Below are 54,792 nucleotides of genomic sequence, written 5' to 3'. Positions count from 1 at the left end.
CCTCTGCCGCGACTGCCTCGCCACCTTCGACGCCGGCGCCCGCTGCCCGGCCTGCCGGTCGCCGCGCGTCCTGTCGCATCCCGAGCTGTTCGCGCTGTCGATCGCGCATATGGATTGCGACGCCTTCTATGCCAGCGTGGAAAAGCGCGACGATCCCGCGCTGGCCGACCGGCCGGTGATCGTGGGCGGCGGCACGCGGGGCGTGGTGTCCACCTGCTGCTACATCGCCCGCATCTCGGGCGTACGGTCGGCGATGCCGATGTTCCAGGCGCTGCGCCTGTGCCCCGACGCCGTGGTGGTGAAGCCGCGCATGTCCCGCTATGTCGAGGTCAGCCGCCAGATCCGCGCGATGATGGAGGTTCTGACCCCGCAGGTGGAGCCGCTGTCGCTGGACGAGGCCTTTCTCGACCTCACCGGCACCGAGCGGCTGCACGGCGCGCCGCCGGCGCTGCTGCTGGCGCGGCTGGTCCGGCGGATGGAGACGGAGCTGGGCGTCAGCGGTTCGATCGGCCTGTCGCACAACAAGTTCCTGGCCAAGGTGGCCTCCGACCTCGACAAGCCGCGCGGTTTTTCGGTGATCGGCCGGGCCGAGACGGCGGCCTTCCTGCGGGGCAAGCCGGTGCGGCTGATCTGGGGCGTGGGCCTTGCCACCCAGACCGCGCTGGAACAGGCGGGCATCCGCAGCTTCGACGACCTGTTGCGGTGGGACCGGCGCGACCTGTCCGCCCGCTTCGGCGCGATGGGCGACCGGCTGTGGCACATCGCCCGCGGCGAGGACCGGCGGCGGATCAGCCCCAACGCGCCGGTGAAGTCGATCTCGAAGGAAACCACCTTCCACGAGGATACCGCCGATGCCGAACTGCTGAAGGGGCATGTCTGGCGGCTGGCGGAACAGGTGTCCGACCGGGCGAAGGCGAAAGAGATGGCGGGCCGCACCGTGACGCTGAAGATGAAGCGCGGCGATTTCACCCTGCAGACCCGCCGCCACACCCTGCGCGAGCCGACGCAGATCGCCGACCGCATCTGGCGCGCGGCCGAGGAACTGCTGGATACGGCCTGCCCGACCGGGCCGCTGCGGCTGATCGGGGTGGGGCTGTCGGACCTCGTTCCCGCCAGCGCGGCCGACCTGACGGGCGACCTGCTGGACCCCGGTGCGGAACGCCGCGCCCGCGCCGAACGCGCCACCGACGCCATCCGCGCCCGCTTTGGTACCGATGCGATCGGCAAGGGGCGCGGGCTGCGCTGAGCCGGCTATTCCGCCGCCAGCCCGCGCGCCTGCGGCAGGGGGATCGCCGCGATCCGCGCCACCACCCGCCGCATCGCCTGCCGGAAGGCGGCATAGCCGGCGTGGGGGCGGATCGCCGCCTCGTCCATGTAGAGCGCGCGGTCGATCTCGATCTGCACGGCATGGCGGTTCAGCCCCGGGCGGCCATGCGCCTGCACCACATAGGCGCCGGCGAAGGGCAGGTTGCGGGCGACGACCAGCCCCTCGTCCAGAAAGGCGGCCTCGATCTCGTCCACCACCGGCGGCGCCGCCGTCGCGCCGAAGCGGTCGCCCAGCACGATCTGCGGTCGCCGGCCGCGACCGGCCGCGACCTCCACCGCCTCATGCGGCATGGAATGCACATCGATCAGCAGCGCGCCGCCGAAGCGCGCGGCGCCCTCCTCCACCAGCCGCGACAGGCAGGCATGATAGGGGCGCCAGCCGTGCTCGATCCGGGCCTCGGCCTCGACCCGGGTGATCTTGCCGGACCTTATCGCCCGCCCGCCCGCGACGACCCGGGGAATCACCCCCAGCCCCGACAGGATCCGCGGGTTCTGCACCCCCGGCGGCAGGCCCGCGATCAGCGCCGGGTCCAGTTCCTCGGCCGCGCGGTTGAGGTCCACATAGGCCCGGGGCAGCGTCGCCGCCAAGAGCGGCGCGCCGCAGCCCGGCGCCGCGTCCAAAAGGTCGTCGACGAAGGCATCCTCCGACGACCGGATCGCGCGGGCGTCCAGCAGGGACTGAGCGAGGAAGTCGGCCGGATAGTCGCGGCCGCTGTGCGGGGAACAGAAGATCGCCGGACTGTCGCGCCGGGCCGGCAGCGTCAGACGGAACGGCGGTGAGGCGTGGGACGGCTGCATCTCGGACGCGACTATAGCGGCCTTTGTGACGGCGCCGAAACCCCTTGAAAGGCCAAACGACTCCTTTTATAGACCGCGGAACCGAAACGACCCCGGCGCATTTGCGGCGGGGCCGCGACGGTCGGGGCGCGTAGCTCAGCGGTAGAGCACTACGTTGACATCGTAGTGGTCACAGGTTCGATCCCTGTCGCGCCCACCATCGCCGCCCCCGGAAACGGGGGCATCGTTGTTTTGAAGGCGCACGCGCGCCGCGAATGGGAGAAGGCCGATGAAGGTCCGGAACTCGCTCCGCTCGCTCAAGCAGCGTCATCGCGATTGCCAGATCGTGCGCCGCAAAGGCCGCATCTACGTGATCAACAAGACGCAAAAGCGCTACAAGGCCCGTCAGGGCTGATCCGGCGACGGATCGCGCAGAGCCAGCAGCAGATGCGGCCGCCGGGGCAATCCGGCGGCCCTTTTCTTTGCGGCCTCGCGAAGGGTGCGGTCAGTCGTACTTGCGCAGGTCGTCGATGACCTTGCCGTCGTTCGGCAGGGCGCCGGGGGGCACGATCTCTACCCGGCCCTTCAGCTTCAGCGCCTCGACGATCGAGCCTTCATAGCGCCCGGGTTCGGTCGCGGCGGTTTCGACACGGACGGTCATCACGTCCATCTCGCCCTCGCGGGTGGCGACGACCCGGGCGCGGGCGACCTCGGGGTGGCGGGCGACGAAGGCCGCCACCTGTTCGGGCCGCACGAACATGCCCTTGATCTTCGTCGTCTGGTCGGCGCGTCCCAGCCAGCCGCGGATGCGCAGGTTGGTGCGGCCGCAGGGGCTAGGCCCCGGCATCACCGCCGACAGGTCGCCGGTGGCAAAGCGGATCAGCGGATAGTCGGGGTTCAGCGTCGTCACCAGCACCTCGCCCACCTCGCCCTCGGGAACCGGATCGCCGGTGCCGGGGCGGACGATTTCGACCACCACGCCCTCGTCGACGATCATCCCCTCCATCGCCGGGCTTTCATAGGCGATCAGCCCCAGATCGGCGGTGGCATAGCATTGCAGCGTGCGGATGCCGCGTGCCGCATATTCCGCGCGCAGCGAGGGGAACAGTGCCCCGCCCCCCACCGCCGCCCGGGTGATGGCCAGCCTCTCGCCCATCTCGTCGGCGCGGTCGAGGATCACCTTCAGATAGTCGGGGGTGCCGGCATAGACGGTGCAGCCCAGATCGGCCGCCGCCCGCACCTGCAGGTCGGTCTGCCCGGTCCCCGCCGGCAGCACCGCCGCCCCCACAGCCCGCGCGCCCGATTCGAAGATCATCCCCGCCGGGGTCAGGTGATAGCCGAAGCAGTTCTGCACGATGTCGCCCGGCCCCACGCCGCAGGCATGCAGGAACCGGCCCATCCGCCACCAGTCATGCCCGCCGCCACCGGGTTCATAGATCGGCCCCGGGCTCTGGAACAGATGCGCGAAGTCAGCCGCCCCCCGCGCGGTCAGCCCGCCGAAGGGCGGGGCGGCCTTCTGCGCCGCGACCAGATCCGACTTGCGCAGCACCGGCAGCGCGGCCAGCGCGGCGGCATCGGTGACCGCATCCGCCTCCACCCCCGCCAGCCGGGGGCCGAAGCCGGGCGTCGCCTGCGCCCGCGCGATCTGCCGGGGCAGCATCCGCGCCAGATCGGCGGCGCGCGCCTCGGGCGGGCGGGTTTCGGAGCGGTCGAAGGGGCGAAGAGGCGAATGTTCGGTCATGGCTGGTCCCGGCCCCGCAGGACGCGCGGGGTGAAAACGTCGGTGGGGGCGGCAGGCCGGCGTCAGGCCAGCCAGCGCTTGCGGCGTCGATAGCTGCGCACGTCGCGGAAACTCTTGCGGCCGGTGTCGGACATGCCGAGGTAGAACTCCTTCACGTCGGGGTTCTCGCGCAGGGCGGCCGCGGGCCCGTCCATCACCACGCGGCCGGATTCGAGGATATAGCCGTAGTGGGCAAAGCGCAGGGCGATGCTGGTGTTCTGCTCGGCCAGGAGGAAGGTCACGCCCTCGCCCTCGTTCACCGCCTTCACGATGTCGAAGATCTGTTCCACCAGCTGCGGCGCCAGACCCATCGAGGGTTCGTCCAGCAGCACCGTCTCGGGCCGCGACATCAGCGCCCGGCCCATCGCGCACATCTGCTGCTCGCCGCCCGAGGTATAGCCGGCCTGGCTCTTCCGCCGCTCCTTCAGGCGCGGGAAGTAGGAATAGACCATCTCGAGGTCGGCCTGGATCGCGGCCCGCCCGTCGGTGCGGGTATAGGCGCCGGTCAGCAGGTTTTCCTCCACCGTCAGATGCTCGAAACAGTGGCGCCCCTCCATCACCTGGATCACGCCCTTCTTCACCAGCGCGGCGGGGTCCAGATCCTGCACCCGCTCGCCGCGATAGAGGATCTGGCCCTTGGTCACCTCGCCGCGTTCCGACCGCAGCAGGTTGGAGATCGCCTTCAGCGTTGTCGTCTTGCCCGCGCCGTTGCCGCCCAGCAGGGCGGTGATGCCGCCCTTGGGTACCGACAGGCTGACGCCCTTCAGCACGAGGATCACATGGTTGTAGATCACCTCGATATTGTTGACGTCGAGCAGCGTCTCGCGCGGCGGTGTAGTGTCGAACATCATCCGGTTTCCCTGCAGGGGGCCGCCCCGGTCGCACGGGACGGGGGCGGCCCGACGGTCAGTTGCAGCGTTCGGTCAGGCCCGCCTCCTTGGCGTAGGCGGCGGAGTCTTCCATCACCAGCGCGTTCAGCACCTCGTCGTCGGGGGTGATGAAGTCGGTCAGCAGCGTCCATTTGCCGGCGCTGGCATCCCATTGCTGCAGCATCGCGCCGCCCGGACCGCCATGATCTTCGCAGCTGGCCGCGAAGGACTGGCCGAAGCCTTCCAGCCCCAGTTCCGCCATCCGCGCATCGGTGATCTCCAGCGCCTCGAAGCCGTCGCGCACCTCGGCCGCGGTGACATCGGCATGGCCGGCCAGTTCCTGCGCCTTGCGGATCGCCTCGGAGATGACGACCGCCGCATACATGCCGCGCGAATAGATCACGCTGCCGATCTGGTCGCCCGCGCCCGATGCCTTGCCGGCATCCACCACATATTTCTGGATGTCGTTATAGATCGGATAGTCGGTGCCGACGCCGTTGAAGGTCAGCGCCTTGTAGCCGGTGGCGCCGGCGCCCGCGGGCGTCACGTCGTTCTCCGACCCCGACCACCAGATGCCGATGAAGTTTTCCATCGGGAAGCGGATGTTCACGGCCTCCTGCACGGCGACCTGGTTCATCACGCCCCAGCCCCAGAACAGCACATAGTCCGGCCGTTCGCGGCGCACCTGCAGCCATTGCGACTTCTGCTCCTGACCGGGCGAGTCGATCGGGATCTCGGTCAGCGCGAAGCCGTGCTTCTTCGACAGTTCCTGCAGGGTGCGGATCGGCTCCTTGCCATAGGCGGAGTTGTGATAGAGCAGCGCGATCTTCTTGCCCTCGAGGCTGCCGCCGTTCTGGTCCAGCAGGTATTTCACCGCGACCGAGGCACCGTCCCAGTAGTTCGCCGGGTAGTTGAACACCCATTCGAACACCTTCCCGTTCGCCGCCGAGGTGCGGCCATAGCCGGGGGTGTAAAGCGGGATGCCGTCCTGCGATACCTTCGGGATCAGCTGATAGGTGATGCCGGTGGACAGCGGGTTATAGACCAGGGCCCCGCTGCCCTTGGTGGATTCGTAGCATTCCACCCCTTTTTCCGTGTTGTAGGCGGTTTCGCATTCCGGGGTCTGCACCATCACCCCGCCGATGCCGCCGTCGCGTTCGTTCAGCAGGGTGAAGTAGTCCTGGAACCCGTCGGAATAGGGGATGCCCCCGGCGGCGAAGGGCCCGGTGCGATAGCTGAGATCCGGCACCACCAGATCGGCATGCGCCGGCAGCGCGGTGGCCAGCGCCAGGGCCATGGCGAGGCTTGCAAGTTTCGTCGTCATTCAGTCTCCTCCCAGAATGTCGAATGCGTGACGGTTGGACCGGGTCGCCTTCTGCGGGCGGCCCGGCAGTCGTTCAGTGCGGGAAGGGCCACAGCCGCAGCTTTTCCTTCGCCAGCCGCCAGAGCTGCGCCAGCCCGTGCGGTTCGGCGATCAGGAAGCCCACGATCAGCGCCCCCACGATCATCAGTTCGATATGCGCCGCCAGATCGGTGGGCCAGCCGAGCACGCCGCCCAGCACGTTCTTCAGGAACACCGGCAGCAGCACCAGGAAGGCGGCGCCGGCGAAGCTGCCGAAGATGCTGCCAAGCCCGCCGATGATCACCATGAACAGCACGAGAAAGCTCTTGTTGATCCCGAAGGCCTCGCCCACCTCGGCCGCGCCCAGATAGACCGAGAAGAACAGCGCCCCCGCCACCCCGATGAAGAAGGAGGACACGGCGAAGGCCGACAGTTTCGTGGTCAGCGGGTTCACCCCGATGATCTCGGCCGCGATGTCCATGTCGCGGATCGCCATCCATCTGCGCCCGGCGGTGCCGCGGGTCAGGTTCCGCGCGATCCAGGCCAGCAGAAAGACGAAGCCGAGGCAGATCAGGTATTTGGTCGCCGCCGTCGTCTGCGGCCCGGTGACATACCAGCCCAGCACCGTGCGTTCGGGCGCGGTGATCTGCCCCGAGGCCGAGTAGTTGTAGAACCACGGCACCTTGTTGAAGAGCCAGACGAGGAAGAACTGTGCGGCCAGCGTCGCCACCGCAAGGTAGAAGCCCTTGATCCGCAGCGAGGGCAGGCCGAACAGCACCCCCACCGCCGCCGTGATCCCGCCCGCCAGCAGCACATGGATCAGCACCGACACCTCGGGGAAGGCGGTCATCAGCTTGTACATCGCATAGGCGCCCACCGCCATGAACCCGCCGGTGCCGAGGCTGACCTGCCCGCAATAGCCGGTCAGGATGTTCAGCCCGAGGGCGGCGATGGCATAGATCAGGAAGGGCACAAAGACGGCATTCGCCCAGTAGTCGTTGATGACGAAGGGCACCACCGCCGCCGCCACCGCCAGCAGCGCGTAATAGCCGCGGCGGTCGAAACGGATCGGAAAGGTCTGGGCATCGTCCCGGTAGGACGTCTTGAAGTCGCCTGCCTCGCGGTACAGCATCAGCGCCGCCCTCCCTGCAGGGGGCGGCGTGCCGCGCCCGTCAGCGGTCGAGGCGCCGCGAAATCCTGAGCCAGGACCACATCCCTGCCGCGGCCCCGGTGCCCGCCAGCGCCATGTGCAGCGCCAGTTGCCCCGCGGGCTCCCCCTGCGGCGCGGCCAGTGCCAGCCAGCCGAAGGCCAGCGCCGCCGACCAGCCGGTGACGCAGAGGATCGAACAGGTCTTCACGATGCGGCGTCCCCCCGGATTGCGGCCTGCGCGCCCCTCCTGCGGCAGGTTGACGCAGATGAAAGCGCGAAGCCGCCCGCCGATCAACCGGATTCGGATGCGTGGCGATCATGGTCAGACCCTTTCGATGATGCGTTCGCCGAACAGGCCCTGCGGCCGCACGACAAGGAACAGCAGCGCCAGCACATAGGCGAACCAGTTCTCGGTCGCCCCGCCGATCAGCGGGCCCGCGAAGAACTCGAACAGCTTCTCGCCCATGCCGATGATCAGCCCGCCGACGATGGCGCCGGGGATCGAGGTGAAGCCGCCCAGCATCAGCACCGGCAGCGCCTTCAGCGCGATCAGGCTGAGCGAGAACTGCACGCCGGACTTGGTGCCCCACATGACGCCGGCGACCAGCGCCACGATTCCGGCAATGGACCAGACGAGCACCCAGATGAAGCGCAGGCTGATGCCCACCGACAGCGCTGCCTGATGGTCGTCGGCCACCGCGCGCAGCGCCCGGCCCTGGCGCGAATACTGGCTGAACAGCGTCAGCGACAGCACGAGGATCGCGGCCACCACCGTCGCCACCATGTCCAGCCGGTCGATGAAGAAGCCATAGCCGAACAGGCTTGCCGTCGCCGTCTCGACCGCCTCGGAAATCCCCTGCGGCAGGCCCACGTCCAGCGTCTTGATGTCGGCGCCCCACATCACGTCGCCCAGCCCTTCGAGGAAATAGGCCAGCCCGATCGTTGCCATGAACAGGATGATCGCGGGCTGGTTCACCAGATGCTTCAGCACCAGCCTCTCGATCAGCCAGGCCAGCCCGATCATCACCAGCGCTGTCAGCGCCAGCGCCAGCACGGCGGGCAGCGTCCAGCCGAAATGATGCAGGTCGGTGCCGAAGACCGCGTTGATCAGATGCGCGAAGGGCACCTGCCCCTGCTGGATGCCCACCAGCGTCAGCGCCGCGAACAGCGCGAGCACCCCCTGCGCATAGTTGAAGATGCCGCTGGCCTTGAAGATCAGCACGAAGCCAAGCGCCACGAGGGCATACATCACCCCCGCCATCAGGCCGTTCAGCGTGACCTCCATCGCGAACAGCATCTGGTCAGGCAGCATGGGTCACCTCCTGCGCGGGGAACCGACGGTCAGTCATGCGACACTCCCAGATAGGCGGCGATGACCTCGGGGTTGCTGCGCACCTCGTCGGGGGTGCCGTCGCCGATCTTGCGGCCGTAATCCATGACCACGACGCGATCGGACAGGTCCATCACCACGCCCATGTCATGTTCGATCAGCGCGATGGTCGTGCCGAATTCGTCGTTCACGTCGAGGATGAAGCGGCACATGTCCTCCTTCTCCTCGACATTCATGCCGGCCATCGGTTCGTCCAGCAGCAGGATCTTCGGCTCCGCCGCCAGCGCCCGGGCCAGCTCCACCCGCTTCTTCAGGCCATAGGGCAGCCGCCCGACCGGGGTCTTGCGGATCGCCTGGATCTCGAGGAAGTCGATGATCTTCTCGACCTTCTCGCGATGGGCGTCCTCCTCGCGCGCGGCGCGGCCCCACCACAGCGCCTGTTCCAGCAGGCCCGCGCGCATCATGGTCAGCCGTCCGGTCATGATGTTGTCCAGCACCGACATGCCGTCGAACAGCGCGATGTTCTGGAAGGTCCGGGCGATGCCCTGACGCGCCACCTGATAGGGCCGCATCGGCGCGCGGCGCTGGCCGCGGAACCAGACCTCGCCCTGCTGCGGATGGTAAAAGCCCGAGATGACATTCAGCATCGACGACTTGCCCGCGCCGTTCGGCCCGATGATGGCGCGGATCTCGCCCTCGCGGATGTCGAAGCTGATGTCCTTGATCGCCACCACGCCGCCGAAGCGCAGGGTGATGTTCTTCATCTCCATCAGCACGGGGCCGATGCGGCGCGCGCCATCGGTCGGGGTCTCTGGCGTCATGGGTCCGGGTTCCGCGTTCATTCGGCCGCCATCCTCTGCGCGGGCTGCCCGGCCACCACGTCGCGGATGGTCAGCGTGGCGCGGATCGCGCCCTTGCGCCCGTCCTCGTAGGTGACCTCCGTCTCGGTCGCGATGCTGCTGCGCCCGTCATACAGCGCGGCGATCAGGTCGGCGTATTTCTCGGCGATGATGGCGCGGCGCACCTTGCGGGTCCGGGTCAGTTCGCCGTCATCGGCATCCAGTTCCTTGTGCAGGATCAGGAAGCGGTGGATCTGGCAGCCCGACAGCATCGGATCCGCCGCGACAGAGGCGTTCACCTCCTCCACATGGCCGGCGATCATGTCATAGACCTTCGGATGCCCGGCCAGTTCCTGATAGCTGGCATAGGCGATGCCGTTCCGTTCGGCCCAGTTGCCCACCGCCGTCAGGTCGATGTTGATGAAGGCGGTGCAGCGGTCGCGCCCCGCGCCGAAGACCACGGCCTCGAGGATCGAGGGATAGAACTTCAGCTTGTTCTCGACGTATTTCGGCGCGAACAGCCGTCCGTCGGCCATCTTGCCCACATCCTTGGCCCGGTCGATGATCCGCAGGTGACCGGTCCCTTCCTCGAAGAAGCCGGCATCGCCCGTCGCCACCCAGCCTTCCGCATCCTTGGTCGAGGCGGTGCTGGCGGCGTTCTTGTAATATTCGACGAAGGTCCCGGGCGAGCGGTAGAAGACCTCGCCCGTCTCGCCGACCCTCACCTCGACCCCGGGGCTGGGAACGCCCACCGTATCGGACCGCACCTGCCCGTCCGGCTGCTGGGTGATGAAGACCGAGGCCTCGGTCTGGCCGTAAAGCTGTTTCAGGTTGATCCCGAGCGCGCGGTAGAAATCGAAGATCTCGGGGCCGATGGCCTCGCCCGCGGTATAGCCCACGCGGACACGGCTGAGCCCCAGCACGTTCTTCAGCGGGCCATAGACGCAGAGGCCCCCCAGGGCATAGCGCAGCCGGTCCAGCGCCCCGACCGTCCGCCGGTCGAGGATCGCGGGCCCCACCCGCCGCGCAAGGCGCATGAAATGGTGGAACATCGCCCGCTTCAGCCGGCCCGCGTCCTCCATGCGGATCATCACCTGCGTCAGCTGCCCCTCGAACACCCGGGGCGGCGCGAAGAAATAGGTGGGCCCGATCTCGCGCAGGTCGGTCATCATCGTCGCCGGCGATTCCGGGCAGTTCACGCAGAAGCCCGACCAGTAGGCCTGCCCGATCGAGAAGATGAAGTCGCCCACCCAGGCCATCGGCAGATAGGCCAGCACTTCCTCGTCCGGTCCCAGCCGGTCGAAATCCGAGGTGTTGCGCGCCGTCTCGATGATGTTGCGGTTCGACAGGACCACGCCCTTCGGCCGGCCCGTCGTGCCCGAGGTATAAAGCATGACGCAGGTGCTGTCGTAGTCCAGCGCCGCGATGCGCCGGTCCAGTTCCGCCTCCAGCCGGTGATGGCCGGCGCGGCCCTCGGCCTGCACATCGGCCAGCGCGTTCATCCGGCTGTGGTCGTATTTCCGCATCCCCCGCCGGTCGGTGTAGATCACCTGGCGGATGGAGTGGATGCGATCCTCGATCTCGATGATCTTGTCGACCTGCTCCTGGTCGCCGCAGATCACGAAGCCCGCGCCGCAATGGTCGAGGACATAGGCCATCTCGTCGGCCACGGCGTCCTGATACAGCGGCACCGGCACCGCGCCGCACATCTGCACCGCGACGATGGACCAGTAATGCGCGGGCCGGTTGCGGCCGATGATGGCGACGTGATCGCCCCTGGCGACGCCCAGTGCCAGCAGACCCAGCGCCAGCGCGCGAATCTCCTCGGCCGCCTCCGCCCAGCTCCAGCATTGCCAGATGCCGAATTCCTTTTCGCGATAGGCCGCCTTCGCCCCATGCCGCGCCACGTTGCGCGCCAGAAGCCCCGGAATGGATACCGGCGCGTCCGAAGCCGCTTCTGTCGTCACCCGCGCTGTCCTCCCCTGCGGCGCCGCAAGGCCTGCGGCGCGTGCCGCGGCCCTGCGCGCCGTCTTTCCGGCCCTGCGCGCCGTCTTTCCGGCGCTGCCGGCCGGGCTCCTCTCCCGGTCGGTCCTGCAAGGCTGCGGGGGAAAGTTTACCGCAGTTTTTCGCAATCCTATCGAATTCTTGCGACGCCGCGCACGGCCTTTGCGCCCGCCTGCGCCGGTGCTAGCGATGATGGCAGGAGGAGCGATGGCGGACGAGGATTTCCAGAAGCTGACGCAGGCGGGGCTGAACCTGATCCAGCAGGCGCTGTCGATCTTCGACCGCGACCTGCGGCTGGCGGTGTCCAACCGGCAGTACCGGATCATGTTCGACCTGCCCGAGGAACTGACCCGTCCCGGCACCTCCTTCGCCGAAACGATCCGGTTCCTGGTGCTGCGCGGCGAATACGGGCCGGTCGCCGACCCCGAGGCGGCGGTGCGGTTTCGCGTCGATCAGGCCCGTGCCTTCGTGCCCCACTACATGGAACGACTGCGCGCCAACGGCCGGACCATCGCGGTCGAGGGCTCGCCCCTGCCGCAGGGCGGGTGGGTCACCGTTTATACCGACATCACCGCGATCAAGCGGCAGGAGGCGCTGCTGCGCACCCGGTCCGAGGAACTGTCGGAACAGGTGATCGCCCATGCCGAACGGCTGGCGCTGACCAACCGCGAACTCGCCGCCTCGAATGCCGCACTGGAGGAAGCCAAGCGCGAACTGACCGAGATCGAGGCGCGCACCCGGCTGGTGACGGAAATGACGCCTGCCCATATCGCCCATGTCGACCGGCGGCGGGTCTACACCTTCTCGAACCGGCGGCTGTCCGAGGTGATGCCGGGCAGCCGGTCCGACATCGTGGGCCGCCCGATGCATGAATGCCACGGGCCGGTGGCGGCGGCCCAGATCCTGCCCGCCATCGACCGGGCGCTGGCGGGCGAGGCGCTGGTCTTCGAGATCACGCATGCGCCCTCGGGGCGGCGCATCCGCATCGCCCTGACCCCCGACACCGCGCCCGACGGCACGGTGATCGGCACCTACATCCTGTCCACCGACGTCACGGCCGAGGCGCAGGCCCGCGCCGCGCTGGCCCATACCGCGAAACGGGAACTCGCCGCGCAGCTGACCTCGGGGCTAGCCCATGACTTCGCCAACCTGCTGACCATCATCCTCGGGCTGCAGGGGCGGCTGGAACGGGTGCCCGGGCTGCCCCCCGAGGCGGCGGATCTGGCCGCGGCGACGCTGGCCGCCGCCCGGCGCGGCGGCACGCTGCTGGACCGGATCGCCAGCATCTCGGGCCCGCGCGAACTGCGCCCGCAGCCGGTGGCGGTGGACCGCCTGCTGGCCGATCTGGCGGCGATGACCCGGCCCACCCTGCCGGAAACCGTGGCGCTGGACCTGTCCGTCGGCGACACGGGCGGCCCGGTGCTGATCGAGGGCGGCTCGCTGCAGGACGCGCTGCTGAACCTCGTGCTGAACGCGCGGGACGCGATCGGCGGGCGGGCGGGCACGATCCGGCTGTCGGCCCGCGCCCTGCGCGACACCTGGCTGGAACTGGTGGTCGAGGATACCGGCCCCGGCTTCAGCGCCACCGCACTCGACCGGGCGCTGGACCCGTTCTACACCGAAAAGGGCGGCGAGGGCTCGGGGTTGGGCCTGTCGATGGTCTATGATTTCGTCAAGCTGTCGGGCGGCACCGTGCGGCTGGAAAACCGCGATGCGGCGGACGGCGAGGGCGGCCACGGCGCGCGGGTGACGCTGCGCCTGCCCCTGCGCCGCCCCGGTCCCGCCGCCGTGCCGGGACTGGTTTTGCTGGTCGAGGATCGCGAGGAGATCCGCACCGAGGTGCGCGAGATGCTGCGCGCCATGGGCCATGCGGTGATCGAGGCCGGATCGGCGGCCGAGGCGCTGGACCTTGCCGACCTGCCGGAACTCGATACCGTGCTGTCCGACATCCATTTGGCCGGCGGGATGACCGGCGTCGACCTCGTCCGCCGTCTGGCCGACCGGCCGGACGGGCCGCGGCTGCGGCTGATGACCTCGCTGCCGCCCGGCGATGCGCTGCGCGCCGCCGCCCCGTGCCCGGTGCTGGGCAAGCCCTTCACCGCCGCCGAACTCGCGGCCTTCCTCGCCGCCCCCGACCAAGGACCCGCGCCATGAGCCAGTCACCGCATGTGGCCATCCTCGACGACGAGCCCGAAATCCGCCGTATGCTGCAGGACGCGCTGGAGGAGGCGGGCTTTCGCACCACGGCCTTCGCCCGTGCCACCGAATTCGAGGCGGCGCTGAAACGCGGCTCGCCGGATGTCTGCCTTGTCGATCTGGGCCTGCCCGACCGCGACGGGCTGGCGGTGGTGCACCGGCTGGCGCTGGAGTCGGGGGCGGCGATCATCATCATCTCGGGCCGGGCACAGGTGCAGGACCGGGTGACGGGGCTGGAACTGGGCGCCGACGACTATGTGATCAAGCCCTTCGACCCGACCGAGGTGGTGGCGCGCATCCGCGCCCGCCTGCGCCGCGGCCGGACCGAACCCGACCGCCACGGCGCCACCGCCCGCTTCGCCGGCTGGACCGCGCATTTCGACCGCTACCTGCTGGTGGCCGAGGATGGCAGCGAAACCGCCTTCAGCCATGCCGAGGGCGAGGTGCTGCGCCTGTTCCTCGACACGCCCAAGCGCCTGATCAGCCGGGCGCAGATGCAGGAAAGCCTCGGCGGCGTCGCGGGCGACAGCTTCGACCGGGCGATGGATGTGCGCATCTCGCGCCTGCGGACCAAGCTGGGCGAGGATCCGAAGAACCCCCGCCTGATCAAGACGATCTATGGCGCGGGCTACATCTTCCTCGGCGACGTGACCTGGGACTGAACCATGCCCCGGGGCTTGCCCTTAGCGGGCGGGCATGATTCCCCTTGGCCGAAACGGAGGTGCGGCTTGGCACGGATACACTGGTGCGGCGCGGGACTGTCCTCGGGGCCGGGGTTGCGGCGGCTGATCGCGGCCGGGCATCCGGTGACGGTCTGGGACCTGAACCCCGCCGCGGCGGCAGGGGTCGCCGGCGCGGGCGCCGAGATCCGGCAGGCCGATCCGGCGGCGCTGGCCGCCGCGCTGGCCCCGGGCGACGTGCTGGTGTCGATGGTGCCGGCGGATGGCCATCCGGCGCTGGCCCGGCTGGCGGTAGAGGCCGGCGCGCATTTCGTCTGCTCCAGCTACCTGTCGCCGGCGATGCGCGCTCTCGACGGGCCGGCGCGGAGGGCCGGCGTGGCGCTGGTGAACGAGGTGGGGCTGGACCCGGGGCTCGATCACCTGATGGCGCATGATCTGGTGGCGGCCTATCGCGCCAGCCCCGCCCACGACCCGGAGAACGTGCTGTCCTTCACCTCTGTCTGCGGCGGTTTCCCCCGGCATCCGAACGCGTTTCGCTACAAGTTCTCGTGGTCGCCGCTCGCGGTGCTGAAGGCGCTGCAATCGCCCGCCCGCTGCATCCGCGCCTTCAGCGAGCTGACGGTGGACCGGCCCTGGCAGGCGGTCAGCCGCTTCGACGCGCCGCTGATCCCGCCCGAGACCTTCGAGGTCTATCCCAACCGCGACTCGCTGCCCTTCCTTGCCGACTACGGCTTCGACCCCGGCTGGACGGTGCGGGACTTCCAGCGCGGCACCCTGCGCCTGCTGGGCTGGGCCGAGGCATGGCAGCCGGTCTTTGTGGCGCTGGAGGGAGGCGATGCGGCGGAACTGGCGGCGCTGGCCGACCGGCTGGGGCGCGAGAACGCCTATGCCCCGGACGAACCCGACCGGGTGGTGCTGGCCGTGGCGCTGAAGGCGGAAAGCGACGGGCGCGCGGTGTTCCATCGCGGCTGGGCGCTGGATGCGACCGGAGACGCACGCGGCTCGGCGATGGCGCGGCTGGTGTCGGGGACCGTGGCGCTGGCGGTGGAGTCGGTGCTGGCGCGGGAATTGCCGGCGGGCGTTCAGGCCGCGCCCCGCGACCCGCGCCTGATCGCCCGCTGGCTGGAGGCGACGCGCGAGACGGCGCAGTTCCTGCACCGGGCGGACTGGGCGAACCGGTCCTGATCAGCCCATCAGCCGATGCCACAGCGGCGCGGGGATCAGCCGCGCCACCCGGAACAGGTCGGCGAAGGGGTGGGGGAAGGCGCTGGCGAAACGGCGGCTTTCCATCAGACGCAGCATATGGCCCGCCGCAACCTCCGGCTCCATGATCTGCGGCATGTCGAAATCGTTCTTCGCCGTCAGCCGGGTGCGGATGAAGCCGGGATTGGCCAGCTGCACCCGGACGCCCGTGCGGCGCAGGTCGGCGCGCAGGGTTTCCGCCAGCGCCATCACCCCCGCCTTCGAGGCGGAATAGCCAACCGCCCCCGGCAGGCCGCGATAGGCCGACAGCGACCCGGTCAGCAGCAGATGCCCCCGGTCGCGCGCCAGCATCCCCGGCAGCACATGGCCCAGCAGGCGATGCAGGCCGGTCAGGTTCACGTCGATCATCGCCGCCGCGCGGTCGGGGTCGATGGTCTGCGCCGCCATCGGCCAGTAGGTTCCGGCCAGCCAGACCAGCCCCTCGACCTCGCCCGCCTCCTCTGCCGCCGCGCGCACCGAGGCCGCATCGGTCACGTCCATGGGCAGCACCCGCGCCCCGCCGGGCAGGCTGTCGGCCAGCTCCGTCAGCCGGTCGCCGCTGCGGGCCGACAGGGTCAGGCCCACGCCCCGCGCCGCCAGTTGCTGCGCCAGCGCGCGGCCCAGCCCCTCGCTGGCGCCGACCAGCCAGTACTGCCACGCGGGCAGGGTCATCGCGTCACCTCCTGCGCGGGCGGCGTCGGGCGGCGGCGATAGCGCGCGCCCTTCAGCGCCAGCTTCAGCGCCTGCCAGTGGATCAGCGCCAGCACCCGGCGGCTGCCGAAGGGCCGGCGCAGCGCCGCCCCCGCCAGCCCGGGCAGGGTCAGCGGCGCGCGCCGCCCCTGCAGCGTGGCCAGCAGCCCCGCGCCCTCGGTCCGATAGTCGATGCGGATCGCCACGCTGTCCGCGCCGATGGCAAAGCGAAAGCGGTACTCGCCCGCGATCTGCTGGAAGGGCGAGACGTGAAAGACCTTCGTCGCCACCATCTCGTCCCCCGGCAGGATCGGGCGCAGGTCGGAATGGGCGCAGAGATAGGAGTGGCGGTCGCCGAAGGTATTGGTGACCTCGGCGACCACCGCCCGCAGGCCCGCCGCGTCCGTCACCAGCCAGAAGGAGACCGGGTTGAACACATGGCCCAGCAGGCGCGGCTGCGTCAGCAGCCCGACCGTCGCCCCCGGCAGGTCGATCCCCTCGGCCGCCAGCACCTCGCGCAGCCAGACCGCCCCCCGGCCCTGCCCGGGCGGTCCGCCATGATCGGCGTCGCGCACGCCCGCGACCGTGCCGCGCCGGCGCGAAAAGGGCGCGGGCGCCGTCACCGACGCCTCCATGTCCGGGATCAGCACATAGTCGATGCCATAGCTGAAGGCATTCTCCACCGCGCCGCGCCGGCCGTGGAAGGTGCGGCCCCGGATATGGTCGACGCGGTTCACGCCGCCGCCTCCAGATGCGGCGCGTCGATGGCGCGGGCCACGGCCTCGGCGCTGGCGAAGCCGTCCTCGTGAAAGCCGTGGCGCATCCACGCCCCGCAGAACCAGGTGTTGCGGGTGCCGTTCAGCGCCCGGACCATCCGCTGCCCCTCCAGCGCGGCGAGGTCATAGACCGGGTGGCGGAAGGTGGTGCTGTCATGGATCAGCGCCTCGCGGACCGGGTGGCGGCCGTTCAGCGTCACGAACAGCGGGTCGTCCTTGGGGATCGGCTGCAGGGAGTTCATCCAGTAGGTCAGGTCGATCCGGTCCGACAGGGCGCCCGCCGGTTCCGAATAGACCCAGCTGGCCCAGGCGGCCCGGCGGCGCGGCATCACGGCGGGGTCGGAATGCAGCACCATCTCGTTCGGCTGATAGCGGATGCGCGACAGCGCCGTGCGTTCCGCCTCGGACGGGTCGGACAGCAGCCGCAGCGCGTCGTCGGAATGGGCGGCGAGGATCACGTCGTCGAACGCCTCCCACGCGCCGCCCTCCACCCGCAATTCCGGCGCCAGCGCGGCGCGGCGGACGGCGGCCACCGGCGTGCGGGTCCGGATCTCGACCCCCCGCGCGCGCATCGACGCCTCCAGCCGGCGGACATATTCGACCGATCCGCCGCGCACCGTGTACCACTGGTGCTGGCCCGTTGCCGACAGCAGCGCATGGTTCTGGAAGAAGCGCAGCATCGCCTGCGCCGGAAATTCCAGGATGCCGCGCGTGGGTGTGGACCAGATCGCGCCGGACAGCGGCGTGATGTAGTAGTCGCGGAACCACGGCCCGGTGCCCAGCCGTCCCAGCAGGTCGCGGATCGTCATCGACGGGTCGTCGGCGGCGGCCAGCCCGTTGCGGTTGAAATGCAGGATGTCGCGGATCATCCGCCAGAAGCGCGGATCGCCGGCGCGCCGCTTCTGCGCGAACATCGCCGCGACGTTGCGCAGCCCGTATTCGAACCGCCCCCCGTCGATCGAGGCGCCGAAGCTCATGTCGCTGGGCGCGACCGGCACGTCGAGCGATTCGAACAGCGCGACCAGACCGGGATAGTTCACGCGGTTGAAGACGATGAAGCCGGTATCGACCGGCTGGTCGCCACGCCGGCCCGCCATCACGGTGCGCGCATGCCCGCCCAGCCGGGGCGCGGCCTCGATCAGCACCACCCGGTGCCGCCCGGCCAGCAGATGCGCCGCCGCCATCCCCGAGATGCCGCCCCCGATCACGGCAATGCGGCGGGGGGCGTGGTCGAAGGTTTCGAAAGGCATCAAGGGCTCCGGCGGTCTTGTCTGGGCAGTGGGGGCTTTGGGGTCGGTCCGTCAAGACGTTACGCCGGCCGCGGCGCCCCGGATCACTCCGGCGGCCGCGGGAACCGCCGTCCGCGAGCCTCGTCGGCGCCGGTGATCCGGCACCGCGCGGCCTCCGTATGAACCGCATGCTGACCGCAATCGCCCTGCCTGACTTTGAGGATGCATCCGCCCCTGCCCCCGCCTATTCTGGGCGGGGCGGCTGGCGCGCGTTCCGGCCCGCCCGGCCCGCCGCATCCGACGGGCCGGTGATCGATCGCAGGAACGGGACGGACCGCAGAGTGACCACGTCTTCGCCCGAGGCCGACTGGACCGAGGCCCTGCTGCGCGTCCGGGACCATCGCGACCGGGCCGCCTTTGCCGTGCTGTTCCGCCATTTCGCGCCGCGGGTGAAGGCCTTCCTGATCAAGTCCGGCAGCGACGCGGCCCTGGCCGAGGAATGCGCGCAGGACGTGATGACCACGCTCTGGAACAAGGCGCATCTCTACGATCCGGCGCGCGCCAGCGTGGCGACCTGGGTCTTCACCATCGCCCGCAACCGCCGCATCGACATCCTGCGCCGCACCCGCCGGCCGGAACCCGAGGATCTGCCCTGGGGTCCTGAACACGAACCCGATCAGGCCGACGCGCTGGCCCTGCAGCAGGACAGCGCCCGGCTGGCCGCGGCGCTGCGCAACCTGCCCGACAAGCAGCGCGCCCTGATCGAGCAGGCCTATTTCGCCGACCGGTCGCACAGCGAGATCGCGGCCGCCACCGGCCTGCCGCTCGGCACCATCAAATCCCGGATCCGGCTGGCGCTGGACCGGCTCCGCCACGACCTGACATGACCCCTTCATCCATGACCCCGACCATTCGCCATCCCCTGCCCGACGACCTGCTGCTGGCCTATACGACCGGAAGCCTGCCCGAAGCCTTCAACCTGCTGATCGCCACGCATCTGTCGTTGTGCGACGAAAGCCGCGCGACCGTCGCGGCCTTCGACGCGCTCGGCGGCGCGCTGCTCGACAGCCTCGACGCCGATGCCGATCCCGACGGCGAGGCGGGGCTCGAGGCCGGGCTGCAGGCCGTACTGCGGCGGCTGGATCGGACCCCTCCCGAGCCGCCGGTGCGCCCGGCCCGCCGCCACGCACCGGGCATCTTCCCCGCGCCGCTGCAGGATCATGTCGGCGGCGATCTGGCCGCCGTGCGCTGGCGGCCGGTGGGCATGGGGGTGCGGCAGGCGATCCTGAAGACCGGGCCGGGCGCGCGGGCGCGGCTGCTCTACATCCCTGCCGGAGCGGCGGTGCCGGATCACGGCCATCACGGGCGGGAACTGACGCTGGTGCTGCAGGGTGCGTTCAGCGACGCGGGCGGCCGCTTCGCCCGCGGCGATGTCGAGGTGGCGGATCCCGAGGTGGAACATACGCCCACGGCGGAACCGGGCGAGGATTGCATCTGCCTCGCCGCCACCGACGCGCCGCTGCGCTTCCGCGGCCTGCTGCCCCGGCTGGTGCAGCCCTTCCTGAAGATCTAGCCCGGCCCCCGGGGGCCGCGCCGGGCGGTTCATCGCCTAGCTGCGCCCGAACAGCCGTTCGATGTCGGACAGCTTCAGCTCGACATAGGTCGGGCGGCCGTGGTTGCACTGGCCCGACATCGGCGTCGCCTCCATCTCGCGCAGGAGGGCGTTCATCTCCTCCACCCGCATCTGCCGGCCCGACCGGACGGAGCCGTGGCAGGACATGCGGCTGAGCACCGCGTCGATCCGCGCCTGCAGCCGGTCGCTGCCGTCGAGATCGGCCAGGTCGTCGAGGATGTCGCGGATCAGCCGCGCCGCGTCGACCCGGCCGAGGATGGCGGGCGTCTCGCGCACCGCCACCGCGCCGCCGCCGAAGGGCTCGACCGTCAGGCCCATCCGCGCCAGATCGTCCGCCACCTCCATCAACCGGGCGCAATCGCCCTCGGGCAGCTCGACGATCTCGGGGATCAGCAGCGCCTGCGCCGCCACGCCCCGGTCCGCCATCTGCCGCTTCAGCCGTTCATAGACCAGCCGTTCATGCGCCGCGTGCTGGTCGACGATGACGAAGCCCGAGGCCGTCTGCGCGACGATCCAGTTTTCATGCAGCTGCGCCCGGGCGGTGCCCAAGGGGTGCTGCGGGTCATCCTCCGCCGGCGGGGCCGGGTCGAACCGCGCGCTAACCTCGGCCAGCGCGGGGGCCAGCACCGGCTGGGACGCCGGCTGCGGCGCCTGCCAGTCCTGCGCGGCGCGCAGTGGCCCCGCGCCGGGGCGGTCCATCTGATAGACGCGCGGCCCATGGGCTTCCGGCCGCATCGCCCCCAGCGTCGCCCCGGCCACGGTGCTGGCGGCGCGGTGCCCGGCCGCCGCCAGCGCATGGCGCAGCGCCGTGACGACCAGCCCGCGCGGCAGCCCCGGATCGCGGAACCGCACCTCGGCCTTGGCGGGATGCACGTTCACGTCCACCGCCTGCGGATCGCAGGCCAGGTACAGCGCCGCCGCCGGATGCCGGTCGCGGCCGAGCACGTCCATATAGGCCGCGCGCAGGGCCCCGATCAGCAGCCGGTCCCGCACCGGGCGGCCGTTGACGAACAGGAACTGTTCCACCGCCGCCCCGCGCGAATAGGTGGGCAGCGCCGCAAGACCCGTCAGCCGCAGCCCCTCGCGTTCGGCGTCGATGGGCAGGGCGTTCTCGGCGAAGGCCCGGCCCAGCACCCGGTCGAGCCGCGCGGCCAGCGCCCCGAACAGCTCGCCCTGTTCGGCCTCGGCGCGAAAGACGGTCCGGCCCGCGCGGCCGCTGTCATCGACCAGCGTGAAGGCGACCTTCGGTTCCGCCATCGCCAGCCGCCGCACCACATCGGCGATGGCCTGCGCCTCGGCCCGGTCGCTGCGCAGGAATTTCAGCCGCGCGGGCGTGGCGAAGAACAGGTCGCGCAGCTCCACCACCGTGCCCCGGTTCAGCGCGGCGGGGCGCACCGGCTCGATCCGCCCGCCGGTCACGGCGATGCAGGCGCCCTCGGCGCCCCCGGCGCGCGAGGCGATGGTCAGCCGCCCCACCGCCCCCAGCGAGGGCAGCGCCTCGCCGCGAAAGCCGAAGCTGCGGATGTTCAGCAGGTCCGTGCCGTCGATCTTTGACGTGGCATGCCGCGACAGGGCCAGCGGCAGGTCGGCCGCCGTCATCCCGCAGCCGTCATCGGTGACGCGGATCAGCGTCTTGCCGCCATCGGCATAGACCACCTCGATCCGCCGAGCGCCGGCATCGAGCGCGTTTTCCACCAGTTCCTTGACGGCCGAGGCCGGACGCTCCACCACCTCGCCCGCGGCGATGCGGTTCGCCACCGTCTCGTCAAGCTGGCGGATGACGGGTCGATCTGTGGATATGTTGCGATGCGGGGCGTTCATGCCACTAGACGTAGCATGGACCGCCGCCCCCGATCAATCCTCGCCCGCCGCCGGGATCACCATTGCCTCGGCCCCGTCCAGCGCCTCGGGCTGGCCCACCACGACAAAGCGCAGGCGCCCGGGCATCAGCCATTCGCCCGCGACGCGGCGGATGTCGTCCAGCGTCACCGCCTCGATCTTCGCGTTCCGGGTCTCGACATAGTCGGGCGGCAGGTCATCGAGCTGCATCCCCACCAGAATGTCGGCGATCCGGGAATTGCCGTCGAAGCGCAGCGGATAGCTGCCGGTCAGGTAGGTCTTCGCCGCCTCCAGCTCCTCTGCCGTGACGCCTTCGGCCGCGACCTTCGCCCATTCCGAGCGGACGACGTCGATGGCCTCGGCGGCGCGGGCATTGGACGAGGCGAGGCTGCCCTGCCATGTCGCCGCATGATCGCGCGGCACGAGATAGGAATAGACGCCATAGCTCAGCCCCCGCGCCTCGCGCACCTCGGTCATCAGCCGCGAGGAGAAGCCGCCGCCGCCGAGGATCTGGTTGAGGATATAGGCGGCGAAGAAATCGGGATCGTCCCGCTCCATCCCCGGCTGGCCGAAGACCACCACCGATTGCGGCGTCGGGAAATCCACCGTGGTCACGCCCGCCGTCAGGTCCGGCACCACGTCGTCCGGCATCGGCGCGCCGGTCGCCGGCAGGTCGGCCAGCAGCGTGTCCAGCAGCGCGCCCAGTTCCGCGGCGGTGATGTCGCCCACGGCGCTGGCCACCACCCGGTCGCGCGCCAGTACCGCGTCCTTGGCCGCCACCAGGTCGTCGCGGGTCAGGGCGGCGACGCTGTCGAGCGTGCCTTCATAGGGCGTGCCGTAGGGATGGTCGCCGAAGGCCAGCCGCGAAAAGGCGCGATCCGCCAGGACGTTCGGGTCCTGCGCGTCGGATTGCAGCCCGGACAGCACCTGGCCCCGCACCCGCTCCACCGCGTCCGCATCGAAGCGCGGCTGCGTCAGCGCCAGCTTCAGCAGGTCCGCCGCCTCGTCCCGCGTCTCGGTCAGCATCCGGGCCGAGACCGACAGCGCGTCGTCGCCCACGTCGAAACTCAGTCGTGCGGCCAGCGACTCGCGCGCCGCGGCAAAGCCCTGCGCATCCAGATCGGCGGCGCCTTCCTCCAGCAGGGCGGTCATCAGATAGGTCGCCCCCCGCTTGCCCGGCGCATCGAGGCTGGCGCCGCCGCGAAAGCGCAGTTCCAGCGCCACGAAGGGGATGGAATGATCCTCGACCAGCCAGGCGTCGATGCCGCCGGGCGAGGTGACGGTCTGGATGTCGACCGCCGCGCGCAGCGGCAGCGCCGACAGGCACAGGACCGCGGCGGCCAGCAGGTGTTTCAGGGGGGTCAGGGCAAATGTCACCGGATCACCTCCGCCGCGGGTTCGGCCTGCAGGGCCGGGGTTTCGGCCAGGGGCGCGTCGGCGCTGCCCGGCGCGGGCGGGGCCATCAGCCAGCCGGTCACGGCATGGCGGCGGTCCAGCACCCGGTTCGCCGCCGCCATCACCTCGTCGGCGGTGACGGCAGACAGCGCCGCCGTCCAGCCCTGCACATCGTCGATGGTCAGGCCCACGGCCAGCGCCGAGCCATAGCGGCGCGCCAGCCCGTCGACACTGTCCTGGGCATAGATGTCGGCGGCGCGGACCTGGGTCTTCACCCGCTCCAGCTGTGCCGCATCGACGCCTTCCTCGATGAACTCGGCCACCGCCCGGTCCAGCGCCGCCTCGCCCTCGGCCAGCGTCACGCCCGGCGCCGGCACCACGACCAGCCCGAAGGTCGTGTCGTCGATCGCCAGCCCGTCGTAATAGGCCGAGGTGAACAGCGCCTCGCCCGTGCCGAAGGTCAGCTTGCGGCTGAGAACCGAGGTCTGGCCGCTGCCGCCCAGCAGTTCCGCCAGGATCGTCAGCGCCGCCGCCTCGCCCTGGTCGCCGGGATCGCGTTCCGGGGCCAGGTAGCTGCGCACCACATAGGGCTGGGCCACCCGCGGATCGGCGAATTCCACCCGCCGTTCCGCGATCTGCGGCGGCTCCTGCGGGCGCGCGCGGTCCGGGATCGTCGTCGAGGGTTCGAGCGGCCCGTAATATTCCTCGGCCAGCCGCCGCACCTCGGCCGGGTCGGCATCGCCCGCCACCACGACGATGGCGTTGTTGGGCGCATAGTAGGTGCGATACCAGTCCAGCGCATCCTGCCGCGACAGCTGCTCCATCTCGTGCCGCCAGCCGATCACCGGCTTGCCATAGGGATGGTTCAGGTATTGCGCCGCCGACCGCTGTTCGCCGAACAGCGCGCCCGGGTCGCTGTCGGTGCGCTGCGACCGCTCCTCGAGGATCACGTCGCGTTCGGTGCGCACGTCATCCTCGGACAGGATCAGGTCCTGCATCCGGTCGGCCTCCATCCGCATGACCAGATCCAGCCGGTCCGCGGCGATGCGCTGGAAATAGGCGGTGTAGTCATAGGAGGTGAAGGCGTTGTCCGACCCGCCGTTCACCTCGACCAGCCGCGAGAATTCCTTCGGCCCGACATCGTCGGTGCCCTTGAACATCAGGTGTTCGAGGAAATGCGCGATGCCGGACACCCCGGGCCGTTCATCCGCTGATCCGGCGCGATACCAGATCATGTGGGTGACGGCGGGGGCGCGATGATCCTCGATCACCACGACCTGCAGCCCGTTCTCCAGCGTGAAGTCGGTGACCTCTGCGGTCAGCCCCGCCCCGGCCTGCGCCGAAAGCAGGATGCCCGCGGCGATGATGCGTTTCAGCATGCGGCCCTCCGGTAAATGCCGCCGCAGGTTACCGGGACGCCCGCCGCAGGCAAGCCGGCGCGGCGGCCGATACCGGGGATGTGACCGGCGGTGTCTACTCGCGCTCCAGCCCCTCGGGCGGGGCGCCGACATTCTGCACGCCCCGCGCGCGCCAGCGGTCGAGTTCCGCATGCTGGTCCAGCGACATCGGCGCATAGGCGCGGTAGTAGATCGTCACGTCGAACAGCCGTTCCAGCAGCCGGCCGTCATGGTCGCGCCGCCATTCCAGATCCTCGGCGGCCAGCTGGCCGCGGATCGCCGGATCGGCCCCGTAGCGCCCGGCATGGGCCAGCAGTGTGGTGTCGGCGCTGCGCCCGTCGGTCTGCAGCGCCTCGCGACGGCCGCCCAAGGCGGCCACGGCATCGGCCTGCGGCGTCGGGTCGGTGCGGTTGGTGCCGCCCGGCGTCGGCGCCGGCAGTGCCGACACATCCTCGGGCAGTTCCAGCGGCTTGACGGGCAGGATGCCGAATTCGTCGGCGCCTCGGCTGTTCGCGCGCAGGTTCATCAGCTCGGGCGTGCCGTCACCTCCGCCGCAGGCCGCCAGCGTCAGCGCCGCGCCCGTGCACAGGATCATGCCAAACCTTGCCCGCATCGCAGTCCCCTTGCCGTTCCGCGTCCGTCTTGTCGCCCACGTCTTAGCGCATCGTCATGTCGCCGTCACGGGTGAACCGTGCAGGCGCCCGATTGCGGTCAGCGGGGTTTCGCATCGCCCGTGAACAGCACCAGCCCCGCCGCCCCGGCGAAGATCGCGATATCCGCCACGTTGAAGGAATAGGGGTTGTCGAAGCCCGGGAACCCCATGTTCAGGAAATCCGCTACCGCGCCATAGACCAGCCGGTCGACCACATTGCCGAGGGCGCCCCCGATCAGCAGCCCGGCCGAGATCTGTGCCCAGCGTCCCGGGCGGCTGCGCGCCATCCAGCGCCAGACCCAGCCCGCGATGGCCAGCGCCAGCGCGATCAGCAGCCAGCGCGTCCAGCCCTCGCCCGCGAAGAGGCCGAAGTTGATGCCCTGGTTCCAGGCCATGCGGAAATGCAGCCAGCCCGGCAGCACGTCGATCTCGCGCCGCCGGTCCAGCTGCAGGATGTGGACGACCCAGTATTTGCTGATCTGGTCGATCAGGAAGACGGCCACGGCTGTCCAGATCACGGCGCGCATCGTCGGGCGCGCGGCCCTTGCGGCGGTCATGGCCTCTCCTCCCTGCGGTGCGTCGGGATCCCGCGCATCAGTGGCGGAAATGCCGCATGCCGGTGAAGACCATGGCGATGCCGGCCTTGTCGGCGGCGGCGATCACCTCGGCGTCGCGCATCGACCCGCCGGGCTGGATCACCGCCGTGGCGCCCACGCCCGCCAGGACCTCCACCCCGTCGGCGAAGGGAAAGAAGGCGTCCGAGGCCGCGACGCAGCCCTGGGTCAGCGGCGCGGGCAGGCCGAGCGCCTGCGCCATCGCTTCGGCCTTGCGGGCGCCGATCATGGTGGAATCCACCCGGCTCATCTGCCCGGCACCCACGCCCACCGTCGCCCCGTCCTTCACATAGACGATGGCGTTGGACTTGACGTGCTTCGCCACCTTCCAGGCCAGATAGAGGTCGCGCAGTTCCGCCTCGGAGGGCGCGCGGGCCGTCACCACCTTCAGGTCGGCGAAATCCACCCGGCCATTGTCCTTGTCCTGCACGAGGAACCCGCCCGCCACCTGCCGGAAGCTCAGGACCGGCGCCGCCGGGTCCGGCAACGCCCCGGTCGTCAGCAGGCGCAGGTTCTTCTTGCCGGCGAAGACGGCGCGCGCGGCCGCGTCGGCCTCGGGCGCGATCACCACCTCGGTGAAGATCGCGCAGATTTCCTCTGCCGTCGCCGCGTCCAGCGGCCGGTTCAGCGCCACGATCCCGCCGAAGGCCGAGGTGCGGTCGCAGTCATAGGCGCGGCGGTAGGCGTCGAGCAGCGTGGGAGCCGTGGCCACGCCGCAGGGATTGGCATGCTTGATGATCGCGCAGGCCGGCGCGTCGCCGAATTCCGCCACCAGTTCGAAGGCGGCATCGGTGTCGTTGATGTTGTTGTAGGACAGTTCCTTGCCCTGCCACTGCTTCGCCGTGGCGACACCGGGGCGGGCGGAGCCGTCGGTGTAGAAGGCCGCCTGCTGATGCGGGTTCTCGCCATAGCGCAGGGTCTGGGCCAGCCGCCCGGCAAAGGCGCGGCGGCGGGGCGCGGCCTCGCCGATCGCCGCCGCCATCCAGGTGCTGACCGCCGCGTCATAGGCGGCGGTGCGGGCATAGGCCGTCTGCGCCAGCCGCTGGCGGAAGGCCAGGCTCGTGCGGTCGTCGCGGGCATCGAGTTCCGCCAGCAGCGCGGCATAATCCTCGACATCCACCACCACGTTGACGAAGGCGTGGTTCTTGGCCGCGGCGCGGATCATCGCCGGGCCGCCGATGTCGATATTCTCGATGCAGCTGTCGTAATCGGCGCCCTTGGCCACCGTCTCCTCGAAGGGGTAGAGGTTCACCACCAGCAGGTCGATGGGCTCGATCCCGTGTTCGGCCATCGCCGCCTGATGCTCTTCGTTGTCACGCAGCGCCAGCAACCCGCCATGCACCGCCGGATGCAGCGTCTTCACCCGGCCGTCCATCATCTCGGGGAAGCCGGTCACATCGGCCACATCGGTGACATGCAGCCCCGCCTCGCGCAAAAGCTTCGAGGTGCCGCCAGTGGACAGCAGCTCCACCCCCCGCGCCGCCAGCGCCCGGGCGAAATCCAGAAGCCCCGTCTTGTCGGACACGGAGATCAGCGCGCGGCGCAGCGGGACAAGGTCGGTCATGGGCGGGGCCTTTCAGAAATGAGTCGTGTCGTCGCGTTCGAGGTCGCGGATGGCGGCGGGGGTATCCTGCGCCTTCGCGAAGGTCCAGCCGAGCTGGCAGGCATAGTCCATCACCCGCGCCGACAGCACGATCTGCCGGCTGGCGCGCGGCTTCAGCCGCCCCCGTTCCAGATGGACCGAGGGTTCCAGCCGCAGCGCCGCGGCGCCGTCATGACGGAACACCCAGATCTCGCCCGATTTCAGCGCCAGCGACACCGCGGTCCCGCCCATGTCGAGCGCCGCGTCGACATCGGGATGCAGGTGAAAGCGCAGGTCGAAGGCGATGCCCGACAGGCCGGTCCGGTCCATCAGCACGTCGAACCGCTTGCGGTCGGCCGTGGTCAGCGCGCCCAACGTATCCTCGCCCGACAGCACCCGCCCAGCCGGGTCCAGCAGCAGTTCGCGGACATGGGTCATGCCATGGGTCGGCACATAGCCGTCATGCCCGGCGATGACCCGGCTGCCATCCTCGCCCGTCTGCAGGTCCAGCCGCACATCGTTGGGCGCATCGTCCAGCAGCCGCCGCCCCCGCCGCTGCAACAGCCCGTCGGGGCCGAGCCGGGCCGAGGAAAAGCCCTCGATCCCCAGCGTCGAATGGCTGGGCGTCGCCCGGCCCGCGCGGTGCCAGTCGGGGCCGAAGGGCGCGCCGGGGCCGCAGTTCACCACCACCGGGCGGCGGCCCGAGGTCATCTCGAAGGCCAGCGTCGAGGCATGGGCATCGGCCGAATCCGGCCCCCGCGGCGGCGGCGCGGCATCGAGGATGACCGTCGTCCGCCCCGCCGCCAGCCGCAGATAGCCCATCGCCAGACCGGCGGGCGGCGGTGTCTTCACCCCCGATTCCGCCAAGGCCTGATCGAGCCGCCCCTCCGGCCCGCGCCCGCCGCCATGAAACCGCGCCAGACCGCCATCGGCATGGCGCAGCGCCCGCAGCGTCGGCGCGATCCGGGCGATGGCGTCCAGATGGGCGGGCACCGCCTCGCGCCCCGATTCCCGCATCGCCAGCGCCGACCATGTGAGCAGCGTGAAGACCTCGAGCAGGTCTTCGGGATTGCGCGAGGCCAGCCCGCCGCCCGCGTCGATGCGCGCCGCCGCCTCGCGCCCCAGGGCCTGCCGCGCCGGTTCCACATGCCGTTCCATCCCGGTCAGCGACAGGCCGGCATAGATCAGCCCGGTCAGCGCCTCGAACCGGGGCAGGCCGGCGGGCGCTGTCTTCCAGCGCCGGGCGAGGAAGTTGGTCTGCTGGCCGAGGCTGCGGAAGAAGGCCGCGTTGGCGGCGGCGCCCTGCCCGCTCATCAGGAAGGGGGCGTGGTTGATCCAGCGGATCAGCCGCCGCCCCGTCAGTTCCGGGGTCCAGCCCGGCCCCCGCCCCCGGCCGAAGCGGGTGATCCAGCCGGCCGTCCAGGACTGTGCCCGGGCACGCGCCGCCGTATCGGCCACCGCAGCCAGGTCGTCGAGCCAGGCGAAACCCTGCAAGGCCTCGGCGAAGGCATCCGAGGGCAGGTCGATGTCCCAGATCTCGCGCCCCTTCGCCTCGACCAGATGGCCCGCGAACAGGAAATTGCCGGCACACAGCTGCTTGCCGCGCGCATAGGCGCCGATGGTGCGGGGTTCGGGCTGGCTGACCAGCCCGGTGGCGGGACGGCCGCGCGTGACGATCCAGGCGGCCAGCCGGTGCCGCAGGCGGACCCGCCGCCCGCCCCAGCCCCCTGCCCGGATCGCGCTGTCTGTCATGGAATCCGGCCGTTTCGCCTGTGCTCTGCCCGGCCGCACCATAGCCACGGCCCGCCACGCTGTCACCGCGAAAAGCCCCGGTGGCGGCGATGCGACCGTGCCGTTTCGGCGGTGCAGCGCCGGTCAACCGGGCAGGCGCAGCGCGGCGGCGAAGAACCCGTCCATGCCACCCTGATCCGGCCAGAAATCGGGGCGCAGGCGCAGCGCATCCGGCCCGCTGCGCCAGCCCTCCTCGATCCAGCCGGCGTCGGGCAGCGCCGATTCCAGTCCCGGATGGCGGTCGCGCAGCGCGGCGATCTGGGCCTCGCCTTCCTCGGGCAGCAGCGAGCAGGTGCAATAGACCAGCCGCCCGCCCGGGCGCAGCAGTGTCAGCGCATGGTCCAGCATCGCCGCCTGCAGCGCGAAAAGATCGCGCAGCCCCTCGCCCGTCCGGGCATGGGGCAGGTCGGGATGGCGGCGGATGGTTCCGGTGGCGGAACAGGGGGCGTCCAGCAGCACCGCGTCCAGCGGCGCGCCGGGGCGCCAGTCGCGCGCATCGGCCGCGACCACCTGCGCGGTCAGGCCGCAGCGGGCGAGATTTTCCTCCAGCCGCGCCAGCCGCGCCGCCGACAGGTCCACCGCCGTCACCCGTGCCCCGGCCGCCGCCAGTTGCAGCGTCTTGCCGCCCGGGGCGGCGCAGAGGTCGGCCACCGTCTCGCCCGCCCGCGCCGCCAGCAGCCGGGCGGGAATCGCCGCCGCCGCGTCCTGCACCCACCAGTCGCCTGCGGCATAGCCCGGCAGTTCGCTGACCTGTGCCCCCGCCGCCAGCCGGACCGATCCGGTGGGCAGCGCCGTGCCCCCCACCGCCGCCGCCAGCGCCGCCGCGTCGCCGTCCTTCGGCGTCAGGTCGAGCGGCGCGCCCGCGAGATGCGCCGCCTCCATCGCCTGGGTCGCGCGCTTGCCCCAGGCCGACATCAGCCGCCCGCGCAGCCAGGACGGCAATTCCGTCACCGGCAGCGCCGCCCATGCGCCCGGGTCCAGCGCCGCCACCTTGCGCAGCACTGCATTGGCCAGCCCGGTGAAGCCCTCGGTCTGCGGGTCGCGGCCCAGCCCCGCCACCGCGGCGCCGACGACGCCGTGGCCGGGCGCGCCCAAGGCCAGCATCTCGACCGTCGCCACCCGCAGCACCGCCAGCACCGGCGCGGGCGGGGCACGGCGCAGGAAGGGCTTCAGCACCCGGTCGGCGCGCGACAGCTGGCGCAGCGTGTCCAGCGCCAGCCGCTGTGCCCGCGCCCGGCCCGAGGGCGGCAGCGCGTCGAGCGCGCCCTCCGCCAGCAGGTCCGACAGCAGCCGGCCCTCGCCCGTCACCGCCGCGACCAGTGCCGCCGCTGCGCCGCGCGGGTCCGAGGGGTCGTTCCGTGCCATGTGCCGCCGTTCCCGAAGATGCTTGTTCCCGAAGGTTGCGGGCGTATATCAGGCAGGGCTGCGACACAACATCCGGCACAGGAGGCGACATGTCCGACGATCCCGCGAACCGCCCCGCATCCACGAGCGACCTTCCCCCCGCGGCGCAGCGCGCGCTGGCCGAGGCCGAGGAACGCCGCCGCGCCGCCCGGGCGCTGGACCTGCCGCCGGAACTGGGCGGGCGTGACGGGCCGGAACCCGTGCGCTATGGCGATTGGGAAAAGAAGGGCCTCGCCATCGACTTCTGAGGCCGAAGGAGCCGTCATGGATTATTCCGCCCTCGCCGCCACGATCCGCAGCCTCTGCCACGGCGAAACCGATACCGTCGCGCTGATGGCCACCGTCGCCTGCGAGGTGCATCACGCCGATCCCCGCGCCGACTGGACCGGCTTCTACCGCGTCGTGGCGCCCGAGCTGCTGAAGATCGGGCCCTATCAGGGCGGGCATGGCTGCCTGGTCATTCCCTTCGCGCGCGGGGTCTGCGGTGCGGCGGCCCGCACCGGCGAGGCGCAGATCGTGCCGGATGTCGAGGCCTTTCCCGGACATATCGCCTGTTCCTCCTCCACCCGGTCGGAACTGGTGCTGCCGGTCTGGAACGGCACGGGCGCGCTTTTGGGCGTCTTCGACCTCGACAGCAACCGGCCCGCCGCCTTCGACGCGGGCGATGCCGCGGCACTGGCCGCGATCCTGGCCGAGACCTTCGCGGCGGCGCGATGATCCCGCGGACGGACGCGGCGGCGATGGCGGGCCCCGGCGCGAGTATCGGCGGGCAGGCGCCGGACCGGGGATGACCGGCTTCGTCTACGATCCGCCGCAAGATCCGCTGTCCATCCTGCACCGCGACGCGGCGGTGCTGGTGCTGGACAAGCCCGCGGGCCTTCTGTCGGTGCCGGGGCGGGGAGAGGACCGCGCCGACAGCCTGCAGGCGCGGGTGCTGGCGGAATATCCGCAGGCGCTGCTGGTGCACCGTCTGGACCTCGACACCTCGGGGGTAGTCGTCTTCGCGCTGACGCCCGAGGCGCAAAAGAGCCTCGGCCAGCAGTTCGAATACCGGCAGACGAAGAAAAGCTACCTCGCCCGGCTGTGGGGCCACCTGTCCCCGCCGGAGGGACGGGTGGACCTGCCGCTGATCGTGGACTGGCCGAACCGCCCGCGCCAGCATGTGAACCACGAGACGGGCAAGCCCGCCGTCACCGACTGGCGCGTGATCCGGCACGAGGCCGACGGCACCACCCGCGTGCGGCTGTTCCCGCTGACCGGGCGCAGCCACCAGCTCAGGGTGCACATGCAGGCGCAGGGGCACCCGATCCTCGGCGACCCTCTCTATGCCGAGGGGCCGGCGCGCGACTTTCCCCGGCTGATGCTGCATGCCGAAACGCTGCGCTTCCGCAACCCCGCGACCGGGCGGATGGAAAGCTACGGCGCGCCCTGCCCGTTCTAGGGTCGGGGCTCTTCGCCGCCGCGGGCAGCCATGCTAGGGTCCGCCCGCAGGTCAGGGAGCGGACGCCATGTTGCAGACATCCATCGAGGAACTCGTTCGGGCGTCGTCGATGAAAAGCTGGTCGCTGACCGGCAAGACCCGGCTGGTGAAGGTCTGCAGCAACTCCGCCGCGCTGGAAATCGCCCGCCGCAGCGCGGCCTCGGGCGCGCCGAAGGCGGTGAACGGCTATGTCACGCAAGAGAAATACCTCTATGGCAAGACCGCGCCAGAGATCGGGACGCTGCTCGGCCTGCGTCCGGGCGAACTGTCCGACGGCTGCCAGATCCTGGGGCTGATGCGGCTGCCCAAGGCGCATGAGGTCGAATTCAAGCTGTCCGCCGCCTTCCCGAACGGCGAGGTCTGGGACGAGGCGAAGATCGACCAGATGATGCAGGCCCGGCAGGATTTCGCCGACGGGAAGAACCTGTACCAGCGCTCGGCGACACCGGTCGCGCAATACTATCCGCCCGGCTCCGCCATGGTGCCGCAATGGCGGCTGCTGGCGCCGGTGCCGTCGGCGGGGCTGATCGGGGTGGCGACCCGCGTGCTGCCCTTCACCCGCGCCAACGGCTCGATCCAGCCCTACAGCCCGCACAACCGCGGCCCCGTCCGCTAGTCCCGCGCCCCTCTGGCACGCGGGCGTTCCGGGGTTCCGGTCCGGCGCCGCCTTTGCCACTCTGGCCGCGACCCGACCGGAGGCCCGACATGGACGAATTCCTGCCCACCCTGCTGCACTGGACCACCCGCGCCATCGAAACGGCGGGAATCCTCGCCATCGTCATCGGCAGCGTCGCCGCCACCGTCGCCTGGCTGGGCGACCGGCGGCGGATGCCGGGCGAGGCGGCGTTCCACGCCTATCGCTCGGCGCTCGGCCGGTCGATCCTGCTGGGGCTGGAATTCCTCGTCGCGGCCGACATCATCAACACCGTCGCGATCGAGCCGACGCTGCAAAGCGTGGCGGTGCTGGCCGGGATCGTGGCGATCCGGACCTTCCTCAGCATCTCGCTGGAGGTCGAGATCGAGGGCCGCTGGCCCTGGCAGGAACGTCGCCCGCGCCGCGAAGACTGAGTCGCGAGGACTGAGCCGCGAGGACTGAGCCGGGGCGCTATTCCCCGTCCCAGCCCGACACCGCCTTGATGTCGAGGAATTCCTCGATGCCCATATGCCCGCCCTCGCGCGCCCGGCCGGACGCCTTGACGCCCCCGAAGGGCGCGCCGCGCCCGCGCGGAATGCCGTTCATCTCGACCATCCCCGACTTCAGGCGGCGGGCCAGCCGGTTGCGCCGCGCGCCGTCGCCGCTCTGGACATAATTGGTCAGGCCATAGATCGTGTCATTGGCGATGGAAATCGCCTCGTCTTCGGTATCGAAGGGCAGGATCGACAGCACCGGGCCGAAGATTTCCTCCTTCTCGATGGTCATGCCGGGCACGACATCGGCAAAGACCGTGGGCCGGACGAAGAAGCCGCGGTTCAGCCCCTCGGGGCGGCCCAGCCCGCCCGCGACCAGCCGCGCGCCTTCCTCGATGCCCTTGGCGATCAGGCCCTGGATCTTTTCGTACTGCGCCTCGCTGACCACCGGGCCGATATGGGCGCCATGCTCGCTGGCCGGCGCGACCCGCGTCGCCTCGGCCACCTCGCGGGCGATCTCCACCGCCTGATCGTAGAAGGGGCGTTCGACCAGCATCCGCGTCGGCGCGTTGCAGGACTGGCCGGAATTGTAGAAGACATGGGTCGCGCCGCGCTTGACCGCTTCGGCATCCGCATCGGCGAAGATCAGGTTCGCGCCCTTGCCGCCCAGTTCCAGGCAGACGCGCTTGACCGTATCCGCGGCCGCCTTGGAAATGGCGATGCCCGCACGGGTCGACCCGGTGAACGAGATCATCTCGACATCCGGATGCACCGACAGCTGCGCGCCCACGCCCGCGCCGTCGCCGTTCACGAGGTTGAAGACCCCGGGCGGCAGCCCCGCCTCGTCGACGAATTCCGCGAAGAGCAGCGAGGAGAGCGGCGCGATCTCGGACGGTTTCAGTACCATGGTGCAGCCGGCCAGCATCGCCGGGATCGCCTTCAGCGTGACCTGGTTCATCGGCCAGTTCCAGGGCGTGATCAGCCCGACCACGCCCACCGGTTCGGCCACCAGCCGGGTCGTCGGCGCATGGTCGCCCAGGGGGCGGATGAAGCGGAAGTCGCGGAAGGCGGTGATGAAGTTCTCGATATGCCAGATGCCGCTGTCGGCCTGATCCTCGATCGCCATGTCGATGGGCGCACCCATTTCCTGGCTGATCGCCTGCCCCATCTCGGCCTTGCGGCGGCGATAGACGGCGAGGATCTTCTCGACATAGGCCAGACGCTCGGCCGGGGGCGTGAACTTCCATCCCTCCAGCGCGGCCTTCGCCGCCGCCACTGCGCGGTCGGTATCGGCCTGGTCGCCCAGCGAGATGACGGCGCAGGGCTCTTCGGTCGAGGGGTCGATCACCTCGCAGGCGCGCGGTGCCGCGGGCGCGACCCACTGGCCGCCGATGTAGAACTGGCGCTTCTCGATCATGGCTGTGCCTCCGGTCCGGGTTCGGGCGGCAGATTAGCAGCCATGCGCCGGGACGCCAGTCCCCGCCCCGGGGCAAGGCGTGGGTCACGCAGCATGTGCGGGCGGGACCGCTATGGCCCATTGCGCCCGTTACCGCTTTCGCAACGCGAATCGCGCGATCCTGCCGTCCGGGTGAAACTTGGGGTGGGTCCGGTCCTCGACCGGGCCGCAGATTGTGGGGCAGCCATGCTTATGCTGACGGGGCTTATCGGCCTCGCCCTGGCAGGGTCCGTTCTGGGCCTGCCATTCGGCGCGCGCGACGACAGGGACGACGAGGAGGATGCCGGGGCCGAGGAGGCCGATACCGGCAGCGACGGGGAGGACATCTGGGACGATTGGCCCGAGGAACCGGCGGGGACCGCGGCGGGCGCGGACGCGGAACCGGCCGGGGGCGCAGGGCGGAACGGCGCCGAGGCGGGGTTCGCCGCCCCGCCGGATGCCGGAACCGGCCCGGAGAGGCCGACCGGGACGAGCACGCCCGGGGCCGACATCCTGTCGGGCACCGCCGGCGGCGACAGTCTGGCCGGCGCGGGGGGCGACGACCAGATCAACGGCGGGGCGGGCGACGACCTCTTGTCCGGCGGCGCGGGCGACGACGACCTGCATGGTGCGGCGGGGGCGGACGATCTGCGGGGGAATGCGGGCGCCGACACGCTGGAGGGCGGGGAGGATGACGACCGGCTCGACGGCGGCACCGGCGACGACAGCCTTGCCGGCCATGACGGCGCCGACAGGCTGGCGGGCGGGGCGGATGATGACAGCCTGCTGGGCGGCGGTGGCCGTGACAGCCTGTCGGGCGGCACGGGCGACGACACGCTGGAAGGCGGCGATGCCGACGACAGGCTGCGCGGCGGTGCGGGGCGCGACGTGCTGTTCGGCAATGGCGGCGATGACATGCTGGACGGGCGCGAGCGGGCCGGCGACCCGGCCGGGGCCGCGGCGGACGCGCCGGATTTCCTGAATGGCGGCGCGGGGGCGGACACGCTGATCGGTGGCCCCGGCGATGTGATGTCGGGCGGCGAGGGTCCCGACTGGCTGGCCGTCGCCACCTGGCTCGAGGCGGGCGAGCCGGTGGCCGAGATCACCGACTATGACCCCGCCGAGGACGAGCTGCTGCTGGCCTTCGACCGCGCGGCGCATCCGCAGCCCGAGGTCACGGTCACCGTCGAGGACGGCGCCGCACGGATCAGCCTCGACGGCCTGCCGGTGGCCCATGTCGCCGGCGCGACGGGGCTGCAGGCGGGGGACATCCTGCTGATCGGCATCGACGAGATCGCGGCGCGCTGAACGCGGCCCCGAACCGGGCGCGCGGATCGCGGCGCGGGGCAGGCCTTCCGCGAAACGGCTTTCCTTCCCGCGCCGAATCCCCTATAGGCGCGCATCCGCATCTGCTGCGGTGCCTCCAAGGGCCTTGCTGGACGACATCCCGGCCTGCGCCATGACCCCTAGCCAAGGAGATCCCGATGTCGATCACCGTCGAAGAGAAGAACCGCCTGATCAAGGACTTCGGAACCAAGGAAGGCGACACCGGTTCGCCCGAGGTCCAGGTCGCGATCCTCAGCTCGCGCATCGCGACGCTGACCGAGCATTTCAAGACCCACAAGAAGGACAACCACTCCCGCCGTGGCCTTCTGATGATGGTGGCACAGCGCCGCAAGCTGCTGGACTACCTGAAAAGCCGCGACGTGGCGCGCTATCAGTCGCTGATCGAGCGTCTGGGCCTGCGCCGCTGATCGCAGCCGGTCTGCCGACAGGAACGCCCGCACCGGAAGGTGCGGGCGTTTTCGTTCAGGGGGCCGTCAGTGCGCGACGCCGCTGCCGCCCGCGAGGGTCATGTTGAAGGGCAGCCCCTCCACCCCGATCGTCCCGGTCAGGCGCAGGCCGTCGACGGCGACACGGTGCACCGCCTCGGCGGCGGGATCGCTGACGAGCACCTCGTCCCCGGTCATGGCCAGCCGCGGGCGCGGGTCGTTCCAGTGGCCGTCCATCGAATAGGGGCCGGTGACGCGCAGGCTGTCGGTGACTGTCGCCTGCAGCAGGTCGATCCCGTGCAGGCTGCCATCCTCGGTCAGCGCCCAGCCGGTGGCCGGGTCGACGGGGTCGAGGCCGAAATCCACCCGGCGGAACGGCAGTGCGATGCGGCGCATATGCGGCTCGGCCTCGGGGTCGATCACCACCAGCCCGTCGGCGCCATGATTGCCGAGGAATATCTGCATCGCGCGGCCGCCATGCAGCGTGCCGGTGGTGCCCTCGGGGAAATCCGCCGGATAGGGCAGCATGCGGTATGCGACGCTGTCGCCCTCGACCATCGCGGTCAGCACGCCCTCGCGGCAGCCGGCGGCAAGCATGGTGCCCGACACCGCCTCGCCATGGATCGCGGTGCAGGTCTGGACCGGACCGGCCGCCGTCCCGTCGCGGTGAAAGGCCGCGAGCCCCAGCCGCGGCACCGAACCTTCGGCACTGGCCGGCGCGTCCGAGGCGACAGATCCCAGCATCACCTCGCCGAAGCCCGCGACGAAGCCGTGATGGGCGCGCGCCTGCGGGAAGGTGACCGGCGCGATGCGACCCTCGGCCAGGTCGCGGTCATCGAGGATCGCGGCGTAACCGGCCTGATCGAAGTTGATCGCCGTCTCGCCGCCATGGCTGACGACATGGACGGGGTAGGCACCGGTCAGGTCGCCCTCCAGCAGGGCGGGATCGGCGACTTCCAGATCCGCATGGTCGCCGTGATCGGACAGGGTCATGCCGCTGTCGAGGAACTGCACCCTGTCGCCATCGGACTGCACCGCGGCGATCACCGACCCGCCCGCGAGCGGATAGAGCCGTGCCGGCCCGCCGATGTCGAAGCTCCAGCGCCCGCCGCCTTCGGCGAGGTCGATGACCGTGATCCGGCCAGCGGCTTGATCGGCCACGAACAGCCGGTGCCGGGCCTCGGCCTCTTCGGCATGGGCGGGGGCCGCCAGCAGCGGCAGCGCCGCGAGGCCGGCGCGCGCGAACCGGGCCGCGAAGGTGGCGCGGAAAGGGGGCATGTCATGCTCCTGATTAGTTACGGTATAACGTAACAATCAGATGCGGCATCCGGGGTCAACCCGCCCGGCAACCGCCTGGTAGACCAACCCGCTCTTTCCATCGGGGCCGTTTTCCTGTAAGCGCCCGCCATCTGTGACGTGACGCCCCTGGCCCCGGGCACATGCAAAGGATAGGGGCGGCGGCAATGGGGCCGCCAGACACGCGAGACCCGGCAGGGGCCGGGAGAGCTCGCAAGAGGAAACCGTATGTTCAATATCACCAGGAAATCCATCCAGTGGGGCAATGAAACGCTCACGCTGGAATCCGGCAAGGTTGCCCGTCAGGCGGATGGCTCGGTCATCGCCACGCTGGGCGAAACCTCGGTCATGGCCAACGTGACCTTCGCGAAAGAGCCGAAGCCGGGGCAGGACTTCTTCCCGCTGACCGTGCACTACCAGGAAAAATACTATGCCGCCGGCAAGATCCCGGGCGGCTTCTTCAAGCGCGAGGCGCGCCCGTCCGAGAAAGAGACGCTGACCTCGCGTCTGATCGACCGGCCCTGCCGCCCGCTGTTCGTCGAGGGCTTCAAGAACGAGGTGCTCGTGATGTGCACCGTTCTCAGCCATGACCTCGTGAACGAACCCGACGTGGTGGCGATGATCGCCGCTTCGGCCGCGCTGACGATCTCGGGTGTGCCGTTCCGCGGCCCGATCGGCGCCGCGCGCGTGGGCTTCGCCAATGGCGACTATGTGCTGAACCCCGAGGTGGCCGACATGGACCACCTGCGCAACAACCCCGAGCAGCGGCTCGATCTGGTCATCGCCGGCACCAAGGACGCCGTGATGATGGTGGAATCGGAAGCCTACGAGCTGACCGAGGAAGAAATGCTGGGCGCGGTGAAGTTCGGGCACGAGGCGATGCAGCCGGTGATCGACCTGATCATCGACTTCGCCGAGGACTGCGCCAAGGAACCCTTCGACTTCAGCCCGCCGGACTATTCGGCGCTGCTGTCACGAGTGAAGGCCGCGGGCGAGGACCGGATGCGCGCCGCCTATGCGATCCGCGACAAGGCCGCCCGTCACGACGCCATCGTCGAGGCCAAGGCCGCGATCAAGGCGGCCCTCACCGAAGAGGAACTGGCCAACCCGAACCTTGGCCCGGCGCTGAAATCGCTGGAATCCGGCATCCTGCGCGGCGACATCATCAACGGCGGCGCCCGCATCGACGGCCGCGACACCCGTACCGTGCGCCCGATCGTGTCGGAAGTGGGCGTGCTGCCGCGCACCCATGGCTCGGCCCTGTTCACCCGGGGCGAGACGCAGGCGCTGGTCGTGACCACGCTGGGCACCGGCGATGACGAACAGATCATCGACGCGCTGCACGGCAACAGCCGGTCCAACTTCCTGCTGCACTACAACTTCCCGCCCTATTCGGTCGGCGAAGTGGGCCGCGTCGGGTCGCCCGGCCGGCGCGAGATCGGCCATGGCAAGCTCGCCTGGCGCGCGCTGCAGGCGGTGCTGCCGGCGCCGACCGACTTCCCCTACACCATCCGCGTCGTGTCCGAGATCACCGAATCGAACGGCTCGTCCTCGATGGCCTCGGTCTGCGGCGGGTCGCTTGCGATGATGGATGCGGGCGTGCCGCTGAAGGCGCCGGTGGCCGGCGTCGCCATGGGCCTGATCCTGGAAGACGACGGTCGCTGGGCCGTGCTGACCGACATCCTCGGCGACGAGGATCACCTCGGCGACATGGACTTCAAGGTCGCGGGTACCGAGGCGGGCATCACCTCGCTGCAGATGGACATCAAGGTGGCGGGGATTACCCCCGCGATCATGGAACAGGCCCTGGCGCAGGCCAAGGACGGCCGGATGCACATCCTGGCCGAGATGGCGAAGGCCATTTCCGCCGGCCGCGCCGAATTCTCGGCCCATGCCCCGCGCATCGAGACGATGACCATCCCGACCGACAAGATCCGCGAAGTGATCGGGTCGGGCGGCAAGGTCATCCGCGAGATCGTCGAGGTCTCGGGCGCCAAGGTCGACATCAACGACGATGGCGTGATCAAGATCGCCTCGGCCAACGGCGATGCGATCAAGAAGGCCTATGACATGATCTATTCGATCGTGGCCGAGCCGGAAGAGGGCAAGATCTACACCGGCCGCGTCGTCAAGCTGGTGGATTTCGGCGCCTTCGTGAACTTCTTCGGCAAGCGTGACGGGCTGGTCCATGTCAGCCAGATCTCGAAGAACCGGCTGAAGCACCCGAACGAGGCACTGTCCGAAGGGCAGGAAGTGAAGGTGAAACTGCTGGGCTTCGACGAACGCGGCAAGGTCCGTCTGGGCATGCGCATGGTCGACCAGACCACCGGCGAGGAAATCACCGAGTCGAAAGAGGAACAGGCGCAGGCCTGATCCTTTCCTTACGGCGAACAGGCGCCCCGGTCGCAGGACCGGGGCGTTTGTCGTTTCGCCCCGCCGGGAACCGCGATGCGGCGGGGCCGGTTGCGCCCCGGGGCAGGCGCGGAAGGGGACGGCATGGCGGGACATGATCGCAGCGGCGACAGCAGGCGCTCCTATGTCGCCGATACGCTGGCGCTGATCCTGTTCTTCACCGCGACCGGCATCCTGAACGAACGGTTCATCGCCGGCATGGCCTGGGATCAGGTGCTGCGGGCGCGGCTGCTCGGGGCGGCGCTGATGCTGCCGGTGGGCCGGCCCTACGGGCTGTGGCGCGACTGGATGCTGCGCCGGGCAGGCCCGACCCGCCGGTCGCGGCTGCTGTGGGACAGCCTCGCGCTGATGTCGTTTCAGGTGCCGATCTATGCCGCGATCCTCGCCGTCAGTGGGGCGAGCGGCGGCGGGCTGCTGCGCGGCACGGCAGGCGCGGCGGTGCTGATGCTGGTGCTGGGCCGGCCCTACGGCGCCTTCCTGAACGGGGTGCGGGCGGCGTTTGGCCTGCCGCCCGGCGGCGACAGGCCGATGTCGGTTCAGGAATAGCCGCCGGGTGCCTGACGGAACCCGCGGGGCGCTTGCGGCTTTCCGACAGGCCACAGGAGGATTCTCATGACCGATCAACACCATGCCACCAGCGCCCCCACCAGCGCCGCCGCGCGCTGGCGCCTGATCGGACCCGGCATCGTCGCCGCCGCCACCGGCGTCGGGGCGGGCGATCTGGTGGCGACGCTGATCGCCGGGTCGCGTTTCGGCCATGCGCTGCTGTGGGCGGCAGTGGTGGGCTGCATCGTCAAGATCGCGCTGGCCGAGGGATCGGCCCGCTGGCACCTCGCCACCGGCTCCACCATGCTGGATGGCTGGGGCAGCCTCGGGCGCTGGACCTACTGGTATTTTGGCATCTACATCGTGATCTGGGGCTTCGTCTACGGCGCCACGGCGATGAGCGCGACCGCCCTGCCGCTGGCCGCGCTGTTCCCCGACCTGTTGCCGAACTGGGCCTGGGGCGCGGGGGTGGGCCTGCTCTGCGCGCTGTTCGTCGCGCTGAACCGCTACGAGATGTTCGAGACGGTGATGAAGGTGCTGATCGGCATCATGTTCGTCATCGTCACGGGGGTGGCGATCCTCGTCGCGCCGAACCTCGGCCAGACGCTGGGCGGGCTGGTGCCGACCCTGCCCGAGGGGGCCACCTTCTACACGCTGGGCCTGATCGGCGGGGTGGGCGGGACCATCACCATGTCGGCCTATGGCTACTGGGTGAACGCAAAGGGCTGGCGCACGCCGGATTTCATCCCGCTGATGCGGCTCGACAACCGGGTGGCCTATGGCGTGACCGGCGTCTTCGTGGTGGCGATGCTGATCATCGGGGCAGAGCTGCTGTATTCGGCGCAGATCGCGCTGAACTCCGGCGATCGCGGGCTTCTGGACCTCGATGCGGTGCTGCGCGACCGTTTCGGGCCGGTGGTATCGACGCTGTTCCTAATCGGCTTCGCGGCGACCTCGCTGTCTTCGGTGCTGGGGGTCTGGCACGGGGTTTCGCTGCTGTTCGCCGACTTCGTGCGCCACATCACCGGCGGCACGACCGACCGGGGAGAGCTGCACCGGACCCGCGCCTTCCGCTTCTACCTGTTCTGGCTGACGATCCCGCCGATGATCCTGTTCGTCTTCGGCCGGCCGTTCCTGCTGGTGGTGATCTACGGGGCGCTCGGGGCCTTCTTCATGCCCTTCCTTGCGATCACGCTGATCTGGCTGCTGAACTCGCATCGGGTGCCGCGCGAATGGCGCAACGGCTGGGTGTCGAACGGGTTGCTGGGCCTCGCGGCCGCGCTGTTCGTGGTGCTGTGCCTGAACGAGCTGTGGAGCCTCGTCGCGGGTTGACGCTTGTAATGTTATGACATAACATATAGAGGGGTGGGCACCTTGCAGCAAAGGAGCCCGCCATGCCCGACCCAAGCCCGTCCGCCCCCGACCGGCGCCTGCCCGTGACCGTCCTGTCCGGCTTCCTCGGCGCCGGCAAGACGACCCTGCTGAACCATGTCCTGAACAATCGCGACGGGCTGCGCGTCGCGGTGATCGTCAACGACATGTCCGAGGTGAACATCGACGCCGATCTGGTGCGCGGCGGGTCCGAACTGTCGCGCTCCGAGGAAAAGCTGGTCGAGATGACCAATGGCTGCATCTGCTGCACCCTGCGCGACGACCTGCTGACCGAGGTGCGCCGGCTCGCCGCCGAAGGCCGGTTCGACTATCTGCTGATCGAAAGCACCGGCATCGCCGAACCCCTGCCCGTCGCCGCCACCTTCGACTTCCGCGATGCGGCCGGGCAAAGCCTGTCGGATGTCGCCCGGCTCGACACGATGGTGACGGTGGTCGATGCGATCAACCTGACGCAGGATTTTTCCAGCCACGACTTCCTGGCCGACCGGGGCGAATCGCTGGGCGAGGGCGACCAGCGCACGCTGGTGAACCTGCTGACCGACCAGATCGAATTCGCCGATGTGGTGATCCTGAACAAGGTGACCGATGCGGGGCCGGACCGGGCGCAGACCGCGCGCCAGATCATCCGCGCGCTGAACCCCGACGCCCGCCTGGTCGAGACGGACCGGTCGAGGGTTGCCGCGGCCGATATCCTCGCCACCGGGCGCTTCGATTTCGACCGGGCGCAGGAACATCCGCTGTGGGCGAAGGAACTGTACGGATTCGCCCAGCACCAGCCCGAGACCGAGGAATACGGCATTTCCTCGTTCGTCTGGCGGGCGCGGCGGCCCTTCGACCCGGCGCGCATCCATGCGGTGCTGAACGGCGACCTGCCGGGGGTGATCCGCGCCAAGGGGCATTTCTGGCTGGCCACGCGGCCGGACTGGGTGGCGGAACTCTCGCTGGCGGGGGCGGTGTCCAGCGTGGCGCCGCTCGGCGGCTGGTGGGCGAGCGTCCCGCGCAATCGCTGGCCGACGCATCCCGAGGCGCTGGCCGAGGTCGAGGCCCGCTGGCAGGAGCCCTGGGGCGACCGGCGGCAGGAACTGGTCTTCATCGGCACCGGCATGGACCGCGCCGCGATCGAGGCGGCCCTCGACGCCGCGCTGGTGGCCGAGGAGGATTTCTTGCCGCGCCGCTGGTCCCGCCTGTCGGATCCCTTCCCCCACTGGGGACGGAAGGCGGCCTGATGGCGGGGAACCTGAGGACGGGGTTGCGCCGCCGCCGGCGCAGCGCACCGATGGCGGCGCATGACCGCCTTCCCGCGCCGGTGCGGGCATGGGCGGCACAGGCGGCCCTGCCCTGGAGCGCGGCGAGCCTCTGGCGGCTGTGGCACCGGGCGCTGGCGGAGACCGGCTGCCCGGACCGGGCGCTGGCCCGGCTCGACGCCGCCGAGGCGCGGCTGCTGGCCCGGGACGCGGCGCGGGTCTGGGGCGCGGCCTATCCCCTGGCCGCCATGCCAAAGGCCCCGGCGGGGCCGGGGCCTGCCAGGGCCTGACGAACGGGTCAGGCCGGGTCAGACTGCCTCAGACCGGGCGCTTGGCGAAGCGCAGGTAGGGCAGCTTGATGTCCAGCTCGCCGAATTTTGCCCGCGCCTCGTCGGTCGGGACCGACAGCGCCACGATCACGTCCTGTCCGGGCACCCAGTTCGCCGGGGTGGCGAAGGGCACGCCATCGGTGGCCTGCACCGCATCCAGCGCGCGCAGGATCTCGGCGAAGTTGCGGCCCACCGACATCGGGTAGGACATGGTCAGCCGCACCTTCTTGTCGGGGCCGATGATGAACACCGTGCGCACCGTCGCCGAATGCGCGGGCGTGCGGCCCTCGTTCGGCAGGTAATAGTCGGCGGGCAGCATGTCATAGGCCTTCGACACGGTCAGCGAGGTGTCGTCGATGATCGGGAAGTTCGCGGGGGCGCCGGCGACGGCCTCGATATCGGCCTTCCACTTCTCGTGCTCGCCCACCGAATCGACCGACACGCCGATGACCTTGGTCTTGCGCTTCTCGAATTCCGGGGCCAGCTGCGCCACCGCGCCGAATTCGGTCGTGCAGACCGGCGTGAAATCGCGCGGGTGGCTGAAGATGATGGCATAGCCGTCGCCCACCCAGTCGTGGAAACGGATGGTGCCCGCCGTCGATTCGGCGGTGAAGTCCGGGGCGATGTCGTTGATCCGAAGTCCCATGTCAGTCCCTTTCAGGTTGATCCGGTTGCGTCTGAATTATGCGAAGAAGACGATGTTTTCAGCCCTCGCCCGCCGCCATGCGGCAAAAGGAAACGGCGTCCCGCCGCGCGGTGGTTTCAGGGAACGGACGTTCCGCCCGTGCCGCCGGCGGCGAGACGGCGCAGGAAGTCGGGGGCGGCCCTGTCCTCGATCTGTCCCGCCTCGATCGCCGCCACCTTGCGCATCACCCGGCGCAGATGGTCGGCATCGGGGGTGGTCAGGTTCGGGCCGCGGGCGATCTTGGCCCGCAGCTCCTGGTCCGAGCGGGTGTAGTAGTGGTTCAGCTGGATATGGTCGGCAGAGTAGAAGCCGGACCTTTCGCGGCCCCGCGCGTCCGCGGCCTCGCCCCGGTCGTTGCAGGTGGCATCGCTGCCGTCGGTCCAGACGGTATGCACCTTGATCGCGGTGACGTGGCAGGGATCGACGATCATCTTGAACCGGCGCAGGCCGGGGCTGTCGCTCATCGGGTCGGGATTGCGGCTGGTGTAGTTGGCCAGCACCCCGCCCTCGGGCGGCGCGTCATGCCCGTTCCGGCCGAACATGTGCCAGGGCAGGCTGATGTTGCGGCAGCTGTCCAGATGCGCCAGCGCGGCGGGCAGGCTCGCGGCCCGTTTCGGCACGAGGAATTCGTCGACGTCGATATAGGTCATCCAGCGAAAGGCGCCGCCGAAGTTGCGGGTGGCATGGGCATAGGCCAGCACCTGATTGTGGATCTCGCCGCCCGAGGCGCCACCGGCGGTGAACTTCTGATCCCAGGGAATCACGGTGGCGAGGCCCGGCACCGCCGCCTGCAGCGCCGCGAGGGTGCCGTCGGTGCAGCCGTTGTCATAGACGACGAAGCGCGCCACCCCCGCCGCCGCGTGGAAGCGCGCCCATTCGGCGATGTGGCGTTCCTCGTTGCGCACGATCAGCACCACGGCCAGCCCGCCGCGTCCGGCCTGCGGGGCGGGGGGCGTCAGGCCGATCTTGGTGATCGCGCCGCGTCGGCCGAAGATGCGCAGCATGGAGGTCTCCTTCCCCGCCACGCATAGCAGCCGGCCGGCCGCCCTGCCACCGTCACGGGGCAGGGCGCGGCCTGAGATCAGAGGGATCGCTCGCGCGCCGCCGGCCGATGTGCCTGGCTGTCGCCTCCGGCATGGAGGCGAATCACAGGTTGAACACCCGGCTCGGGTGCAGCTCGCCCGACCGGTAGATGCCCACCGCGACGGGCCGGCCGCCATGGCTGGCCCAGGCCTCGTCGCCCCAGGCGCAGTCGGCGGCGATCACCATGCCCGGATTGCCGTTGCGCAGCCGCGCGGCGCCGTCCTCGGTCGCCCGCAGTTCCGGCAGATCGGCCAGCCCCACCTCCAGCGGCAACAGCCGCGCCTCCAGCTCCGGCGTCCGCGCCAGCGCCTCGACCTCGGCCATCGAGATGCCCTCCGACGCCTCGAACGGGCCCGACCATTCGCGGCGCAGCCAGTCCACATGGCCGAGGCAGCCCAGCGCCTGCCCGAGGTCGCGGGCGATGGACCGGACATAGCCGCCCTTGCCGCAGACCATCTCGAATTCGGCATGGTCGGCATCGGGCCGCGACAGCAGCACCAGGCTTTCCACCCACAGCGGCCGCGCGGCCAGATCCAGGGCCTCGCCCTCGCGCGCCAGGGCATAGGCACGCTCGCCATCGACCTTCACGGCGGAAAACTGCGGCGGCACCTGCTGGATCTCGCCGGTGAAGGCGGGCAGCGCGGCGCGGATCTGGTCGTCGGACGGGCGCAGTTCGGAGGTGGCGATCACCTCGCCCTCGGCATCGTCGGTATTGGTGGCCGCCCCCAGCCGCACCATGAAGCGATAGCATTTCTCGGCATCGGTGACGAAGGGCACGGTCTTCGTCGCCTCGCCCAGCGCCACGGCCAGCACTCCGGTGGCCGCCGGGTCCAGCGTGCCGGCATGGCCGGCCTTGGCGGCGTCCAGCGCCCAGCGCACCTTGTTGACCACCGCGGTCGAGGTGATGCCGGCGGGCTTGTCGACAACCAGCCAGCCCGAAATCGGCCGGCCCTTCCTGCGTCCCATGGTCAGTCCCCCTTGCGGCAGGCCGCCCTGCTAGCCGTGCCGGCGGCAGGCGTCAACCGGAAGGGCCATTCAGCTCAGCGATCGGCCAGCAGCCCGACGATCGGTCCCATCGGCCGCCCGCCCTCGTTCCGGCCCAGCCCCGGCGCATAGAGGCGCGAGATGCTGCCGTCGAGGTAGAGCGCATCCGGCAGGTCCAGCTCGTCGCGGAAGAACCGCGCAAAGGCATGGAAATTCACCGGCGCGCGCGAGATGGCGAAGACCGCCCGCCTGCCATCGGCGCTGACCCCCACGCCGTTGCGGATATAGAGCGAATCCGAATCGGGCAGGAAGCGCGGGTGCAGGTCGCCGCCGATCACCAGCATCGGGCCCGACTGGGTGGCAAAGCGGCAGGCGGGGGGCGCGGCGCGGAAGGCGCGGGTTTCCAGCACCGCGAACCGTTCGTCCGCGACGCAGAAGATGCCGTTGGGCAGCAGGCCGAAATTGCCGCCGCCGCCCGCCGAGACCAGCGGCGCGGCCTCGGTCCCCTCTTCGACATAGAGCCCCACGGGGCTGCGGTCGGCATGATACATGCCCGCGTTCATCGCGAAGACCAGCCGCCGGCCATCCGCCTCGGCGATCTCGCGCAGCCGCTCGAAACTGCCGACGGGCCGGCCGTCGGGGGCGGTCAGCCACAGGCGCAGGTCCTGGCCCGCCGACACCTCGCAGACGGTATAGGTGACGCCCTCGAACCGGGTGTCGCGGCAGGGCCCGCCCGCCGCCGGCTCGCTCGCCAGCGCCGGGGCGGCCAGCAGCGCGGCCAAAGCCAGCAGCCTAGCGAGCATCGCCATCCCCGCGATCCTCGTCATCGCGGTCGTCATCCCCGCCATCCTCGTCCTCGTCCGAGAGATCGTCCCCCTCCTCCGCGCCCGCCGCGATGTCGCGCTGCACCGTCTCGTCCGCGAACATGCGCCGCGTCTCGTCCAGCCGGTCGAAGGTCTCGTCGATGACGAAGCGCAGTTCGGGGGCGAATTTCAGCGTCATCGCCTTGGCGACATGGTGGCGCAGTTCGCCCTTGTTGCGGCGCAGGGCGGCCAGCGCCTCTTCCGCGCCCTGCCCGCCCAGCGGCAGCACATAGGCCGTCGCAACCTTCAGGTCCGGCGAGGTGCGCACCTCGCCCACGGTGATCGACATGCGGTTCAGGTCGGGATCGTGCACGTCGCCCCGTGCCAGCACGTCCGACAGCGTGCGGCGGATCAGTTCGCCGACGCGAAGCTGCCGCTGCGACGGGCCGGAGCCCCTGGGAAAACGGTTCGATGCCATGCGGCCCATGTAGGCGAAGCCCGCCCGGCGCGCAACGGCACGGAACGGGGGTTTTTCCACAACCGCCCCCGCGCTAAGAGGACCGGAATGACAGGGAGCATGCCATGACCGATCTGCCGGGTATCGTCGTCACCGGGGCCTCGGGCCGGATGGGCCGGATGCTGGCGCGCACCGTGCTGGACAGCGGCAAGGCCCGGCTGGTGGCGGCGCTGGAACGGCCGGGCCATGACTGGATCGGCCGCGATCTGGGCGAGGTGACGGGCGGCGCGCCGGTGGGCGTGACCGTGACCGACGACCCGCTGCAGGCCTTCGCCCGCGCGCAGGCGGTGCTGGACTTCACCGCGCCCGAGGCGACGGTGGAATTCGCGGCACTGGCCGCGCAGGCCCGGGCCGTGCATGTGATCGGCACCACCGGGCTGGAGCCCGCACATCTGGCCCGCCTCGCCGCCGCCGCCCGCCATGCCGTCATCATCCGCGCCGGCAACATGAGCCTCGGCGTCAACCTGCTGACCCGGCTGACGCAGAAGGTGGCCGAGGCGCTGGATGCCGACTGGGACATCGAGATCGTCGAGGCGCATCACAACCGCAAGGTCGACGCGCCCTCGGGGACCGCGCTGATGCTGGGCGAGGCGGCGGCGGCGGGCCGGGGCGTGACGCTGGACGATGTGGCCGACCGGGGCCGCGACGGCATCACCGGCGCCCGCAAGCCGGGGCATATCGGCTTTTCCGCCATCCGCGGCGGCGACATCGTCGGCGAACATGACGTGATCTTCGCCGCCGCCGGCGAACGGATCGTGCTGCGCCACATCGCGACCGACCGCGCGATCTTTGCCCGCGGCGCGCTGAAAGCGGCGCTGTGGGGGCAGGACCGCAAGCCCGGCGCGTACGACATGATCGACGTGCTGGGGCTCTAGACCCGCTCCACGGCGATGGCGGTGCCCTCGCCGCCGCCGATACAGATGGCTGCGATCCCGCGCTGCAGCCCGCGCCGTTCCAGCGCGTTCACCAGCGTGACCACGATCCGCGCGCCCGAGGCGCCGATGGGATGGCCCAGCGCGCAGGCGCCGCCGTTGACGTTCACCCGGTCATGCGGGATGCCGGTTTCGGCCATGAAGGCCATGGGCACCACGGCGAAGGCCTCGTTCACCTCCCACAGGTCCACCTCCTCGGGCTGCCAGCCGATCCGGTCCAGAAGCCGGCGCGCGGCGGGGACGGGCGCGGTCGGAAACTCGGCCGGGGCCTGCGCGTGGCTGGCATGGCCCAGCACCCGCGCCCGCACCGGCAGGCCCAGCCGCGCCGCCGCCGCGCCCGAGGTCAGGACCAGCGCCGCCGCTCCGTCCGAGATCGACGAGGAATTGGCGGCCGTCACCGTGCCGCCCTCGCGGAAGGCGGGCTTCAGCGTCGGGATCCGTTCGGGCCGGGCGAGGGCGGGCTGCTCGTCCGCCGTCACCGTCACCTCGCCCTTGCGGCCCGTCACCGTCACCGGCGCAATCTCGTCCGCGAAGGCGCCGCCCGCCCCGGCCGCCAGAGCGCGGTCGAGCGAGGCCAGCGCATAGGCATCCTGATCGGCGCGGGTGAACTGGAAGGCGGTGGCGCAATCCTCGGCGAAGGTGCCCATCAGCCTACCCCTATCATAGGCGTCCTCCAGCCCGTCGAGGAACATGTGGTCGATGACCTGACCATGCCCCAGCCGGGCGCCGCCGCGCATCTTGGGCAGCAGGTAGGGCGCGTTGGTCATGCTCTCCATCCCGCCCGCGACCATCGCCTCGGCATCGCCCAGCGCGATCCGGTCGAAGGCCATCATCGCGGCCTTCATTCCCGATCCGCACATCTTGTTCAGCGTGGTGGCCGGCACCGCCTGCGACAGGCCGGCGGCGAAGCCCGCCTGCCGCGCCGGGGCTTGCCCCTGCCCCGCGGACAGCACGCAGCCCATCAGCAGTTCCTCGACCGCCCCGGGATCGAGCGTCGCGTCCGTCAGCGCGGCGGCGATGGCGGCCCCGCCCAGCGCCGCGGCGGACAGGTCCGACAGCGCCCCCTGAAACCCGCCCATCGGCGTGCGCGCGGCCCCGACGATCACCACATCCTGCATGGCATCCCCCCTGTTGCCCGCCCGAAGGCTACGGGACGGTAAGGATTGCCGTCTAGCCTTTCCCGGCACAGCGCGGAGGGCGGGATGCGGATCGACGCAACGGAAACGGCGGATGGCCTGATCGTCACAGTGGAGGAGGCGCGCATCGACGCGATGATCGCCATCCCCTTCAAGGACCGGCTGCGCGAACTCGCCGTTGGCACCGGCGCGGCGCGGGTGGTGATGGATCTGTCGCGCGTCGATTTCATCGACAGTTCGGGGCTGGGCGCCATCGTCGCCTCGATGAAGGCGCTGGCGCCGCGCCCGCTGGAACTGGCGGGGCTGACGCCGACCGTGGCCAAGCTGTTCCGCCTGACGCGGATGGACAGCGTCTTCACCATCCATCCGCATCCCGTGCCCCCCGCCGCCGATGGCAGCTGACGGCGGCCGGACGGACGGGGGCAGCGCGATCCGGCGCGATCGCTGGCGCTGTGGCCTGCGCTTCGTCACGGCCGATCTGCGCGCCAGCCATGCGGCGGTGCGCGATCTGCTGATCGCGCTGCGCCCCCGGCTGGGGCCGGACCGCGGCGCGGTCGAGATCGTGCTGGCCGAGGCGCTGAACAACGTGGTCGAACATGCCTATGCCGGGAATGACGGGCGGATCGCGCTGCGCCTGACGGTCGCCCCGCGCGAGGTGCGGATCCGCATCGGCGACAGCGGGCGGCCGATGCCGGGCCTCGTGCTGCCCCGGGGCCTCTGCCCCCACCGGCTGCTGCACGGCGATGTTTGCGACCTGCCGGAGGGCGGCTTCGGCTGGCTGCTGATCCGCGAACTGGCCAGCGGGCTCCGCTATCGCCAGCAGGACGGGCGCAACCTGCTGCGGCTGGTGGTGCGGCGGGGCTGATCCTGCGGCGGCGCAGCAAGCGATTCGTGCAGCGCAGCATTCGTGCGTGCCCGCTCCGGCCGGCGTCAAGAACGGCTCGGGCCACAGAATTGAAGCCTGTGCCGCAGTCCTGCCGCAATCGCTCCGCATCACCGCCCGAAAGCGGGGCTGTAATGCCCCTGTAGCTCACTGGCTTCCCTCGGCGCCGCGGTCCAACAGCCCCCACCCAGGCCACGGCGTCGAGGACTTCGGACGGATCGTCCAGCCCCGGCCGGCTCGCGCGCCTCCCACCGGGCAACCGGTCGCGCGGGCCCCGGGGGCGGTCAGGACGCGGCACCAGTGCGCGGACGGCCCGCCTGCGCGTCAGTTCAGGTTGAAATGCAGGGGATAGCGGCCATCCTCGAAATCGCCGAACAGGTCGTGCAGATCGGGATGTTCCACCGGCTCGCCCGTTTCATCCGGCACGAGGTTCTGTTCCGAGACATAGGCCACATAGTAGCTGTGGTCGTTCTCGGCCAGCAGGTGATAGAAGGGCTGGTTCTTCGCCGGGCGGCTGTCCTCGGGGATCGAGGCATACCATTCCTCGGTATTTGAAAAGGTCGCATCCACGTCGAAGACCACGCCCCGGAAGGGATGCTTCCGATGGCGCAGGATCTGCCCCAGGTGATACTTCGCGGTGGTCTTCAACATGAGCATGGTCGGCCTCTTCCACTTATGCCTATCCTTGTGGATGGGCGGAGTCTACCCGGCGGCCGGCCAACCCATCCGTCCGGACGGAAACAGATTGTCGCGCCCCCGCGCCGCCGCGGGACCGGCCAGAATGCCAAGGCTTTGCCGATCCAGCAGCTTTGTGATTTCCGATCCGCTCGCTTTGTCGTAAAATCACGGCAAAACAAAACAAAGCGAGGGGCCATGAGCAGACTTCTTCGCGCGTCCGTCTTCTGTCTCGCCGCATCCTGCGGCGGCCATTATTCGGCGCCCAGCAATATGGACGATGCCTGTGCCATCGTCAGCCAGCGCCCGGAATATCTGCGGGCGATGCGCGCCACCGAAACCCGGTGGGGCGTTCCCGTCGCGGTGCAGATGGCGACGATCTATCAGGAATCGAAGTTCATCGGCAATGCGCGCACGCCGCAGGAATACGCGCTCGGGATCATCCCGATGGGGCGGCAATCCTCGGCCTATGGCTACAGCCAGGCGCTGGACGGCACCTGGGAAGATTACCTGCGCGACACCGGCAACCGCGGCCGCCGCGACCGGATCGGCGATGCCACCGACTTCATGGGCTGGTACATGCACAACAGCGAACTGAAGCTGGGCATCCCGAAATGGGACGCGCAGAACCAGTACCTTGCCTATCACGAAGGCCAGACGGGCTATGCGCGCGGCAGCTATCGCGAAAAGGCCTGGCTGATGACGGTGGCGACGCAGGTCGGACAGCGCGCGGTGATCTACGACACCCAGCTGCGGACCTGCAGCTGACAGGCCGGCAACGGGCCCGGGGTGCGGCGGTCAGCCGCGCCGCCCGCTTTCGAACGTGATCGAGAAGGTCGAGGGCGGGTAATCCCCCTGCTGCAGCGGCCCGAGCCGGACCAGCGTCTGCTGGCCGGTCTCGTCCGTCACCACCCATTGCGCCAGCCGCATCGGCGCCGTTTCGAAGAACAGGGTAATGGTGCCGATCTCGGGGCGCTGCGGATCCTGTGCGGTGACGGTGGTCATGCCGTCCTGCTCGCCATGGCCCACGACCATGCCGGACCGGGTCAGGTCCACCTGCCGGGCAAGGATCAGGTTCAGCGGCGTCTTCGACAGCGGATACTGTTCCGGCGGCTGGTTCGACTTCGAATCGAAGATCGCCACCTGCCCGCCCGAGGCCAGCACCACCGTATCGTCCCCCGCATATTCAAAGCGCATCCGCCCCGGCCGCTTGATCAGCAGCCGCCCCGAGGAGGTGGAGCCATCGGCATTCACCTGCGTGAATTCGGTCCCCGCGCTCTGGATGCCGTTCAGATAGCGCGAGATGTCGGCCAGCGATGCGGGCGCGGCCAGCCCCGGCAGGGCGGCGGCGGTCCAGATCAGGGCGGCGGCGAGCGGGGCCAGAAGGGCGCGGAACAGGGTCATGGCTGCGAAACTACCCCGGCGCCGTTCCGGTTTCCATCGCCCCGCGATCACGTTCGGAAGAACCGCGGGGGCCTGCCCGCTCACTGCTCCGGCACCAAGATCTCGCGCTTGCCGACATGGTTGGCGGGCGAGACGAGTCCCTCTTCCTCCATCTGCTCGACCAGACGCGCGGCCTTGTTGTAGCCGATGCCCAGTTTCCGCTGGATATAGCTCGTGGACACCTTTCGATCCTTCAGCACCACCTGCACCGCCTGATCGTAGAGCGCATCCTCGCCATCGGTATTGCCGCCGGTGTTCAGCCCCAGCACCGCGTCGATATCCGAGGCGGCATCCTCGTCCGGCCCCTCGACCACGCCGGACATGTAGTCCGGCGGGCCGAAGCCCTTCAGATGGGTCACCACCTCCTCGACCTCCTCGTCGCTGACGAAGGGACCGTGGACGCGGGTGATGCGGCTGCCCCCCGCCATGTAGAGCATGTCGCCCATGCCCAGCAGCTGTTCCGCCCCCTGCTCGCCCAGGATCGTGCGGCTGTCGATCTTCGACGTGACCTGAAAGCTGATCCGCGTCGGGAAGTTGGCCTTGATCGTGCCGGTGATGACGTCGACCGAGGGGCGCTGCGTCGCCATGATCAGGTGGATGCCCGACGCCCGCGCCATCTGCGCCAGCCGCTGGATGCAGGCCTCGATCTCTTTCCCGGCGACCATCATCAGGTCGGCCATCTCGTCGACGATCACCACGATATAGGGGATCGCCTTCGGCATGATCTCTTCGGTCTCGAAGATCGGGTCGCCGGTCTCCTCGTCGAAGCCGGTCTGGACGGTGCGCTTGAACATCTCGCCCCGGGCCAGCGCCTCGCGCACGCGGCCGTTGAAGCCCTCGATGTTGCGCACGCCCATCTTCGACATCTTGCGATAGCGTTCCTCCATCTCGCCCACGACCCATTTGAGCGCGACGACCGCCTTCTTCGGATCGGTGACGACGGGGGACAGCAGATGCGGGATGCCGTCATAGACGCTGAGTTCCAGCATCTTCGGGTCGATCATGATCAGCCGGCATTCCTCGGGCGTCAGCTTGTAGAGCAGCGACAGGATCATGGTGTTGATCGCCACCGACTTGCCCGACCCGGTGGTGCCCGCGATCAGAAGATGCGGCATCTTGGCGAGGTTCGCCACCACCGGCTCGCCGGCGATGTCCTTGCCCAACGCCAGCGGCAGCCGCAGGTTCGAATCGCCGAAGTCGCGCGCGGCGAGGATTTCGCGCAGCACCACCTTTTCGCGGTGCTGGTTCGGCAGTTCGATGCCGATCACGCTGCGCCCCGGCACGGTGGACACGCGGGCGGACAGCGCCGACATGCTGCGCGCGATGTCGTCCGCGAGGCCGATCACGCGGCTGGCCTTCAGCCCCGGCGCGGGTTCCAGTTCGTACATGGTGACGACGGGGCCGGGACGGACGCTGACGATCTCGCCCTTCACGCCATAGTCGTCCAGCACGTTTTCCAGCATCCGCGCATTCTCCTCCAGCGCCTCGTCGGGCAGGGAGTGGCGCTGGATCGTCGCCGGGTTGGTCAACAGCGACAGGGGCGGCGGTTCATAGGCCACGGCCGCCGGTTCGTCGAAGCGCAGGCGCGGCTGCGATTCCGCCACCGCCTGGCGCGAGGGCGCGGGCGCCTTCTTCGGCAGGTGATGCAGCACCACCTTGCGCGCCCCCGCCACCTGCGGCGGGGTCCATGCGCCATCGTCCTGCAGATCGGCAAAGACGTTGCGGTCGAGGTCGTCTTCCGATCCGTCCGGCACCGGCGGGAAACGGTCGAGCGTGTCGTCCTGCCAGTCTTCGGCGTCCAGATCGTCCCCGGCGCGGGCATCCGTCTGCCAGTCCTCCGACGCCTCGATCATCGCGGCGGCGGTGTCCATCGGTTCGTCGGGCAGCGGCTGCAGATCCTCGTCATCGAAGACGGGCGCGGTGACAGGCGCGGCAATCCCCCGGCCCTGGGCGGGCCGCACCGTCACCGGCGGTTCGGCCACGCGCCGGGCCGGCTGCGCGGCGCCGGGCTGCACCCGCGACTGCGGCATGAAGCGCGGCTCGGCTGCCAGCGCCCCGGCGGCAGCGCGCGCGGGCGCCC

At 70.3% G+C, this 54,792-nt stretch carries 54 protein-coding genes and 1 tRNA gene (1 of these 55 only partly in view); 24 read left to right on the top strand and 31 right to left on the bottom strand.

Annotated elements, in window-relative coordinates; all coding sequences use genetic code 11:
• Positions 1-1,246: the 3' portion of a DNA polymerase IV gene (locus tag EEY80_RS18260; protein ID WP_126979045.1), read on the top strand. Its footprint begins 8 nt before the window's first position; the window shows 1,246 of its 1,254 coding nt (coding positions 9-1,254); the start codon falls outside the window, past its left edge; its stop codon occupies positions 1,244-1,246.
• A 5-nt stretch (positions 1,247-1,251) separates the two neighbouring features.
• On the opposite strand, the gene EEY80_RS18255 is transcribed toward EEY80_RS18260, so the two are convergent.
• Positions 1,252-2,124, bottom strand: a complete 873-nt coding sequence (locus tag EEY80_RS18255) for an N-formylglutamate amidohydrolase (RefSeq protein ID WP_126979043.1) — start codon at positions 2,122-2,124, stop codon at positions 1,252-1,254.
• A gap of 124 nt (positions 2,125-2,248) precedes the next feature.
• On the opposite strand from EEY80_RS18255, the gene EEY80_RS18250 reads away from it, so the two are divergent.
• Positions 2,249-2,323 (top strand) — tRNA-Val (locus EEY80_RS18250).
• Positions 2,324-2,392: 69 nt separating this feature from the next.
• Positions 2,393-2,518: a type B 50S ribosomal protein L36 gene (ykgO, locus tag EEY80_RS18245; protein ID WP_126979041.1), complete on the top strand. Its 126-nt coding sequence runs from the start codon at positions 2,393-2,395 to the stop codon at positions 2,516-2,518.
• 90 nt (positions 2,519-2,608) lie between these two features.
• On the opposite strand, the gene EEY80_RS18240 is transcribed toward ykgO, so the two are convergent.
• The 8 genes from EEY80_RS18240 to EEY80_RS18205 all read right to left on the bottom strand — a co-directional run bounded on the left by EEY80_RS18240 (position 2,609) and on the right by EEY80_RS18205 (position 11,380).
• A complete protein-coding gene (locus tag EEY80_RS18240; protein WP_126979039.1) occupies positions 2,609-3,844 on the bottom strand; it encodes a phenylacetate--CoA ligase family protein in 1,236 nt (411 codons plus the stop codon).
• A 62-nt stretch (positions 3,845-3,906) separates the two neighbouring features.
• Complete coding sequence (locus EEY80_RS18235) at positions 3,907-4,731, bottom strand: ABC transporter ATP-binding protein (protein ID WP_126979069.1); 825 nt, start codon at positions 4,729-4,731, stop codon at positions 3,907-3,909.
• A gap of 58 nt (positions 4,732-4,789) precedes the next feature.
• On the bottom strand, positions 4,790-6,076 hold the full coding sequence (locus EEY80_RS18230) for an ABC transporter substrate-binding protein (protein WP_126979037.1): 1,287 nt from the start codon (positions 6,074-6,076) through the stop codon (positions 4,790-4,792).
• 73 nt (positions 6,077-6,149) lie between these two features.
• Positions 6,150-7,226 (bottom strand): branched-chain amino acid ABC transporter permease, encoded by a 1,077-nt coding sequence (locus EEY80_RS18225; RefSeq protein WP_126979035.1) that lies wholly within the window; start codon positions 7,224-7,226, stop codon positions 6,150-6,152.
• Between the two features lie 40 nt (positions 7,227-7,266).
• Positions 7,267-7,452, bottom strand: coding sequence for a hypothetical protein (locus EEY80_RS18220; RefSeq protein WP_126979033.1), 186 nt, complete (start codon positions 7,450-7,452; stop codon positions 7,267-7,269).
• 114 nt (positions 7,453-7,566) lie between these two features.
• On the bottom strand, positions 7,567-8,556 hold the full coding sequence (locus tag EEY80_RS18215) for a branched-chain amino acid ABC transporter permease (protein ID WP_126979031.1): 990 nt from the start codon (positions 8,554-8,556) through the stop codon (positions 7,567-7,569).
• Positions 8,557-8,585: 29 nt separating this feature from the next.
• The gene (locus tag EEY80_RS18210) at positions 8,586-9,395 is read right to left on the bottom strand and encodes an ABC transporter ATP-binding protein (protein ID WP_126979029.1); all 810 of its coding nucleotides are present in this window, start codon (positions 9,393-9,395) and stop codon (positions 8,586-8,588) included.
• Positions 9,396-9,412: 17 nt separating this feature from the next.
• A complete protein-coding gene (locus EEY80_RS18205) occupies positions 9,413-11,380 on the bottom strand; it encodes an AMP-binding protein (RefSeq protein ID WP_164738310.1) in 1,968 nt (655 codons plus the stop codon).
• Between the two features lie 244 nt (positions 11,381-11,624).
• Between EEY80_RS18205 and EEY80_RS18200 the strand changes: the two genes are divergently transcribed.
• The 3 genes from EEY80_RS18200 to EEY80_RS18190 all read left to right on the top strand — a co-directional run bounded on the left by EEY80_RS18200 (position 11,625) and on the right by EEY80_RS18190 (position 15,478).
• Entirely contained in the window at positions 11,625-13,571 is a 1,947-nt protein-coding gene (locus tag EEY80_RS18200) for a hybrid sensor histidine kinase/response regulator (RefSeq protein ID WP_126979027.1), read from the top strand.
• On the top strand, positions 13,568-14,275 hold the full coding sequence (locus EEY80_RS18195; RefSeq protein ID WP_126979025.1) for a response regulator transcription factor: 708 nt from the start codon (positions 13,568-13,570) through the stop codon (positions 14,273-14,275). Before EEY80_RS18200 ends, EEY80_RS18195 begins: the two co-directional genes overlap by 4 nt.
• A 66-nt stretch (positions 14,276-14,341) precedes the next feature.
• Complete coding sequence (locus tag EEY80_RS18190) at positions 14,342-15,478, top strand: saccharopine dehydrogenase C-terminal domain-containing protein (RefSeq protein WP_235829904.1); 1,137 nt, start codon at positions 14,342-14,344, stop codon at positions 15,476-15,478.
• Here the strand turns inward: EEY80_RS18190 and EEY80_RS18185 are convergent, their stop codons facing one another.
• The 3 genes from EEY80_RS18185 to EEY80_RS18175 are packed head-to-tail and all read right to left on the bottom strand — an operon-like array spanning position 15,479 to position 18,251.
• On the bottom strand, positions 15,479-16,207 hold the full coding sequence (locus EEY80_RS18185; protein ID WP_126979021.1) for an SDR family NAD(P)-dependent oxidoreductase: 729 nt from the start codon (positions 16,205-16,207) through the stop codon (positions 15,479-15,481). It lies immediately after the preceding gene.
• The gene (locus tag EEY80_RS18180; protein WP_126979018.1) at positions 16,204-16,962 is read right to left on the bottom strand and encodes a DUF1365 domain-containing protein; all 759 of its coding nucleotides are present in this window, start codon (positions 16,960-16,962) and stop codon (positions 16,204-16,206) included. Before EEY80_RS18180 ends, EEY80_RS18185 begins: the two co-directional genes overlap by 4 nt.
• Positions 16,959-18,251 carry an NAD(P)/FAD-dependent oxidoreductase gene (locus EEY80_RS18175; RefSeq protein WP_126979016.1) on the bottom strand — a complete coding sequence of 431 codons (1,293 nt, stop codon included), beginning with the start codon at positions 18,249-18,251 and terminating at the stop codon, positions 16,959-16,961. Before EEY80_RS18175 ends, EEY80_RS18180 begins: the two co-directional genes overlap by 4 nt.
• Positions 18,252-18,571: 320 nt before the next feature.
• Here EEY80_RS18175 and EEY80_RS18170 point away from each other — a divergent pair, with 320 nt between their 5' ends.
• Positions 18,572-19,117 (top strand): sigma-70 family RNA polymerase sigma factor, encoded by a 546-nt coding sequence (locus EEY80_RS18170; protein WP_235829903.1) that lies wholly within the window; start codon positions 18,572-18,574, stop codon positions 19,115-19,117.
• 11 nt (positions 19,118-19,128) lie between these two features.
• Positions 19,129-19,803 carry a ChrR family anti-sigma-E factor gene (locus EEY80_RS18165; protein ID WP_126979012.1) on the top strand — a complete coding sequence of 225 codons (675 nt, stop codon included), beginning with the start codon at positions 19,129-19,131 and terminating at the stop codon, positions 19,801-19,803.
• A gap of 36 nt (positions 19,804-19,839) precedes the next feature.
• Here the strand turns inward: EEY80_RS18165 and mutL are convergent, their stop codons facing one another.
• The 8 genes from mutL to EEY80_RS18125 form a co-directional block, all read right to left on the bottom strand.
• Positions 19,840-21,684 (bottom strand): DNA mismatch repair endonuclease MutL, encoded by a 1,845-nt coding sequence (gene mutL, locus EEY80_RS18160; RefSeq protein WP_126979010.1) that lies wholly within the window; start codon positions 21,682-21,684, stop codon positions 19,840-19,842.
• A gap of 33 nt (positions 21,685-21,717) precedes the next feature.
• Positions 21,718-23,067, bottom strand: a complete 1,350-nt coding sequence (locus EEY80_RS18155; protein WP_126979065.1) for a M16 family metallopeptidase — start codon at positions 23,065-23,067, stop codon at positions 21,718-21,720.
• Positions 23,068-23,075: 8 nt separating this feature from the next.
• On the bottom strand, positions 23,076-24,476 hold the full coding sequence (locus tag EEY80_RS18150) for a M16 family metallopeptidase (RefSeq protein ID WP_126979008.1): 1,401 nt from the start codon (positions 24,474-24,476) through the stop codon (positions 23,076-23,078).
• Between the two features lie 94 nt (positions 24,477-24,570).
• On the bottom strand, positions 24,571-25,107 hold the full coding sequence (locus tag EEY80_RS18145; RefSeq protein WP_126979006.1) for a DUF3035 domain-containing protein: 537 nt from the start codon (positions 25,105-25,107) through the stop codon (positions 24,571-24,573).
• 98 nt (positions 25,108-25,205) lie between these two features.
• Positions 25,206-25,703, bottom strand: coding sequence for a signal peptidase II (lspA, locus tag EEY80_RS18140; protein ID WP_328590536.1), 498 nt, complete (start codon positions 25,701-25,703; stop codon positions 25,206-25,208).
• Between the two features lie 37 nt (positions 25,704-25,740).
• Positions 25,741-27,324 (bottom strand): bifunctional phosphoribosylaminoimidazolecarboxamide formyltransferase/IMP cyclohydrolase, encoded by a 1,584-nt coding sequence (gene purH / locus EEY80_RS18135; protein WP_126979004.1) that lies wholly within the window; start codon positions 27,322-27,324, stop codon positions 25,741-25,743.
• A gap of 12 nt (positions 27,325-27,336) precedes the next feature.
• Positions 27,337-29,094 carry a heparinase II/III family protein gene (locus EEY80_RS18130; protein ID WP_126979002.1) on the bottom strand — a complete coding sequence of 586 codons (1,758 nt, stop codon included), beginning with the start codon at positions 29,092-29,094 and terminating at the stop codon, positions 27,337-27,339.
• Between the two features lie 123 nt (positions 29,095-29,217).
• Positions 29,218-30,498: an RsmB/NOP family class I SAM-dependent RNA methyltransferase gene (locus tag EEY80_RS18125; protein WP_126979000.1), complete on the bottom strand. Its 1,281-nt coding sequence runs from the start codon at positions 30,496-30,498 to the stop codon at positions 29,218-29,220.
• Between the two features lie 89 nt (positions 30,499-30,587).
• Here EEY80_RS18125 and EEY80_RS18120 point away from each other — a divergent pair, with 89 nt between their 5' ends.
• The 5 genes from EEY80_RS18120 to EEY80_RS18100 all read left to right on the top strand — a co-directional run bounded on the left by EEY80_RS18120 (position 30,588) and on the right by EEY80_RS18100 (position 33,085).
• Complete coding sequence (locus tag EEY80_RS18120; RefSeq protein WP_126978998.1) at positions 30,588-30,785, top strand: DUF1674 domain-containing protein; 198 nt, start codon at positions 30,588-30,590, stop codon at positions 30,783-30,785.
• 16 nt (positions 30,786-30,801) lie between these two features.
• Positions 30,802-31,254, top strand: a complete 453-nt coding sequence (locus EEY80_RS18115; protein WP_126978996.1) for a GAF domain-containing protein — start codon at positions 30,802-30,804, stop codon at positions 31,252-31,254.
• A 70-nt stretch (positions 31,255-31,324) separates the two neighbouring features.
• Positions 31,325-31,978 carry a pseudouridine synthase gene (locus EEY80_RS18110; protein WP_126978994.1) on the top strand — a complete coding sequence of 218 codons (654 nt, stop codon included), beginning with the start codon at positions 31,325-31,327 and terminating at the stop codon, positions 31,976-31,978.
• Between the two features lie 67 nt (positions 31,979-32,045).
• On the top strand, positions 32,046-32,633 hold the full coding sequence (locus tag EEY80_RS18105) for a hypothetical protein (RefSeq protein ID WP_126978992.1): 588 nt from the start codon (positions 32,046-32,048) through the stop codon (positions 32,631-32,633).
• An 89-nt stretch (positions 32,634-32,722) separates the two neighbouring features.
• Complete coding sequence (locus tag EEY80_RS18100) at positions 32,723-33,085, top strand: DUF1622 domain-containing protein (RefSeq protein WP_126978990.1); 363 nt, start codon at positions 32,723-32,725, stop codon at positions 33,083-33,085.
• Between the two features lie 37 nt (positions 33,086-33,122).
• Here EEY80_RS18100 and EEY80_RS18095 read toward each other — a convergent pair whose 3' ends face one another.
• Positions 33,123-34,562, bottom strand: coding sequence for an aldehyde dehydrogenase family protein (locus EEY80_RS18095; RefSeq protein ID WP_126978988.1), 1,440 nt, complete (start codon positions 34,560-34,562; stop codon positions 33,123-33,125).
• Between the two features lie 225 nt (positions 34,563-34,787).
• On the opposite strand from EEY80_RS18095, the gene EEY80_RS18090 reads away from it, so the two are divergent.
• Both EEY80_RS18090 and rpsO read left to right on the top strand, forming a co-directional pair.
• Positions 34,788-35,888 (top strand): calcium-binding protein, encoded by a 1,101-nt coding sequence (locus tag EEY80_RS18090; protein ID WP_126978986.1) that lies wholly within the window; start codon positions 34,788-34,790, stop codon positions 35,886-35,888.
• Between the two features lie 176 nt (positions 35,889-36,064).
• A complete protein-coding gene (rpsO, locus tag EEY80_RS18085; RefSeq protein ID WP_126978984.1) occupies positions 36,065-36,334 on the top strand; it encodes a 30S ribosomal protein S15 in 270 nt (89 codons plus the stop codon).
• A 66-nt stretch (positions 36,335-36,400) separates the two neighbouring features.
• Here the strand turns inward: rpsO and EEY80_RS18080 are convergent, their stop codons facing one another.
• On the bottom strand, positions 36,401-37,630 hold the full coding sequence (locus EEY80_RS18080; RefSeq protein WP_126978982.1) for a metallochaperone AztD: 1,230 nt from the start codon (positions 37,628-37,630) through the stop codon (positions 36,401-36,403).
• A 246-nt stretch (positions 37,631-37,876) separates the two neighbouring features.
• Between EEY80_RS18080 and pnp the strand changes: the two genes are divergently transcribed.
• From pnp to EEY80_RS18055, 5 genes are all read left to right on the top strand, one after another.
• Positions 37,877-40,021 carry a polyribonucleotide nucleotidyltransferase gene (gene pnp, locus EEY80_RS18075; RefSeq protein ID WP_126978980.1) on the top strand — a complete coding sequence of 715 codons (2,145 nt, stop codon included), beginning with the start codon at positions 37,877-37,879 and terminating at the stop codon, positions 40,019-40,021.
• A gap of 123 nt (positions 40,022-40,144) precedes the next feature.
• Entirely contained in the window at positions 40,145-40,606 is a 462-nt protein-coding gene (alaE, locus tag EEY80_RS18070; RefSeq protein WP_126978978.1) for an L-alanine exporter AlaE, read from the top strand.
• A gap of 66 nt (positions 40,607-40,672) precedes the next feature.
• Complete coding sequence (locus EEY80_RS18065) at positions 40,673-41,938, top strand: Nramp family divalent metal transporter (protein WP_126978976.1); 1,266 nt, start codon at positions 40,673-40,675, stop codon at positions 41,936-41,938.
• A 62-nt stretch (positions 41,939-42,000) separates the two neighbouring features.
• Positions 42,001-43,224, top strand: a complete 1,224-nt coding sequence (locus EEY80_RS18060; RefSeq protein ID WP_126978974.1) for a GTP-binding protein — start codon at positions 42,001-42,003, stop codon at positions 43,222-43,224.
• Positions 43,224-43,532 carry a DUF6525 family protein gene (locus tag EEY80_RS18055; RefSeq protein WP_126978972.1) on the top strand — a complete coding sequence of 103 codons (309 nt, stop codon included), beginning with the start codon at positions 43,224-43,226 and terminating at the stop codon, positions 43,530-43,532. The genes EEY80_RS18060 and EEY80_RS18055 overlap by 1 nt, the downstream gene beginning before the upstream one ends.
• Before the next feature lie 28 nt (positions 43,533-43,560).
• On the opposite strand, the gene EEY80_RS18050 is transcribed toward EEY80_RS18055, so the two are convergent.
• The 5 genes from EEY80_RS18050 to rbfA form a co-directional block, all read right to left on the bottom strand.
• A complete protein-coding gene (locus EEY80_RS18050) occupies positions 43,561-44,217 on the bottom strand; it encodes a peroxiredoxin (protein ID WP_126978970.1) in 657 nt (218 codons plus the stop codon).
• A gap of 116 nt (positions 44,218-44,333) precedes the next feature.
• Positions 44,334-45,260: a glycosyltransferase family 92 protein gene (locus EEY80_RS18045; protein ID WP_126978968.1), complete on the bottom strand. Its 927-nt coding sequence runs from the start codon at positions 45,258-45,260 to the stop codon at positions 44,334-44,336.
• Between the two features lie 142 nt (positions 45,261-45,402).
• A complete protein-coding gene (truB, locus tag EEY80_RS18040) occupies positions 45,403-46,305 on the bottom strand; it encodes a tRNA pseudouridine(55) synthase TruB (RefSeq protein WP_126978966.1) in 903 nt (300 codons plus the stop codon).
• A gap of 74 nt (positions 46,306-46,379) precedes the next feature.
• Positions 46,380-47,126 carry a phosphodiester glycosidase family protein gene (locus EEY80_RS18035; RefSeq protein WP_126979061.1) on the bottom strand — a complete coding sequence of 249 codons (747 nt, stop codon included), beginning with the start codon at positions 47,124-47,126 and terminating at the stop codon, positions 46,380-46,382.
• Positions 47,116-47,613 (bottom strand): 30S ribosome-binding factor RbfA, encoded by a 498-nt coding sequence (gene rbfA, locus EEY80_RS18030; RefSeq protein WP_126979059.1) that lies wholly within the window; start codon positions 47,611-47,613, stop codon positions 47,116-47,118. The genes EEY80_RS18035 and rbfA overlap by 11 nt, the downstream gene beginning before the upstream one ends.
• A 95-nt stretch (positions 47,614-47,708) precedes the next feature.
• Between rbfA and dapB the strand changes: the two genes are divergently transcribed.
• Positions 47,709-48,518 (top strand): 4-hydroxy-tetrahydrodipicolinate reductase, encoded by an 810-nt coding sequence (gene dapB / locus EEY80_RS18025; RefSeq protein ID WP_126978964.1) that lies wholly within the window; start codon positions 47,709-47,711, stop codon positions 48,516-48,518.
• On the opposite strand, the gene EEY80_RS18020 is transcribed toward dapB, so the two are convergent.
• On the bottom strand, positions 48,515-49,693 hold the full coding sequence (locus EEY80_RS18020) for a thiolase family protein (protein ID WP_126978962.1): 1,179 nt from the start codon (positions 49,691-49,693) through the stop codon (positions 48,515-48,517). The genes dapB and EEY80_RS18020 overlap by 4 nt on opposite strands.
• An 84-nt stretch (positions 49,694-49,777) precedes the next feature.
• Here EEY80_RS18020 and EEY80_RS18015 point away from each other — a divergent pair, with 84 nt between their 5' ends.
• Positions 49,778-50,113 carry an STAS domain-containing protein gene (locus EEY80_RS18015; RefSeq protein WP_126978960.1) on the top strand — a complete coding sequence of 112 codons (336 nt, stop codon included), beginning with the start codon at positions 49,778-49,780 and terminating at the stop codon, positions 50,111-50,113.
• Complete coding sequence (locus EEY80_RS18010) at positions 50,103-50,576, top strand: ATP-binding protein (protein WP_126978958.1); 474 nt, start codon at positions 50,103-50,105, stop codon at positions 50,574-50,576. The genes EEY80_RS18015 and EEY80_RS18010 overlap by 11 nt, the downstream gene beginning before the upstream one ends.
• A gap of 342 nt (positions 50,577-50,918) precedes the next feature.
• Here EEY80_RS18010 and hspQ read toward each other — a convergent pair whose 3' ends face one another.
• Complete coding sequence (gene hspQ, locus EEY80_RS18005) at positions 50,919-51,245, bottom strand: heat shock protein HspQ (protein WP_126979057.1); 327 nt, start codon at positions 51,243-51,245, stop codon at positions 50,919-50,921.
• A gap of 222 nt (positions 51,246-51,467) precedes the next feature.
• On the opposite strand from hspQ, the gene EEY80_RS18000 reads away from it, so the two are divergent.
• Positions 51,468-52,037 (top strand): transglycosylase SLT domain-containing protein, encoded by a 570-nt coding sequence (locus EEY80_RS18000; RefSeq protein WP_126978956.1) that lies wholly within the window; start codon positions 51,468-51,470, stop codon positions 52,035-52,037.
• Positions 52,038-52,067: 30 nt separating this feature from the next.
• Here the strand turns inward: EEY80_RS18000 and EEY80_RS17995 are convergent, their stop codons facing one another.
• Positions 52,068-52,673, bottom strand: a complete 606-nt coding sequence (locus EEY80_RS17995) for a LolA family protein (protein WP_126978953.1) — start codon at positions 52,671-52,673, stop codon at positions 52,068-52,070.
• An 80-nt stretch (positions 52,674-52,753) separates the two neighbouring features.
• Positions 52,754-54,792: DNA translocase FtsK (locus EEY80_RS17990; RefSeq protein ID WP_235829902.1), on the bottom strand; the 2,039-nt coding region annotated here is incomplete at its 5' end.

Source organism: Frigidibacter oleivorans (genome assembly GCF_003993775.1).
In the GTDB taxonomy this organism is placed as follows: Bacteria; Pseudomonadota; Alphaproteobacteria; order Rhodobacterales; family Rhodobacteraceae; genus Frigidibacter; species Frigidibacter oleivorans.
The sequence above is the reverse complement of the archived record's forward strand: the minus strand, read 5'-3'. Positions and strand labels throughout refer to the sequence as shown.

Excerpts from the sequence above, each read along its gene's own strand:
- EEY80_RS18240 (WP_126979039.1), bottom strand. The coding sequence starts at position 3,844 with ATGACCGAACATTCGCCTCTTCGCCCCTTCGACCGCTCCGAAACCCGC.
- truB (WP_126978966.1), bottom strand. The coding sequence starts at position 46,305 with ATGGGACGCAGGAAGGGCCGGCCGATTTCGGGCTGGCTGGTTGTCGAC.
- alaE (WP_126978978.1), top strand. The coding sequence starts at position 40,145 with ATGGCGGGACATGATCGCAGCGGCGACAGCAGGCGCTCCTATGTCGCC.
- EEY80_RS18095 (WP_126978988.1), bottom strand. The coding sequence starts at position 34,562 with ATGATCGAGAAGCGCCAGTTCTACATCGGCGGCCAGTGGGTCGCGCCC.
- EEY80_RS18210 (WP_126979029.1), bottom strand. The coding sequence starts at position 9,395 with ATGACGCCAGAGACCCCGACCGATGGCGCGCGCCGCATCGGCCCCGTG.
- EEY80_RS18000 (WP_126978956.1), top strand. The coding sequence starts at position 51,468 with ATGAGCAGACTTCTTCGCGCGTCCGTCTTCTGTCTCGCCGCATCCTGC.
- EEY80_RS18100 (WP_126978990.1), top strand. The coding sequence starts at position 32,723 with ATGGACGAATTCCTGCCCACCCTGCTGCACTGGACCACCCGCGCCATC.
- EEY80_RS18020 (WP_126978962.1), bottom strand. The coding sequence starts at position 49,693 with ATGCAGGATGTGGTGATCGTCGGGGCCGCGCGCACGCCGATGGGCGGG.
- EEY80_RS18110 (WP_126978994.1), top strand. The coding sequence starts at position 31,325 with ATGACCGGCTTCGTCTACGATCCGCCGCAAGATCCGCTGTCCATCCTG.
- EEY80_RS18230 (WP_126979037.1), bottom strand. The coding sequence starts at position 6,076 with ATGACGACGAAACTTGCAAGCCTCGCCATGGCCCTGGCGCTGGCCACC.
- EEY80_RS18255 (WP_126979043.1), bottom strand. The coding sequence starts at position 2,124 with ATGCAGCCGTCCCACGCCTCACCGCCGTTCCGTCTGACGCTGCCGGCC.
- purH (WP_126979004.1), bottom strand. The coding sequence starts at position 27,324 with ATGACCGACCTTGTCCCGCTGCGCCGCGCGCTGATCTCCGTGTCCGAC.
- ykgO (WP_126979041.1), top strand. The coding sequence starts at position 2,393 with ATGAAGGTCCGGAACTCGCTCCGCTCGCTCAAGCAGCGTCATCGCGAT.
- EEY80_RS17995 (WP_126978953.1), bottom strand. The coding sequence starts at position 52,673 with ATGACCCTGTTCCGCGCCCTTCTGGCCCCGCTCGCCGCCGCCCTGATC.
- rbfA (WP_126979059.1), bottom strand. The coding sequence starts at position 47,613 with ATGGGCCGCATGGCATCGAACCGTTTTCCCAGGGGCTCCGGCCCGTCG.
- pnp (WP_126978980.1), top strand. The coding sequence starts at position 37,877 with ATGTTCAATATCACCAGGAAATCCATCCAGTGGGGCAATGAAACGCTC.
- EEY80_RS18165 (WP_126979012.1), top strand. The coding sequence starts at position 19,129 with ATGACCCCGACCATTCGCCATCCCCTGCCCGACGACCTGCTGCTGGCC.
- EEY80_RS18080 (WP_126978982.1), bottom strand. The coding sequence starts at position 37,630 with ATGCCCCCTTTCCGCGCCACCTTCGCGGCCCGGTTCGCGCGCGCCGGC.
- lspA (WP_328590536.1), bottom strand. The coding sequence starts at position 25,703 with ATGACCGCCGCAAGGGCCGCGCGCCCGACGATGCGCGCCGTGATCTGG.
- EEY80_RS18050 (WP_126978970.1), bottom strand. The coding sequence starts at position 44,217 with ATGGGACTTCGGATCAACGACATCGCCCCGGACTTCACCGCCGAATCG.
- EEY80_RS18145 (WP_126979006.1), bottom strand. The coding sequence starts at position 25,107 with ATGCGGGCAAGGTTTGGCATGATCCTGTGCACGGGCGCGGCGCTGACG.
- EEY80_RS18060 (WP_126978974.1), top strand. The coding sequence starts at position 42,001 with ATGCCCGACCCAAGCCCGTCCGCCCCCGACCGGCGCCTGCCCGTGACC.
- EEY80_RS18175 (WP_126979016.1), bottom strand. The coding sequence starts at position 18,251 with ATGCCTTTCGAAACCTTCGACCACGCCCCCCGCCGCATTGCCGTGATC.
- EEY80_RS18125 (WP_126979000.1), bottom strand. The coding sequence starts at position 30,498 with ATGGCACGGAACGACCCCTCGGACCCGCGCGGCGCAGCGGCGGCACTG.
- EEY80_RS18150 (WP_126979008.1), bottom strand. The coding sequence starts at position 24,476 with ATGCTGAAACGCATCATCGCCGCGGGCATCCTGCTTTCGGCGCAGGCC.
- EEY80_RS18200 (WP_126979027.1), top strand. The coding sequence starts at position 11,625 with ATGGCGGACGAGGATTTCCAGAAGCTGACGCAGGCGGGGCTGAACCTG.
- EEY80_RS18115 (WP_126978996.1), top strand. The coding sequence starts at position 30,802 with ATGGATTATTCCGCCCTCGCCGCCACGATCCGCAGCCTCTGCCACGGC.
- mutL (WP_126979010.1), bottom strand. The coding sequence starts at position 21,684 with ATGAACGCCCCGCATCGCAACATATCCACAGATCGACCCGTCATCCGC.
- EEY80_RS18105 (WP_126978992.1), top strand. The coding sequence starts at position 32,046 with ATGTTGCAGACATCCATCGAGGAACTCGTTCGGGCGTCGTCGATGAAA.
- EEY80_RS18215 (WP_126979031.1), bottom strand. The coding sequence starts at position 8,556 with ATGCTGCCTGACCAGATGCTGTTCGCGATGGAGGTCACGCTGAACGGC.
- EEY80_RS18010 (WP_126978958.1), top strand. The coding sequence starts at position 50,103 with ATGGCAGCTGACGGCGGCCGGACGGACGGGGGCAGCGCGATCCGGCGC.
- EEY80_RS18225 (WP_126979035.1), bottom strand. The coding sequence starts at position 7,226 with ATGCTGTACCGCGAGGCAGGCGACTTCAAGACGTCCTACCGGGACGAT.
- EEY80_RS18035 (WP_126979061.1), bottom strand. The coding sequence starts at position 47,126 with ATGCTCGCTAGGCTGCTGGCTTTGGCCGCGCTGCTGGCCGCCCCGGCG.
- rpsO (WP_126978984.1), top strand. The coding sequence starts at position 36,065 with ATGTCGATCACCGTCGAAGAGAAGAACCGCCTGATCAAGGACTTCGGA.
- EEY80_RS18065 (WP_126978976.1), top strand. The coding sequence starts at position 40,673 with ATGACCGATCAACACCATGCCACCAGCGCCCCCACCAGCGCCGCCGCG.
- EEY80_RS18130 (WP_126979002.1), bottom strand. The coding sequence starts at position 29,094 with ATGACAGACAGCGCGATCCGGGCAGGGGGCTGGGGCGGGCGGCGGGTC.
- EEY80_RS18120 (WP_126978998.1), top strand. The coding sequence starts at position 30,588 with ATGTCCGACGATCCCGCGAACCGCCCCGCATCCACGAGCGACCTTCCC.
- hspQ (WP_126979057.1), bottom strand. The coding sequence starts at position 51,245 with ATGTTGAAGACCACCGCGAAGTATCACCTGGGGCAGATCCTGCGCCAT.
- EEY80_RS18195 (WP_126979025.1), top strand. The coding sequence starts at position 13,568 with ATGAGCCAGTCACCGCATGTGGCCATCCTCGACGACGAGCCCGAAATC.
- EEY80_RS18045 (WP_126978968.1), bottom strand. The coding sequence starts at position 45,260 with ATGCTGCGCATCTTCGGCCGACGCGGCGCGATCACCAAGATCGGCCTG.
- EEY80_RS18090 (WP_126978986.1), top strand. The coding sequence starts at position 34,788 with ATGCTTATGCTGACGGGGCTTATCGGCCTCGCCCTGGCAGGGTCCGTT.
- EEY80_RS18235 (WP_126979069.1), bottom strand. The coding sequence starts at position 4,731 with ATGTTCGACACTACACCGCCGCGCGAGACGCTGCTCGACGTCAACAAT.
- dapB (WP_126978964.1), top strand. The coding sequence starts at position 47,709 with ATGACCGATCTGCCGGGTATCGTCGTCACCGGGGCCTCGGGCCGGATG.
- EEY80_RS18055 (WP_126978972.1), top strand. The coding sequence starts at position 43,224 with ATGGCGGGGAACCTGAGGACGGGGTTGCGCCGCCGCCGGCGCAGCGCA.
- EEY80_RS18185 (WP_126979021.1), bottom strand. The coding sequence starts at position 16,207 with ATGACCCTGCCCGCGTGGCAGTACTGGCTGGTCGGCGCCAGCGAGGGG.
- EEY80_RS18015 (WP_126978960.1), top strand. The coding sequence starts at position 49,778 with ATGCGGATCGACGCAACGGAAACGGCGGATGGCCTGATCGTCACAGTG.